The sequence below is a fragment of the Streptomyces sp. NPDC003327 genome (assembly GCF_053589515.1).
In genome coordinates, this window is the sequence record NZ_JBSFSA010000005.1 from 167,869 (window position 1) to 220,324 (window position 52,456).

Below are 52,456 nucleotides of genomic sequence, written 5' to 3' on the forward strand. Positions count from 1 at the left end.
GGCTTCTACGGCGGCCAGGACATCTACGCCCTCTTCGAGGCCTCCGGCGCCTCCATCAACCCCAACTGGGCCTGGGGACCCACCACCGGCACCACCAACACCGCCATCAAGGACCGCTTCGGCGCCGTCGCCCCCGGCGGCCCCACCATCACCGACGCGATCAAGGCCGGCCACGACGCCACCGTCGCCGAACTCACCAAGCGCGGCCTGAAGGTCGAGGGCTGACCGCATGAAGGCCCGCACCCGCGCCGCCGCGACCCTGCTGACCCCCTTCTTCGTGCTGTTCACCGCCGTGATGGTGCTGCCGATCGGATACGCGGTCTGGCTCAGCCTCTTCACCGAGAAACAGTCCGGACTGGGCTTCGGTGGCACCGAGACGGTCTTCACCGGCCTCGACAACTACACCGCGGCGCTGGGTGACCGGGCCTTCCGCGAGGGCTTCGGCGTCCTGCTCGGATACTGCCTGCTCTACATCCCGCTGCTGCTCGCCGGCGCCCTCGGCCTCGCCCTCCTCCTCGACTCCGCGCTCGCCCGCGCCCGCCGCTTCTTCCAGCTCGCGCTCTTCCTGCCGCACGCCGTCCCCGGCATCATCGCCGCGCTGATCTGGGTCTACCTCTACACCCCCCAGCTCAGCCCGGTCGTCAAGGCGATGGAGGCGGGCGGGATCGGCTTCGACTTCTTCTCCCCCGAAGGCGCCCTGCCCTCCGTCGTCAACATCGCCCTGTGGGAATGGCTCGGCTACAACATGGTCATCTTCTACGCCGCCCTCCAGGCCATCGACCGGTCCGTCCTCGAAGCTGCCACCGTCGACGGGGCGAGCGCCTGGCGCGTCGCCCTCTCCATCAAGGTCCCGCTCATCAAGGCCTCGCTCGCGATGGTCGGCCTCTTCACGATCATCGGCTCCCTCCAGCTCTTCACCGAGCCGCTGATCCTCAACAAGGGCACCGGCTCCGCCGTCACCTCCACCTGGACGCCGAACATGTACGCCTACACCGCGGCCTTCGACCGCAACGACTACGGGCTCGCCGCCGCGGCCTCCGTCCTCCTGGCCCTGACGGCGGCCCTGCTCTCCTTCGCGGTCACCCGCCTCACCGGCCGCAGGAAGGAGAGGACGGCATGAGCCCCCGCCCCCGCACCCCGTCCCGCTGGCTCTCGCAGACGGCCGTCAACGGCGGCCTCGTCCTCGCCACCGTCTACATGCTCTTCCCGCTGGTCTGGCTGGTCACCGCCGCCACCAAGGACGCCGGCGGCCTCCTCGCCGGAAACGCCTTCTCCTTCGAGGGCTTCGACCTCGGCGGCAACCTCTCCCGCCTCGCCGCGTACAACGACGGCGTCTACTTCCAGTGGTACCTCAACAGCCTCCTCTACGCGGGCGTCGGCGCCCTCGCCTGCTCCCTGATCAGCGTCGCCGCCGGATACGCCTTCCACGTCTACGACTTCCGCGGCAAGGAGAAGCTCTTCGGCCTCGTCCTCATGGGCGTGCTCGTCCCCACCACCGCGCTCGCCCTGCCGATGTACCTCCTCGCCAGCGAGGTCGGCATCGTCAACACCTACTGGGCCGTCCTGATCCCGGTCCTGGTCAACCCCTTCGGGGTCTACCTCTCCCGGGTCTTCTGCGCCGGCTACATCCCCGACGAGGCCCTGGAGGCCGCCCGCATCGACGGGGCGGGCGAACTCCGCGCCTTCTGGTCCATCGGTCTGCGGATGGTCATGCCGGGCTTCGTGACCGTCTTCCTCTTCCAGTTCACCGCCGTCTGGAACAACTTCTTCCTCCCCCTGGTGATGCTCTCGGACCAGAAGCTCTTCCCGCTGAGCCTCGGCCTGTACGCGTGGAACAGCAACGCCCACGCCGAACCCGACTACTACCCCCTCGTCGTCACCGGATCGCTGCTCGCCGTCGTCCCCCTCGTCGTCGCCTTCGTCTCCCTCCAGCGCCACTGGAAGGCGGGTCTGACCGCCGGCAGCGTCAAGTGAGGAGCACACGTCCCACGATGCACCCCGCCACTGACAACCGTCCCGCCCTCCTCCTCGCGATGGGCCGGGGGGTCGACGCCCGCCTCTTCACCGAGGACCACCGCGCCCGGCTCGCCGCGCTCGCCCGCACCGACCCGTACCTGGTCGCCCACGACCTGACCGACCCGGACCCCCGGACCGCCGCCGCCCTCGCCGAGGCCGAACTCCTCGTCACCTGCTGGGGCACGACCCCGCTCACCGCCGCCGTCCTCGACCGCGCACCCCGCCTGCGGGCCGTCGTCCACGCCGCCGGCTCCGTCAAGCACCACATCACCGACGCCTGCTGGGACCGCGGCCTCCGCGTCACCACGGCCGCCACCGCCAACGCGCTCCCGGTCGCCGAGTACACCCTCGCCGCCGTGCTCTTCGCCGGAAAGCAGGTGCTGCGCTCCGCCCAGCGGTACGCCGAACTCCGCACCGGCCACGCCTGGATCGCCGAGTCCGCCGCCTGGGGCAACCACCGCCGCACGGTCGGCATCGTCGGCGCCTCCCGCATCGGCCGCCGGGTGATCGAACTCCTCCGCCCCTTCGACTTCGAGGTCCTCCTTTACGACCCGTACGTGGCGACGCCCCCGCCCGGCGTGGAGCTGACCGGCCTCGACGAACTCTGCGCCCGCAGCACGATCGTCTCCGTGCACGCGCCCCAGCTCCCCTCCACGTACCGGATGATCGGCGCCGCCCAGCTCGCCGCCATGCCGGACGGCACCACCCTCATCAACACCTCGCGCGGCTCGCTCGTCGACGAGCCCGCGCTCCTCCCCCACCTGCTGTCGGGCCGCCTCCACGCCGTCCTCGACGTCACGGACCCCGACCTGCCGCCCCCCGACTCCCCGCTCTACGACCTCCCGAACGTCCTCCTCACCCCGCACGTCGCCGGCTCCCTCGGCAACGAACTGCACCGCATGGCGGACCAGGCCCTGGAGGAGGTGGAACGGTACGTCCGCGGCGCCCCCTTCGCGGAGGAGGTCCGGGCGACGGACCTCCAGCGCTCGGCGTAGGGCGCCCGGAGCTCAGGGGCGGGGCGACGGCACCGGCGCGCACGCCTCGCAGACGAGGGCGGCGGCCGCGGGTTCCAGGAACAGGACGTCCGCGAGGAGGTCCTCCAGGTTGTGGCTCCGCAGGAGCCTGGCGAGCAGCACCCGCCCGCTCGCGGGCTCGACGACCCGCACCAGCCTGCCCCAGCCGAACGGCATCCTCCCGCCCTCCGAGCCGTCCGGCAGCCCCCGCGACCGCACCTCGTCGGCCGCCGCGGCGTGCTCCCCGGCCTCGTGGAGCGCCATGACCAGGGCGATCCACACGGAGACGGTGCCGTCCTCGTCCGGGAGGGAGCGGACGAAGGCGCGGGCGCGTTCGTGCGCGCCCACCGCGACGAGTCCGCGCACGGTCTCCGTGAGGAGCCTCGACACCATCCAGTGGGACGGGTCCTCCGCCCGGGCGACGACGTCCGCGAGCAGCGCGTTCCCCGCCTCCTCGCGGCCCAGCGCGAAGAGGGCGCGCACCGCCCAGGGGACGGTCATGAAGGCGTACGGGCCGTTCTCGTACAGGGACAGCCCCTCGTCCAGGCAGGCCTCGGCCCGCTCCCTGTCCCCCGCCCGCGCGTGCGCCGCCGCGGCCGCGGTCAGGGCGCGGGCGCACTCGTGCGTCGCGGTCAGCCGCCTCGCGTACGACTCCGCTCGCGCCGGATCGCCGAAGTCCGCCGCGCCCTCGGCGAGGACGCCCCACATGCCCTCGCGCGCGGAACCCTCGAAGGTCTCCGCGACGGCGTCGGCGCGGTCGAAAAGACCCTGCTCGCAGAGCTGTTGCACCAGGGCGATCGCCGCCATGTACGTCGACGGCAGGTCCCTCAGCCGACGCAGCAGCACCCCGGCCCGCTCGAACTCGCCCAGCCGGGCCAGGGCCTCGACCGCCGAGGCCACCTCCGTCGGCAGGCCCAGCGGGGCGGTGTCGTCCTCGTCGGGACCCCCCGCCTCCCCGAGCCTGTCCTCGGCGTCGCACAGCAGAGCACGGGCCCGGTCGCCGAAGCCCTCCTTCGCCAGCGCCAGCGCCGTGTGGAAGGGATTGAGCTTCCCCGTTTGCGCCTCCGCCCTGACCCGGTCCTCCACGTCGGTGACCACCGCGACCGCGGCGGCGACGGCCTCCGCGTCGTCGGCGGGACACGCCGCCACCACCCCGCGGACCAGGGAGAACCCGCCCTCGCCGTACGGCACGTCGGGGACGAGCTCCCGTGCGCGGCGTACGTGTCCGGCGGGGGCCAGGGCCTCGACGACGACGCCCAGCGGCTGCCGCGACAGGGTCCGGAAGGGTGCCGCGCCCCGTGCGAGGGCCTCCGCCCGGTCGAACGCGCCCGCCTCCGCCAGCGCCTGCACCAGGGCTCGGAGCGCCACCTCCCGCTCCCGGTCCTCGTCGATGGACCGGGCGAGCGCCACCGCGGCGCCCAGGCCGTCGGCGTCGGCGTCGAGGTCGGAGGGGTCGGCGGCGAGCGCGGCCGCCCAGGCGGTCACGATCCCCCGCAGCGCCGCGTCTCCGGCCTCCGCGTCCCGGATCGTCCCCGCGACGGCACGGGCCCGGTCGCGGAGCCCGGCGGCCGCCAGGGCGGCGACCACCTCGCCCACGGCCCAGTCGCGCGCCTCGGGCGTGCCGCACGCCTCCGCCGCGGCCGCGGCGCGCTCGTACTCCCCGCTCTCCGCCAGCACCTCGACCACGTCGAGGAGCACCGCCGACGGGCGGACCAGCGCGTCCACCCGGTCCAGGAGCCCGTCCGCCCGCGCGTCACCGGCGCCCCGGAGGACCGACGCGACGCGGGCCAGCGGCAGGATCTCGCCCTCGGGACCGGCCTCCGCCGCGAGCCGCAGCGCCCCCTCGACGTCCCCCCGCCCCGCGCGGCAGGCCGCCGTGGTGGCCAGCAGCCGCGCCCGGGCCGTCGGGTCCCCTTCGGCCCGGCAGAGCGCCAGGGCCCGGTCGTGCTCGCCGGCCGCCGACCAGGCACGGGACACCTCGCCGAGCAGGTCCGCCCGCCGCCACGGGTCCTCCAGCCGACGCGCGGCCTCGACCGCCCGGTCGAACCGGCCGACGTGCGCCGACGCCCGCCCGACCTCCTCGAACGCCTGCTCCCGCTCGTCCCCGAAGACGTTCTCGCAGCGCGTCGCGGCCTCCAGCGCCGCCCCGAGGAGCGGGACGGCGGCGCCGCGCCGACCGGCGTCGTGGAGCTGCCGCGCCAGGTCCGCGAGCGCCCGTGCGCGCCAGTCGTCGCTGACGATGCTGCGGGCCAGGCCCTCCGCCCGGTCGTACCGGCCCAGTTTCGCCCAGGCCCACGGCAGGGCCGGCGGGATGCAGTCGCTCCGGCCCGTGAGCTCCTCGCGGGCCATGACGAGGCGCACCACCACGAGGAGGTCCGGCACGCCCGCGTCCACGAGGGCGGCCTCGGTCGCCGTGATCTCCGTCAGGGCCGTCAGGTCGCCCCCGGTCGCGGCGAGGAGCCGCTCGTGCCGCGCGCCGTCCAGGGCGCACCCCACCATCCGCTCCAGGTCACCGCCCGCGCGCAGGGAGGGGAACCAGCCACGCAGCAGGTACGCGGGAGTGCCCTCCGGCCAGCCCCGGGCGCGCCACTGCTCGGCCCAGGCGTCGACGCTCTCCCGGTACCGGCGCACCTCCCGCGGCCCGAGCATCTCCGCCGCGAGCCGCTGGAGTTCCTCGTGCGCGAGCAGGTAGGCGTCGCCGACCCGGGCGAACGTGCGTCCCGCGCTCGTCCGCAGCAGGTCCCCGACCTCGTACCGGGACTCCTCGGCCAGCTCCGCGAGGTCATCCGCGGTGAGGCCGCCGCCCGCCGCCGTGAGCAGGCCGAGCAGGTCGTACGGAAGACCGCCCGCGGCGCGCAGGTTCTTGAGCTCGCGCTCCGCCTCGGAGCGGACCGCCCGGGCGGCCGGGGACGGGGCGAGGATCCGTACGGCCGCGGGGTCCCGCAGCGGGTGGTCCTCGGGGACGTCGGGCGGGAGCGGCGGGTTGAGGCGGCCGGAGACGACGACCGGGAGGTCGTACGGGAGGAGGGCCGCGATCGAGTGGGCCTCGGGCCCCGTGGTGACGCCCCGGTCCTCGTCGAGGCCGTCGACGAGGAGGACGAGCCGTTCACCGCGCCGGGCGCAGGCGCGGGCGGCCGCGTCGTACATGCCGAGGAGGTGGGCCTCCCGCGTCGCGGGGGTGAGCAGCGCGGGCAGGCCCTGCCCGGCCAGTTCGGCGAGCTGTTCCAGGACGACGTCCACATAGGCCGTGGCGTCGTTCTGGGCGGCCCAGCGGGCGGTGACGAAGAAGGGGACGACGCGCACGCCCCGGGGCGGGTGGAGGGCGAACCAGGCCATCAGGGCCGTCTTGCCGGCCCAGGCGTCGGCCCGCCACCACAGACAGCCGCGGCCGCTCCGGGCGAAGGCGGCGAGTTCCGCCAACTCCGCTTCCCGCCCGACGAGTTCGGCCGGTGCGCGGTGGGCGATCCGCTGCCGGTAGGCCGACCGGACCGCCGGCTCCGCCCCTGCGCCGGTCCCCACCGTGTTGCCGTGGCCGATGACCACGACGCCCGCGCCGTTCTCGACGCCGATCCCCCGCTCCACGCCCTCCATGTTGCCAGGGCATTCCCCCGGCCTTTACCTAGACTGGAGGGGGACCGGAGGGTCCCACCCGGTCGGGAGGCGCCATGACCTTCACGCAGATCATCGACTTCAGGACCAGCCGGATCGACGACCTGAACCGGCTCATGGACCAGTGGATCGAGCAGACCAAGGGGAAGCGGACCGCCACCCACAGCGTCCTCGGCAAGGACCGGTCCGACGGTGCGCACCTCGTCGAGATCGTCGAGTTCCCCTCGTACGACGTGGCCATGCGGAACTCGCAGCTGCCGGAGACCGACCGGATCTTCCGGGAGATGGTCGCGCTCTGCGACGAGATGCCGACCTTCACCGATCTGGACGTCGTGCGGGACGAGCAGCTGTACAAGGCGTCCGCGCGCCGGCTCCTGGAGATGCTGGCCGGGGAGCCGGAGCTGGCGCTGCTCGACGAGGTGCTCGCGGAGGGGTACCACGATCACGATCCGACGAACGAGCAGGACGTCATCGGCATGGACGCCGTGCGGCGCGAGGTCAGGATGTGGCGGGCGGGGTTCGACTTCTCCTTCGCCGTCGACGACCAGATCGCGGAGGGCGACCGGGTCTGCACCCGCTGGACCTGGCGGGGCTCGCACAGCGGTGACTTCATGGGGCTGCAGCCCACCGGCATGGACGTGACGATGACCGGGACGGTCGTCCACCGGTTCGGGGAGGACGGGAAGATCGTCGAGGGGTGGTGGCAGTACGACCTGCTCGGCCTGATGGGGCAGCTCGGCGCCGTCGAGGCGTAGGAACGGGAGGACCGCGGGCACGGCGATCCGGCCCGCCGGCCGGAGAGCACGCCGAGGCCCGGTGCCCCCGCGACGGGGGCACCGGGCCTCAGTGGTTCAGCGAGGACGGGCCTCAGTGGGAGTGGCCGTGACCGTGGCCGTGACCGTGGTCCGCGGGCTCCTCTTCCTTCTTCTCCACCACGAGGGTCTCGGTGGTGAGGAGGAGGGAGGCGATCGAGGCGGCGTTCTCCAGGGCGGAGCGCGTCACCTTCACCGGGTCGATGACGCCGGCCTTGACCAGGTCGCCGTACTCGCCGGTCGCGGCGTTGAAGCCCTGGCCCTTGTCGAGCTCCGCCACCTTCGAGGTGATGACGTAGCCCTCGAGGCCGGCGTTCTCGGCGATCCAGCGCAGCGGCTCGACGGCGGCGCGGCGGACGACCGCGACACCCGTGGCCTCGTCGCCGGTCTTGTCGAGGTTGCCCTCGAGGACCTTGACGGCGTGGACCAGAGCGGAGCCACCACCGGAGACGATGCCCTCCTCGACCGCGGCGCGGGTCGCGGAGATGGCGTCCTCCAGACGGTGCTTCTTCTCCTTCAGCTCCACCTCGGTGGCGGCGCCGACCTTGATCACGCACACGCCGCCCGCCAGCTTCGCGAGGCGCTCCTGGAGCTTCTCGCGGTCCCAGTCGGAGTCGGTGGACTCGATCTCGGCCTTGATCTGGTTGACGCGGCCCGCGACGTCCTCGGAGTTGCCGCCGCCGTCGACGATGGTGGTGTCGTCCTTGGTGACGGTCACGCGGCGGGCGGTGCCCAGCACGTCCAGACCGGCCTGGTCGAGCTTGAGGCCGACCTCCTCGGCGATGACGGTGGCACCGGTGAGGGTGGCCATGTCGCCGAGCATCGCCTTGCGGCGGTCACCGAAGCCGGGGGCCTTGACGGCCACGGCGTTGAAGGTGCCACGGATCTTGTTGACGACGAGGGTGGAGAGGGCCTCGCCCTCGACGTCCTCGGCGATGATCAGCAGCGGCTTGCTGGCGCCGGCCTGGATGACCTTCTCCAGGATGGGCAGCAGGTCCTGGATCGAGGAGATCTTGCCCTGGTGGATCAGGATGTACGGGTCGTCGAGGACGGCCTCCATGCGCTCCTGGTCGGTCACCATGTACGGGGACAGGTAGCCCTTGTCGAAGGCCATGCCCTCGGTGAAGTCGAGCTCCAGGCCGAAGGTGTTGGACTCCTCGACGGTGATGACACCGTCCTTGCCGACCTTGTCCATCGCCTCGGCGATGAGCTCGCCGACCTGCTGGTCCTGCGCGGAGAGCGCGGCGACGGCGGCGATGTCGGACTTGTCGTCGATCGGGCGGGCGGTCGCGAGGAGCTCCTCGGAGACGGCCTTGACCGCGGCGTCGATGCCCTTCTTCAGGGCGGCCGGGGAGGCGCCGGCGGCGACGTTCTTCAGACCCTCGCGGACCAGGGCCTGGGCGAGCACGGTGGCGGTGGTGGTGCCGTCACCCGCGATGTCGTTGGTCTTGGTCGCCACCTCCTTCACCAGCTGGGCGCCGAGGTTCTCGTACGGGTCCTCGATCTCGACCTCACGGGCGATCGTGACACCGTCGTTGGTGATGGTGGGGGCGCCGAACTTCTTGTCGATGACGACGTTGCGGCCCTTGGGGCCGATCGTCACCTTCACCGTGTCGGCAAGCTTGTTGACGCCGCGCTCAAGGGCGCGACGGGCGTCCTCGTCGAACTTCAGGATCTTCGCCATGGGAGCGATTCAGCCCTCTCGAAAACTGGTGTGGAACGAACCGCGCCCCGGCGCCCGGTGAGGGCCCCGGGGCGCGGCTCAAAGCCTCTGCTTGGGGTGAATTACTTCTCGACGATCGCGAGCACGTCGCGAGCCGAGAGGACGAGGTACTCCTCGCCGCTGTACTTCACCTCGGTGCCGCCGTACTTGCTGTACAGCACGATGTCGCCGGTCTTGACGTCGAGCGGCAGGCGCTCGCCGTTCTCGAAGCGGCCCGGGCCGACGGCCAGGACGACGCCCTCCTGGGGCTTCTCCTTGGCGGTGTCCGGGATGACCAGGCCAGAGGCGGTGGTCTGCTCGGCGTCGAGCGGCTGGACCACGATGCGGTCCTCGAGCGGCTTGATGGCAACCTTGGAGCTGGTGGTCGTCACGATCCGACCTCCCCCTTCGGAGATCACGGGGTTGACTGTCTGAGGTGGCGAACCAGGTGGATCCGTCGTCGCGGGTGCCGGACCTGCCCGTCGCTGTGTTGGCACTCTCCGGTGGGGAGTGCCAGAGCCGAGACTATGACCGCGATTAGCACTCGGTCAAGCGGAGTGCCAATTCCACGCCGTGTGGCGATTCGGTCGCCCGGCCCGGGGCCGCGCCGTCAGGGGCGGTCGGCGCCCTCCGCCCGTACCGGGGCGGTGTCGCGGGCGTCCCGGTCGCGGACCTGTTCGACCGCCTTGCGGCCGAGGCGTTCGAGCGGGTCGACGGCCTGGGCGCAGCCGGTGACGAGGAGGAGCAGGGCGGCGGCCGCGAGGGGGCGCAGGCGGCTCATACGTAGTCCTCCAGCTTCGCGACCGCGTACCCCTTCGCCGTGATCACGTTCATCACGCGCCGGATCATGTCCGGCATGGTGCCCTTCCAGTCGTCCTTGCCGCGGAAGTGCGTCAGGACGATGTCGCCGGGGTGCAGGTCCCGGTCCCACTCGCGCCACTCCATGCGGTCGGGGAACGCCTCGGACGCCCAGAGCGGCACCGCCTTGATCCCGCAGCTCCTGGCCGCGCGCAGGGTGTTCTCGTTGTAGTTGCCGTAGGGCGGGCGGAAGAGCTCGGGCCGCTTGCCGTACCGCTTCTCGATGACGTCCTGCATGCCGCAGATCTCGCGCTTCTGCTGGGTGTACGAGAGACCGGGCAGGTAGCGGTGGTTGAGCGTGTGGTTGTGCAGGGCGACGCCGCCCTCCTGCGACTTCTGCATGGTCGCGAAGTAGCGGTAGTCGTCGCTGACGACGTAGTCGCTGAGGAAGGCGCTGTAGGGGATGCGCAGGTCCTTCATCATCCGGATGAGGGCGGGGTCCTTCTCGGCGCCGTCGTCGATCGTCAGGAAGACGACCTTGTGCTTGGTCGGAACGGTGGTGAAGACGGGCGGGAGCCCCTCGCCGTCGGTCTCGAAGCCCTTGCGGGTGGTGATCTTCGGCTTGACGGCCGGCGGGGCGGGCGCTTCGAGCGGGGTCTGCTTCAGGCCCCACTTCTTGGCGGCGAGGACGCGGGCGGCCCGCTGCTCGCGCAGCTTCTCCTGGCGCGCCCTGAGCGCCTCGGCGGCGGTGAGGGCGGGGGCCGCCTGCTGTCCGGCGGCCGGGACGGGGGCGCCGGACGCGGACCCGGCCCCGGAGCCCGATCCGGACCCTGATTCGGACCCGGAGCAGGCGGCGGTGGCGGTGAGCGCGGCGACGAGCAGCGCGGCCCCGAGCGCACGACGGAAGTACGACCCACCCTGTGCCATCATTTGTTCCTTTTGTCGTACGAGCTGTATGGCGCCGCATCCTGTCAGCGCCGAGCCCCTGCGCCGCCACGACACCGCCGTACGCCCCGCACACTCCCCCGGGCGGCCCACAACCGGCGCACGCCACCCGAGGGACCACAATGGGACGGGTGACCGACCTCGCCGCCCTCGCCGCCCTGCACACCCCCGAGGGGCAGACGCTCCTCGCCGCCCTGCGCGACTACGAGCCCGCCCAGGAGCTGGCGGTCGCCTCCCGGCTGCGCCGCGACCACCCCGCCGAGCTCGTCACCGCGGCCCTCGGCCAGGCGCGGCTGCGGCAGCGGGCGGTGGCGAAGTTCGGCGCCGAGGACGCGTACCGCATGTACTTCACGCCCCACGGCGTCGAGCAGTCCACCCGCGCCTCCGTCGGCGCCCACCGCGCCGCCCGCCTCGCCGCGCTCGGCGTCCGCAGCGTCGCCGACCTCTGCTCCGGCATCGGCGGCGACGCCATCGCGCTCGCCCGCGCCGGGATCTCCGTCCTCGCCGTCGACCGCGACCCGGTCACCGCCGCCACCGCCCGCGCCAACGCCGAGGCGCTCGGCCTCGCCGACCTGATCGAGGTCCGCTGCGCCGACGTCACCGACGTCGACACCGGCCCGTACGACGCCGTCTTCGTGGACCCGGCCCGGCGCGGCGGGCGCGGCCGGATCTTCGACCCGGAGGCGTACTCGCCGCCGCTCTCCTGGGCGATCGGCGCCGCCCGCAAGGCTCCGCACGCCGCCCTCAAGATCGCGCCCGGCATCCCGCACGAGACCGTGCCCGGGGAGGCCGAGGCCGAGTGGATCTCGGACGGCGGCGACGTGAAGGAGGCGGTGCTCTGGTTCGGTACGGAGCCGGGCGCCCGGCGCGCCACGCTCCTGCCCTCCGGCGCGGGCCTCACCGGCCGCGGCCTGCCCGACCCGGCGGTCCGGCCCGTCGGCCGCTATCTGTACGAGCCGGACGGCGCCGTCATCCGGGCGCACCTCGTCGCCGAGGTGGCCGAGGAGGTGGCGGGCGGGCTGATCGACGCGACGATCGCGTACGTGACGTCCGACGCGCTCGTCCCGACCCCGTACGCCTCCGCGTACGAGATCACCGACGAACTCCCCTTCAACCTGAAGAAGCTGAAGGCGCTGCTCAAGGAACGCGAGGTCGGCACGCTGACGGTGAAGAAGCGCGGCTCCGCGGTCGAACCGGAGGAGATCCGCCGCAAGGTGAAGCCCAGGGGCCCGCACTCCGCGACGGTGCTGCTCACTCGGGTCGCGGGCGCCCCGACGATGCTGATCGGGCACCCGGTCCGGGCGGAGCGAGCCTGATCGCCAGCCGGTAGTGCCCGACGGCCTTCCGCAGGCCGAGCAGGCCGTTGATCCAGAGGATGAGCGCGACGCCCATGCCGTACGCCACGAGCCCGTATCCGCCGCTCTCCCGGGTCGCCCCGGCGGGCACGGCGAAGCCCACCCACAGCCCGGTCCCGCACAGGGCGGCGGAGAGCAGCATCCAGCAGGCGCTCGCGGCGGGCCGGCGCAGCCGCGCGTCGGTCGGCCCGTGCCGGTCCAGGGCCAGCCAGCGGGCGAGCCGTTCGCGCGCCACGCGGTCCTGGCGCGCCCCGCGCACGACGAGCCAGACGCCGGGCACCGTCACCGCGAGGCCGAGGGCGGCGGCGAGCAGGTCGACGAGGAGGGTGACCGGGTCGAGGAGGACGCCCCCGAGGCCGACGAGGAGCAGGCCCACCATGCCCCAGCCGAGCTGGAGCAGCAGCACCGAGCCGAGGAAGAGGGCGAGCCGTCCGCCGCCGAGCAGCCGGCGGACGAGGACGTCCGTCGCGCGGGCCCGGTCGGCGAGCAGGGCGTCCCGGTCGGACCAGCTCCGGATCTCGACGGGCGGGGGCGGCGGGGGCAGGGACGTGCGCGGGGACATGCCGAGCAGCCTACGGCCCGTCCTCGGGCGGGAGTTCGGCCGCCCGGGCCCGCAGCAGGGACCGCTCGCTCGCGTTCCGGGTGAGCGTCGCCGCCCGCTCGAACTCCGCCCGGGCCTCCGTCGTCCGGCCGAGCCGGGCCAGCAGGTCGCCCCGGACGCTGGGCAGCAGGTGGTAGCGCGCGAGGGCCGGTTCGGCGGCGAGGGCGTCGACGAGCGCGAGCGCCGCCGCCGGGCCCTCGGTCATCGACACGGCGACCGCGCGGTTCAGCTCGACGACCGGTGAGGGGGCCAGCGCGGCGAGGCGGGCGTAGAGCCCGGCGATCGTCGCCCAGTCGGTCTCCTCGTACCTCGCCGCCCGCGCGTGACAGGCGGCGACGGCGGCCTGGAGGGCGTACGGCCCGTAGCCTCCGCCGTCCCCGGCGCGCGCGAGGGCGGCGAACCCGCGCCGGATCAGCAGCCGGTTCCAGCGGCGCCGGTCCTGGTCGGCGAGCAGCACAGGCCGCCCGTCGGGTCCGGTCCTGGCCGCCGTCCGGGAGGCCTGGAGTTCGAGCAGGGCGGCGAGGCCGTGGACCTCGGCCTCCCGGGGCATGAGCGCGGCGAGCCCGCGCGCGAGCCGCAGCGCGTCCTCGCAGAGCCCGGGCCGCAGCAGGTCGTCGCCCGCGGTCGCCGCGTACCCCTCGTTGAAGATCAGGTAGACGACCTCCAGGACGGAGCCGAGCCGGGCCGCCCGGTCGGCCCCGTAGGGCACCTCGAACTCCACGCCCGCCGTGGCGAGCGTCCGCTTGGCACGGGTGATCCGGGCCGCGACCGTCGCCTCCGGTACGAGGAAGGCGCGGGCGACCTCGTCCGTGCGGAGCCCGCCGACGAGCCGCAGGGTGAGCGCCGCGCGGGCCCCGGCGGAGAGCACCGGGTGGCAGGTGGTGAAGACGAGCCGGAGGACGTCGTCGTCGATGTCCCCGGGGCCGGACGGCTCGGGGTCGTACGCCGCCTGGCCGGGGTCGAGCGTCCGGCCGACCTCGGCCAGCTTCCGCGCGTACGCCTCGCGCCGCCGCACGAGGTCGACGGCGCGGTGCCGTGCGGTGGCCGTCAGCCAGGCGCCCGGACGGTCCGGGACCCCGTCGCGCGGCCACTGCTCCAGGGCGGCGACGAGCGCGTCCTGCGCGATCTCCTCGGCGATGCCGACGTCCCGGACGATCCGCGTCACCGTGGCGATGATCCGCGCCGACTCCATCCGGAAGACCGTCTCCAGGGTGCTCTCCACCGTCACGGTCCCCATGAGAACACGGCCCTGTGACACCACGGTCCCCGTGACGGCACAGGGCATGACGGCACAGGGCGGCTCAGCCCTCCGGCATCTCCTCGACCTCGCGGACCTCCAGGCCGACCTTCCAGTGCGGCGGGTGGACCGCCAGGAAGCGCTTCCCCCACTCGACGGCCTCGGCCATGTCCTTGCACTGGAGCATCGCGTAGCCGCCGACGACCTCCTTGGTCTCGGTGAACGGCCCGTCGGTGTACGACAGCTTCCCGTCCGACCAGGTGATCCGGGTGGCCTCGGCGGTCGGCCGGAGTCCGGCCGTGTCGACCATGGCGCCGGCCTTGGTGATCTCCTCGAAGAGCGCGCCCATGCGCTCCTCGAAGCCGGGGTCGGCGCTCTCCATGTCGATGGTGTTCTCCTCGATGCGGACGAGGGACAGGAAGCGGGGCATGACGGCTCCTCGGGGTTGCGGGGGCGGGGCCGTTCCCCGCCTTCCACACATACGTCGAACGGGCCGCCCCCGCATCGACACGCGCCCGGAGAAACTTTCGCGCCCGGGGAAACTCCCGCGCCCGGGGAGGGTCCCGCGCTCGCGAGCCCCCTACACGTAGTCCTCCAGGCGGGCCACGGTGAAGCCCTGTTCCTGGATCCGGCGGAGCATCGTGGCCGTCATCTCGGTCATCGTGCGGCCCTTGAGCTCGGACGGGCCCCGAAAGTGTGCCAGGACGATGTCGCCGGGGCGCAGTTTCCGGTCGCCGCGCTGGTACTGCATGTTCCTGATCTGCATGGACTCGCGCCAGAGCACGATCGCGTCGATCCCGCAGGAGCCCGCCGCCGCGCGCGTGGCCTCGTTCCAGTTGCCGTAGGGCGGGCGGAAGAGGCGCGGGGCGGTGCCGTAGCGCTCGCGCAGCTTCTCCTGCTGGCCGCAGATCTCGCGGCGCTGGGCGTCCGCGGAGAGGGTGCGCAGGTCGGGGTGGGTGAGCGTGTGGTTGGCGACGCCGTGGCCCTGGGCGACGAGGGGGTCGAAGTAGCCGTAGTTCCCGCGGATCGCCGAGTCGGTGAGGAACATCGTGAAGGGGACGCCCAGCTCGTCCATCATGCGCACGAACGCGGGGTCCTTCTCGGCCCCGTCGTCGATGGTGAGGAAGACGACCTTGTCGGTGGTGGGGATGTCGCTGATCACCGGTACGGGGCCGCCGGGCGCCCGCACCACCGGCTTGACGGCGGGCGGGGCGGGCGGCGCGGGGAAGGGCCGGAGGCCCCACGTGCGGTACGCGGCGGCCCGCGCGGCCTCGGGGGCCCGCGCGGGGGCGGGGGCGGTCGCCTTCGGGGGCGTCGCGGGGGCGGTCGCCTTCGGGGGCGTCGCGGGGGCCGCGGCCGCCGCCGGGGGCGGGGTCTCGGCCGTGCAGCCCGTCATCAGGAGGGTCAGCGCGGTCAGCGCCGCCCACACCGCGATCTTCTTGTTCACGGGCTGTGGGATGCCCGTTCCGACCGAAAGGTTGCTCGCCTTTCGATCGGATGTCGCCTATTCGACCGATTCCTCGACCGATTCGAAGCGCCAGCGGTGGACCGGACGGGTGATCAGCCCCGCGTCCGGCTCCGGCAGCTCCGGCAGCTCGGCGTCGAGGGCGCCCGCCTCCCACCAGGTGAGGACGAGGACCCGGTCCTGGGGGGCCCGGAAGACCTCCCGGCGCACCGGCTCGCGCGCCAGGACCCGGGTCCCGGCCCACTCCAGGAGTTCGGCGCCCCGCCCCTGCACGGCCCGGGCCTCCCACATCAGGACGACCCTCACGAGTACAGGTTCTCCTTGCTGACCTCGTGCACGTGGTCGTGGCCGTGGTGGTGGCCGTGGGCCGCGCCGGGCACGTGCGGGTCGGTCACCGGCAGCGAGGAGTCCGCCGACAGCTCCAGGTCGGAGGCGGCCCGGTTCCTGGCGACCATCTCGGCGCCGAGCGCCGCGACCATCGCGCCGTTGTCGGTGCACAGACCCGGCCGGGGCACCCGCAGCCGGATGCCGGCGCGCTCGCAGCGCTCCTCGGCGAGGGCCCGCAGGCGCGAGTTGGCGGCGACGCCGCCGCCGATCATCAGGTGGTCGACGCCCTCGTCCTTGCATGCCCGGACGGCCTTGCGGGTGAGCACGTCGACGACCGCCTCCTGGAAGGACGCGGCCACGTCCCGTACGGGCACCTCCTCGCCCGCCGCCCGCTTGGCCTCGATCCAGCGGGCCACGGCGGTCTTGAGGCCGGAGAAGGAGAAGTCGTACGCCGGGTCCTTCGCGCCGCTCAGGCCGCGCGGGAACGCGATCGCCGCCGGGTCGCCCTCCTTGGCGAGCCGGTCGATGACCGGTCCGCCGGGGAAGCCGAGGTCGAGGACGCGCGCGATCTTGTCGAAGGCCTCGCCGGCCGCGTCGTCGATGGTGGCGCCCATCGGCCGCACGTCGGAGGTGATGTCGGCGGAGAGCAGCAGCGAGGAGTGCCCGCCGGAGACCAGCAGCGCCATCGTCGGCTCGGGCAGCTTGCCGTGCTCCAGCTGGTCGACGCAGATGTGGGAGGCGAGGTGGTTGACGCCGTAGAGCGGCTTGCCGAGGGCGTAGGCGTACGCCTTGGCCGCCGAGACGCCGACGAGCAGCGCGCCCGCCAGGCCGGGGCCGGCGGTGACGGCGATGCCGTCGAGGTCCTTCGCGGAGATCCCGGCGGTCTTCAGGGCCCGCTCGATCGTCGGGACCATCGCCTCCAGGTGGGCGCGGGAGGCGATCTCGGGGACGACGCCGCCGAAGCGGGCGTGGGTGTCGACGCTGGAGGCGATGGCGTCGGCGAGGAGGGTGGTCCCGCGGACGATGCCGACGCCGGTCTCGTCGCAGGAGGTCTCGATGCCGAGTACGAGGGGTTCGTCAGCCATCAGATCTCAGTTCCAGTTCCTTGAACGGTCAGTCGCATCACGAGCGCGTCCACGTTGCCCGGCTGGTAGTAGCCGCGCCGGAAGCCGATGGGCTCGAAGCCGAAGCGCTCGTAGAGCTTCTGCGCCCGGGTGTTGTCCACGCGCACTTCGAGGAGGACCTCGTCGCACTCGAAGGCGGTGGCGTGCTGCAGCAGGTCGGTGAGGAGCCGGGCGCCGAGCCCGGTGCCCCACTGGTCGCGGGCGACGGCGATCGTCTGGACGTCGCCGAGCCCGCCGGCCGCGGCGAGGCCCGCGTACCCGACGAGCCGGCCGTCTCCGTCCTCGGCGACGACGTACCGCCGGGTGGCGCCGGGGCCGCGCGCGTGGGCCAGCTCCGACCAGAACATCCCCGCCGACCAGGCGTCCTCGGGGAACAGCTCGTCCTCGAGGGCCAGCACCGGTTCGATGTCCCACCAGCGCATCTGGCGGATCTCCACGCCGGTCACTGGGGCGTGACCACCTTGTAGTTCTTCGGGACCTGCGCGTCGGGGCGGCGCAGGTACATCGGCAGCGGGTCGAGGAAGCCGCCGTCGCCCGCGGCGAGCCGCTCGGCGGCGAGGGCGGCGAGCGCGGCGGCCGACTGGTGCTCGGGGTCGCGGGCGTCGGGGAAGGCCTCGGGGTAGAGCCGGGCGCCCGCGCCGACGACGGGGAGCCCCGCGAGTTCCCCGGCGATGTCGGCGGGCCGGTCGACGGAGGCGTCGGTGACGCGGGTGCGGGCGTCGGCGTACCGCGCCCAGTACACCTCCTTGCGGCGGGCGTCCGTGGCGACGGCGAACGGCTCGTCGATGCCGGAGGCGTACGCGAGGCCGTCGAGGGTGCACAGGCCGTGCACGGGCACGCCGAGCGCGGAGGAGAAGGTGGCCGCCGTGACGAGGCCGACGCGCAGTCCGGTGTACGGGCCGGGGCCGACGCCGACGACGATCCCGGTCACGGCGTCGAGGGCGAGCCCGGCGTCCTTCAGGACCCGGTCGACGGCGGGCAGCAACAGCTCCCCGTGGCGGCGGGCGTCGACCTGACTCGACTGCGCGACGACGGACTCGCCGTCGTGGAGGGCGACGGTGACGGCGGGCGTGGCGGTATCCATGGCGAGCAACAGCACGCGAACAGCCTACGGCTCCCGGGCCCGCTGCCCCGAACCTCGGGCGGGCGGCTGCTACCGTCACCCTTCGACACGTACGTACGAGAGGTGGGCACGGTGGCAAGGAGCAGCTCGGGATTCGTGGCCGGGCTCACCGCGGCGGCCCTCGTCGCGGTCGGCGTCCTCGCCTACCAGGCCTCGGCGAAAGCCCCGGCCGACCTCTCGGTGAAGCCGGTGAACCCGACCGCGGCCGCCGCCCCCTCCGGCTCGCCGTCCGGCGCGCCCGAGCAGCCCGTGAGGAACCCGCTGGCCGTGCCGGCCAACTCGGGCACGGGCGAGCGCGTGGTGTACGCGCTGGGCGAGCGCCGCGTGTGGCTCGTGGACAAGAAGAACAAGGCGACGCGGACGTTCTCGGTGATGCCGAGCACGGTCGACCCGGTGCCCGGTGCCTACCGGGTGACCTCGCGGTCGGGATCGGTGCGCGGCTCGGACGGGGTGCAGATCGAGCACGTGGTGCGGTTCGCGACCGTCGAGGACGTGTCGATCGGCTTCAGCGCGGCGGTGGACGGCTCGATGCCGACGCCGGACCCGGCGCGGAAGACCGGCGGCGTCCGGATGAAGCGGGCGGACGGGGACGCGCTGTGGACCTTCGCGTCCATCGGCGCGAAGGTCGTCGTCGTCCCCTGACGCGGGTTCGCGCCCCCCGTGGCCCTTGCGGGCCTCAGGCGGCCTCGTCGTGACGGTCGGCGCCGACGGGGGCGTCGTGCTCCTGGCCGGCGGCAGCGGGCTCGGCCGTCAGCGGGCGTCTCGGCGGGGTCGACACGGCGCTGGCGGCGGCGCAGGACGCCAGCAGGTCACTCATCGAGACGTGCTCCCGGGTGTGTTCCGCGCGCTCCGGCGTCGCCATGCATGCCTCCCGTAGGTTAGGTTCACCTAACCAGCTCGTGCATCCATGTCACCACGGCTCGTACGGCCGACGCAACATCTTCCCGACACGTTGTCGGAACCTACGGACCCGGGAGCACCCCTCCTCAGAGCAGCGCGAGGTCCGCGTCGGCCCAGCGCGCACCGATCCCGCGCAGCACCACCGTGCGCCGGTCGTCGTCCGTGTCGCCGGTGACGCGGTGGATCAGCACGTGGAGCCGGTCGTCCGTCAGCTCCTCGACCTTGCCGTCACCCCACTCCACGACCACCACGGACTCCGGCAGCGAGACGTCCAGGTCGAGGTCCTCCATCTCGTCGAGGCCGCCGCCGAGGCGGTACGCGTCGACGTGCACGAGGGCCGGGCCGCCGACCAGCGACGGGTGGACACGGGCGATCACGAAGGTCGGGGAGGTGACCGCGCCACGGACGCCGAGGCCCTCGCCGAGGCCGCGGGTCATCGTGGTCTTCCCGGCGCCGAGTTCGCCGGTGAGCATGACGAGGTCGCCGGGGCGCAGGAGTTTCGCGAGCCTGCGGCCCAGTTCCTGCATCTGCTCGGGCGATTCGACGGCGAGGGTGGCTCCGGTGACGGGCGGGTGCGCTGCTTCCATACCCGACAACCTAAGGCAATCCGGCGGCCCGGCCCGTCGCCCCGGCCCGCCGCCGCGGCGCTCAGCCCTTCCCGCAGGTCTCCCCGGACGGCACGGCCCCGGCCCGTACGAGCAGGTCGGCGAGCCGGTCGGTGACCGCCTCCGGGTGCTCCAGCATAACGAGGTGGCCCGCGTCGGGCACGATGACCAGCTCGGCGTCCGGGAGGAGGCCCGCGATGGCCTCCGTGTGGGAGGCGGGGGTCACGAGGTCGTTGTCCCCGGCGAGGGCGAGCACCGGCACGTCGAGGAAGGCGCCGAGCGCCTCCGTCCCGTCGTGGTCGGCGAAGGCCGGGTAGAACTCCGCGACGACGTCGATCGGGGTGGACTCGATCATCCGCTCCGCGAACCGCACGACCGCCGGGTCGACGTCCTTCGACGCGAACGAGTACCGCTTGATCGTCCCGGCGAAGAGGTCGGCCGTCGCCCGCCGCCCGCGCTCCACGAGGTCCGCCTGCGCGCCGAGCGCCCGCAGCACCCCGGGCAGCACCCGCCGCACCGCGTTGACCCCGGCGATCGGCAGCCCGTACGTCACCTCGGCGAGCTTGCCCGCGGAGGTGCCGACGAGGGCGACGCCGACGACCCGGTCGCGCACGAGTTCCGGGAACTGGCGGGCCAGCGCCATCACCGTCATCCCGCCCATCGAGTGCCCGACCAGCACGAGCGGGCCCTCGGGGGCGGCCGCGTCGATGACCGCCTTCAGGTCCCGGCCGAGCCGCTCGATGGTGACGGGCACCCCGTCGGGCCCGGCCTGCGCGGCCCCGCGGCCCGAGCGGCCGTGGCTGCGCTGGTCCCAGTAAACCGTCCGGACGAGGCCGCGGAGCGCGGCCCGCTGGAAGTGCCAGGAGTCCTGGTTGAGGCAGAAGCCGTGGCAGAGGACGACGGTGGCGGGGGCCGGTTCCTTGCGGCCGAAGAGGCGGCGGCGCCGGGTGGGCGCGGCGTCCGGCTCGACCTCGTCGACCTCGTAGTACAGGACGGTGGAGTCGTCCGCGAGGGCCCGGCCCGGTGTGCCGCGCAGGCTCCCGTAGGGGCCGGTGGAGTCCAGCGCGAGACGGGCCTTCCGGCGCACCGACCGGCCGACGGTGAGCCGCTCGACGGCCACGCCGGCCGCCGCACCTGCGGCGAGGACGCCTATCGCGGCCCCGGCGAACCCGGCACGCCGCCAGCTGCTCGACTCGCCCACACCGGCCCCCTTCGTCCTACTCGCCCAGGTAGACGCGCGGGACGCGCGCGCCGATCCGGGTCACGATCTCGTACGCGATGGTGTCGGCCGCCACCGCCCAGTCCTCGGCCGTCGGCTCGCCCCGGTCCCCCGGGCCGAACAGCACGGCCTCCGTGCCGGGCTCCGGCGCGTCGCCGTCGAGGTCCACCACGAACTGGTCCATGGCGACGCGCCCGGCCACCGTGCGGATCCGGTCGCCGACGAGCACCGGGCCGCGGCCCGAGGCGTGCCGGGGGACCCCGTCCGCGTACCCCAGCGGGATCAGCCCCAGGGTGGTCTCCCCGCCGGTGACGTAGTGGTGGCCGTAGCTCACGCCGTGGCCGCCCGGGACCTGCTTCACCAGGGCCACGCTCGCCTTCAGCGACATCACCGGGCGCAGGCCCAGCTCGGCGGAGGTGCCCAGCTCGGGGCTGGGCGACACGCCGTACATCGCGATGCCCGGCCGGACCAGGTCGAAGTGCGTCTCGGGGAGGGTGAGGGTGGCCGGCGAGTTGGCGATGTGCCGGACCTCGGGCTCGACCCCCGCCTTCTCGGCGTGGTCGAGCATCGAGCGGAAGACGTCCAGCTGCGCCGCGATCGACGGGTGCCCCGGCTCGTCGGCGCAGGCGAGGTGCGACCAGAGCCCGGTGACCTTGACCAGGCCGTCCCGCTCCGCCCGCAGGGCCTCGCCGACCAGCTGCGGCCAGTCGGCGGGCTGGCAGCCGTTGCGGCCGAGCCCCGTGTCGGCCTTGAGCTGGATCCGGGCGGGCCTGCCGGTCGCCTTCGCGGCCCGGACGACCTCGTCCAGGGCCCACATGCCGCTGACCGCCATGTCGAGCCCGGCCTCGATCCCCTTGTCCCACGGGTCACCGGGGGTCCAGAGCCAGCACATGACCGGTACGTCGGTGATCCCGGCGGCCCGCAGCGCGAGCGCCTCGTGCGGGGTGGCCGTGCCGAGCCAGGTCGCCCCCGCGGCGAGCGCGGCGCGGGCGCAGCGGACGGCGCCGTGACCGTACGCGTCGGCCTTGACCACGCCCATGATCCGGACGTGGGGGGCGACGCGGGCGCGCAGCGTGCGGACGTTCGCACGCAGCGCGCCGAGGTCGATCTCGGCGCGGGCTCGGCGGAGCGGTGGTGTCTCAGTCATCGCGCCCAGTGTCTCAGGTGTCAGCTCCCGGGCCGCTTTCCCCAGATGTAGACCCGATCACCCTTGCGGAGGACGTCCCAGAGCCGTTCGCCGTCGTCGTACGCCAGATTGACGCAGCCGTGGCTGCCGACGGGCGTGGCGATCGGCCCGTAGACGCCGTGGAGGGCCTGGCCGCCGTTGAAGAACTGGGCGAACGGCATGGGGGTCTCGTAGATGGACGACCAGTGGTCCTTGTTGCGCCAGTAGATCTCGTGCCAGCCGGTGCGGGTGCGGTAGCCCTCGCGGCCGCTGCGGACGTTGACGACGGCGAACGTCACCTTCCGTCCCTTCTGTACCCACATCAGCTCGCGGTCGAGGTCGACGCAGGCGACGGTGTACGAGCGGACGGGGCACTTCCCGGCGGCGTTCGGGTTCGGGCGGGCGGCCACGAGTTCGGCGCGGGCCCAGGTGACCGGGCCCGCGTAGCCGTTGGCGGGCGTGATGCCCTGCTGCACCTGGAACGCCTGGATCGCCTTGCAGTCGGCCGGCGACTGCCGCCCGTCGACCTTCAGCTTCAGCAGCCGCTCCACCTGCCGCTGGTACCGGCCAGGCACGGTCGTGCACGGCGCCCCGATCGCCCGGAGCGGCAGGAACTCCACCAACTCGTCGACCGGGGCCTGCGGCTCGGGCACGGGCACGGGGACGTCACCCTCCGGCCGCCGCAACGGCGGCAGGACCTGGTCGGGCGTGTCCATCGGGTACTCGGGCCGCCCGGCCCCGGCGACGCCCGGCACGAGCGGCTCGTCGGCGCCGGGAGCGGAGGCCGTGGCGGAGGCCCCGGCGGAGGCGGCGGCCCCTGCGGAGGCGGCGGAAGCCCCGGCGGAGGCGGCGGTGGCGGGCGGCTCGTCGGCCGCGGAGGCGGGGCCGACGACGGGACCGAGGGAGGCGGCCGCCGCCACAACGGACAGGAGGGCGAGTCGACTTCTGCGCTTGATCACCCCTTCACCCAACCCGCCCGCCCCCGCGCCCGCCCCCGCTCGCCCCCCACCGGCCCAACGCTTTCCCCCGACCGGCCGTCCCGACGACGGCCGGGCGTGCCCCCTACGGGTGGCAGACGGCGTGCCAGGCGGGCCGGAGGGCCGCGGAGACGTCCGTCGCCGTCACCGGGGCGCCGCCCTCCGCGACCCGCCGCGCCGCCAGCCCGTGGAGGTACGCCGCGCACGACCCCGCGTCCGGCGCGGACAGGCCCGCCGCGAGGAGGGAGCCGGCCAGGCCGGCGAGGACGTCGCCGCTGCCCGCGGTGGCCAGCCAGGGCGTCCCGGTCGGGTTGACCCGTACGGGCCCGCGCCCCCCGGCGCCGCACACCAGCGTCGTGGACCCCTTGAGCAGCACGGTCGCGCCGTACCGCGCGGCGAGTTCGCGGACGGCCGCGAGGCGCCCGGCCTCGACGGCCTCCCGGGCGGAGCCGAGGAGCGCGGCCGCCTCGCCCGCGTGCGGGGTGAGCAGGGTCGGCGCGGCGCGGCGCCGGACCAGCTCGGGGTCGAGGCCGCGGAGCCCGTCGGCGTCGACGAGGACGGGCACGTCGGAGGCGAGGACCTGCTCGACGGCGACGCCCGTCCCTGGCCCTTCGCCGAGCCCGGGCCCGACCACCCACGCCTGGACCCGCCCCGCCCTGTCCGGCGGCCCGGCGTGCACCAGCGTCTCGGGGTGCGCGGCGAGCACGCCGTCCCCGGCCGGCCCGACGTACCGCACCGCCCCCGCCCCGCCCCGCAGCGCCCCGCCGACGACGAGGACGGCGGCGCCGGGATAGCGGGCGGATCCGGCGACGACGCCGACGACGCCGCGCCGGTACTTGTCGCTCTCGGCGCCGGGCCGGGGCAGCAGCAGCGCCACGTCCGCGTGCTGGAGCGCCTCCAGTTCGGGTACGGAGGGCAGGTCGAGGCCGATGTCGACGAGCCGTACGGCTCCGGCGTAGGCGCGGGCCGGGTCGACGAGGAGCCCGGGCTTGTACGCGCCGAAGGTGACGGTGGCGTCGGCCCGCAGCGCCTCCCCGGTGACCTCCCCGGTGTCGGCGTCGACGCCGCTGGGCAGGTCGACGGCGACGACGACGGCGTCGGAGCCGCGCGCGGCGCGGGCGACGGGCACGGCGTCCGGCCGAAGTCCGCCGCGTCCTCCGATGCCGGTGATGCCGTCGAGGACGAGGTCGGCGACGGCGAGCGGTTCGAACGGGTCGTCGGCGACGCGCCCTCCGGCGGCCCGGAGGGCGGCGAGGCCGCCTTCGTGGGCGCGGGCCCCGAGGAGCACGGCGGTGACGCCCGCGCCGCGCCGGGCGAGCCGGGCCCCGGCGTACAGGGCGTCGCCGCCGTTGTCGCCGCTGCCGACGAGGAGGACGACCCGGGCGCCGTACACCCGGGGCAGCAGCGCGCGGCAGGCGGCGGCGAGTCCGGCGGCGGCCCGCTGCATGAGGGCGCCGTCGGGGAGGCGGGCCATGAGGTCGGCCTCTGCGGCCCGGACGGTCTCGACGCGGTGAGCGGTTCGCATGGGTCCGAGTCTGCCGCAGTCCCCAAGGGACCGCCCGGGGAGGCGGATTGGCGCCTCCGCCACGGAGGGGTCGTACGCCCCGCCCGTCCCCGCCCCGCCCCACCCCACCGAGGGCGTCATGCCTCGGCGATCACCACCGCCGAGGCCACGCCCGCGTCGTGACTCAGCGACACGTGCCAGTTCTTGACGCCCAGTTCGGCCGCCCGCGCCGCCACCGTCCCCCGCACCCGCAGCCGCGGCCGGCCGGTGTCCTCGACGTACACCTCGGCGTCCGTCCACAGCAGCCCCCCGGGCGCGCCGAGCGCCTTCGCGAGCGCCTCCTTCGCGGCGAACCGCACCGCGAGCGAGGCGGCCCCGCGCCGCTCGCCGCTCGGGAGCAGCAGCTCCCGCTCGACGAAGAGGCGCTGGAGCATCCCCGGTGTGCGCTCGATCGACGCGGCGAAGCGGTCGATCTCCGCCACGTCGATCCCCACCCCAATGATCATTTCTTCACTCACTCCACGGTCACGGATTTGGCCAGGTTGCGCGGCTGGTCGACCTCGTTGCCCCGCGCGGTGGCGAGCTCGCAGGCGAAGACCTGGAGCGGCACCGTGGAGACCAGCGGCTGGAGCAGCGTAGGCGTAGCCGGGATCCGTACGAGATGGTCGGCGTACGGGACGACGGTCTCGTCGCCCTCCTCCGCGATCACGATGGTCCGCGCCCCGCGGGCCCGGATCTCCTGGATGTTGGAGACGATCTTGTCGTGGAGGACGGACCGGCCCTTGGGGGACGGCACCACGACGACGACCGGCAGGTCCTCCTCGATCAGCGCGATCGGCCCGTGCTTGAGCTCGCCGGCCGCGAAGCCCTCGGCGTGCATGTACGCCAGCTCCTTCAGCTTCAGCGCGCCCTCCAGGGCCACCGGGTAACCGACGTGCCGGCCCAGGAAGAGGACGGTCTTCTTGTCGGCGAGCGAGCGGGCGAGGGCCCGCACGGGCTCCATCGTCTCCAGGACGCGCTCGACCTCGTCGCCGATGCGGGCGAGCTCCCGGACGACGGCGTGGATCTCGTCGCCCCACTTGGTGCCGCGGACCTGCCCCAGGTAGAGCGCGAGGAGGTAACAGGCCACGAGCTGGGTGAGGAAGGCCTTCGTCGAGGCGACGGCGACCTCGGGCCCGGCGTGGGTGTAGAGCACGGCGTCGGACTCGCGCGGGATGGTGGAGCCGTTGGTGTTGCAGACGGCGAGCACCTTGGCGCCCTGCTCGCGGGCGTGCCGCAGCGCCATCAGGGTGTCCATGGTCTCGCCGGACTGCGAGATGGCGATGACGAGGGTGCGCTGCCCGAGGATCGGGTCCCGGTAGCGGAACTCGCTGGCCAGCTCGACCTCGCAGGGGATGCGGGTCCAGTGCTCGATGGCGTACTTGGCGATGAGCCCGGCGTGGAAGGCGGTGCCGCAGGCGATGATGACGATCTTGTCGGCCTCGCGGAGCACGACGTCCGGGATGCGCACCTCGTCGAGGGTGAGCCGCCCGGCCGCGTCGATCCGGCCGAGGAGCGTGTCGGCGACGGCCTTCGGCTGCTCGGCGATCTCCTTGAGCATGAAGTGGTCGTAGCCGCCCTTCTCGGCGGCCGAGGCGTCCCAGTCGACGTGGTAGGCCCGTACGTCGGCGGGCGCCCCGTCGAAGTCGGTGACGGTGACGCCCTCCCGGGTCAGCTCGACGACCTGGTCCTGGCCGAGCTCGATCGCCGAGCGGGTGTGCGCGATGAACGCCGACACGTCGGAGGCGAGGAAGTTCTCGCCCTCGCCGACGCCGACGACGAGCGGCGAGTTCCGGCGGGCGCCGACGACGACGTCCGGCTGGTCGGCGTGGACGGCGACGAGGGTGAACGCCCCGTCGAGCCGCCGGCACACCAGGCGCATGGCCTCCGCCAGGTCCCCGGCCGAGGAGAACTCCTCGGCGAGGAGGTGGGCGACGACCTCGGTGTCGGTCTCCGAGAGCAGCTCGTGCCCGCGCTCGGCGAGCTCCTCGCGCAGGGCGGCGAAGTTCTCGATGATGCCGTTGTGGACGACGGCGACCCGGCCCGCGTTGTCCAGGTGCGGGTGCGCGTTGGCATCCGTGGGGCCGCCGTGCGTGGCCCAGCGGGTGTGCCCGATGCCCACGGACCCGCTGGCCAGCGGCCGGTCCACGAGTTCCTTCTCCAGGTTGACGAGCTTGCCCGCCTTCTTCGCCGCGGCGAGCCCGCCGTCGGAGAGCACCGCGACCCCGGCCGAGTCGTAGCCCCGGTATTCGAGCCGCTTGAGGCCCGCGACCACCACGTCGAGCGCCGACTGGCCGCCTACGTATCCCACGATTCCGCACATGGCGGCAGCCTAGGCGCGCAGAGGGGCGGAAGGCCGGAGTCGGCGGGGTTCGACGCGGGGCGCGTCGGACCCCGGGCGCCCCCCCGGGCACCGCCTGCCGTCCCCCGGCCCCGCCCGGCCCGCGTCAGCCCAGCTTCGTGGCCTGCGCCTCGATGACGGCGGTCGGCAGCGCCTTGACCTCGCCGCCGAAGCTGAGGGTGGAGAACGACGCCAGCGTGTTGCCCTTCCGGAAGACGACCAGCTTGGTCACGAACGCCTCGCCGTCCACGTCGGTGGTGACCGTCCAGGCCAGGGCCTCGTCACCGGCGGCCAGCGTCTCCGGCGCCATCTTGGTGATCTTCGCCTTCTCGCCCGCGCCGGTCGTGGTGAACCCGCCCGCGCACTCCGTGCCGGCGGCCTTGAGGGACGCGAAGGCCTCCTGGGCGCCCTGCCCCTCGTACGAACCGAGCGTCACGCCGGTGACCGGCGCGGCCAGCGCGCCCAGCGCCTCCTCGGGCGAGGCGGTCTTGCCCTCGGTCTTCGGCACCTCGATCACCTTGCGCTGCGCGGTCGCGGCCGGCTTGCCGGTGGAGACGAACCCCATGGCGTCGGCGACCGGCTTGCAGGCGGCCTTGTCGGTGGTGATGCTCGCCGGGTCGACGACGTCCCCGGAGTCGCCCTTCTGCACCTGGTGGCCGGGCAGGTCCGCCTGCTCGACGATCAGCTTCTCCAGCGCGGCGGCGGACAGCGCCTCGGCGGCGGGCACGGCGGAGGTGGCGGAGGCGCCGGGCGCCGCGTCCTTCCCCTTGCCCTGGTCGTCGTCCTTCTTTCCGCCACCGCAGGCGGTGACGAGGAGGGCGAGCGAGACGGCGGTGACGGCGACGGAGGCGGTCCTGACGGGCGTACGCATGCGTGACTCTCTGCTTCTCTTCGTGCCGCCGACCGGCGGCTCCCCCCGCGTGAAGACCTGAGGCACGCGGCATCGACATGATCACCCCAGCGTCGGGGACCGACAACGCCTTTTCGTCGCCTTTCCGCCACGTGACCGACCCCACGGCCCACGGAAGCCCCCGACCCCCGACAATGGCGGGGTGATCACTTCGCCGCCACGAAGCCCCGACGGCACCCCCCACGGCAACGGTGCCGGCCCGGGCACCGTGCCGCGCCGCCCCGCCGAGGCGACCCCGTACGTCGACCTCACCCGGGCCGAGTGGAGCGCCCTGCGCGACAAGACCCCGCTCCCGCTGACCGCCGACGAGGTCGAGCGGCTGCGGGGCCTCGGTGACGTCATCGACCTCGACGAGGTGCGGGACATCTACCTTCCGCTGTCCCGGCTGCTCAACCTGTACGTGCAGGCCACGAGCGGCCTGCGCGGCGCCCTGAACACGTTCCTCGGCGAGCGGGCCGAGCAGCGCGGCACCCCCTTCGTCATAGGGGTCGCCGGCTCGGTCGCCGTCGGCAAGTCGACCGTCGCCCGCCTCCTCCAGGCGCTGCTGGCCCGCTGGCCCGAGCACCCGCGCGTCGAGCTGGTCACCACCGACGGCTTCCTCTACCCGATGGAGGAGCTGAAGGCGCGCGGCCTGCTGGCCAGGAAGGGCTTCCCCGAGTCGTACGACCGCCGGGCGCTGACCCGGTTCGTCGCCGACGTGAAGGCGGGCAAGGACGAGGTCACGGCCCCGGTCTACTCGCACCTGATCTACGACCGGGTGCCCGGCGAGCGGCTCGTGGTGCGCCGCCCGGACATCCTCATCGTCGAGGGCCTGAACGTCCTCCAGCCCGCGCTGCCCGGCAAGGACGGCCGGACCCGGGTGGGCCTCGCGGACTACTTCGACTTCTCGGTGTACGTGGACGCGCGTCCTGAGGACATCGAGCGCTGGTACCTCAACCGCTTCAGCAAGCTGCGCGAGACCGCGTTCCAGAACCCCTTCTCGTACTTCCGGCGCTGGACCCAGGTGTCCGAGGAGGAGGCGCTCGACTACGCCCGCACCATGTGGCGGACCGTCAACAAGGTGAACCTGCTGGAGAACGTGGCCCCGACGCGCGGCCGGGCGACGCTCGTGGTCCGCAAGGGCCCCGACCACAAGGTGCAGCGGCTCAGCCTCCGGAAGCTCTGACCCACCCGCCCGGGTCCCCGCGGGCCCCGGCCTCCGTAAGCTCGGGGGATGCTGCATCTCCGGTTGATCGTCCCGCCCGACCGCACCCCGTCCGCGGTCAAGCTGATCGAGTCGACGGTCGGCACCACGCACCTGGTGGTGCTGGACGGCGCGGCCCGCGACCCGGCGGGCGACCTCGTCCTGTGCGACGTGGCCCGCGAGGCCGGCGACGAACTCCTGCGCCAGCTGTGCGCGTTGGGCATCGACGAGGACGGGTCGATCGCCGTCGACGACATCGACCTGTCGCTGTCGCGGCGCGCGGACGCGGCCGAGAAGGAGGCTCCGGGCGAACCCGCCGACGCGGTCATCTGGGAACAGCTGACCGGGTCGACGCACGAGGAGTCGACGCTCTCCGCCACGTACTGCGCGTTCATGGTCCTGGCGACGATGATCGCCGCCTGTGGTGTCGTCCTGGACAACGCGGTCCTGATCGTGGGCGCCATGGCGGTCGGCCCCGAGTTCGGACCGCTCGCCGGGATCTGTACGGCGGTGGTGCGGCGGGCACCGAGGCTGGCCGTCCGGTCGACGCTGGCTCTGCTCGTGGGCTTCGCCGCGGCGATCGCGGCGACCACCGTCTTCAGCCTGGGCATGGACGGGCTCGACCTGTTCAGCCGGGAGCAGCTGGACGCGGACCGGCCCAACACCAGCTTCATCTGGCAGCCCGACCCGTTCTCGTTCGTGGTGGCCCTGCTCGCGGGCGCCGCCGGCACGCTCTCGCTGACCTCGGCCAAGTCCGGTGCGCTCGTGGGCGTCGCGATCTCGGTGACCACGGTCCCGGCGGGCGCGAACGCGGCCGTGGCGCTCAGCTACGGCGACCTGGCCCAGATGTGGGGCTCGGTCGAGCAACTGCTGCTCAACCTCTTCGGGATCGTCCTGGCCGGGGTGCTGACCCTCTACGCGCAGAAGGTGCTGTGGCGGACGCAGCGCGGCCGCTGGCGGCGCAGCCCGAGGACGAAGGCCCGACCGCACGGGTGAGGCCCCGTCAGGCTCTGCTGACGGGGCCTCACCGGGGGGCGTACGGCTCAGCCGAGCGCGGACTTCACGACGTCGGCGAGGCGCTGCGCGACCGAGCGGGCCTGCTCGATGTCGGCCGCCTCGACCATGACGCGGACCAGCGGCTCGGTGCCGGAGGGGCGCAGCAGGACCCGGCCGGTGGAGCCGAGCTCGCGCTCGGCGTCGGTGACGGCTGCGGCGAGTTCGCCGGAGGTGCCGACCCGGGCCTTGTCGACGTCCTTGACGTTGATCAGGATCTGCGGGAGGCGCTCCATCACGGCGGCCAGCTCGGCGAGGGACTTGCCGGTGGCGGCGACCCGGGCGGCGAGCATCAGGCCGGTGAGGGTGCCGTCGCCGGTGGTGGCGTGGTCGAGCACGATGACGTGCCCGGACTGCTCGCCGCCGAGCGCGAAGCCGTTCTCCTTCATGGATTCCAGGACGTAGCGGTCGCCGACCGCGGTCTGGACGAGGTGGAGGCCCTCGCGCTCCATGGCGAGCTTGAAGCCCAGGTTGGACATGACGGTGGCGACGACCGTGTCGCCGCGCAGCGTGCCGGCCTCGCGCATGGCGAGGGACAGCACGGCGAGGATCTGGTCGCCGTCGACCTCCTCGCCCGTGTGGTCGACCGCGAGGCAGCGGTCGGCGTCGCCGTCGTGGGCGATGCCGAAGTCGGCGCCGTGCTCGACGACGGCCGCCTTGAGGAGGTCGAGGTGGGTGGAGCCGCAGCCGTCGTTGATGTTGAGGCCGTCCGGCGCGGCGCCGATGGTGACGACCTCGGCACCGGCCCGGGAGAAGGCCTCGGGCGAGACGCGGGAGGCGGCGCCGTGGGCCTCGTCGAGGACGATCTTCAGCCCGTCGAGGCGGTTGGGCAGGACGGACAGGAGGTGGTCGACGTAGGTCTCGAAGCCCTCGTCGTAGTCGCGGACCCGGCCCACGCCGGCACCGGTCGGGCGCTCCCAGGGGGCGCCGGTGCGGTGCTCCTCGTACACGGCCTCGATCTTGTCCTCCAGCTCGTCGGCGAGCTTGTGGCCGCCGCGCGCGAAGAACTTGATGCCGTTGTCGGGCATGGCGTTGTGGCTGGCGGAGAGCATCACGCCGAGGTCGGCGCCGAGGACGCCGGTGAGGTGGGCCACGGCCGGGGTGGGCAGCACGCCGACGCGCAGCACGTCGACGCCCGCGCTGGCGAGACCGGCCACGACGGCCGCCTCCAGGAACTCTCCCGACGCCCGCGGGTCCCGCCCGACCACGGCGGTCGGCCGATGGCCCTCGAAGGTCCCCGCTTCGGCGAGCACGTGCGCCGCCGCGACCGACAGGCCGAGCGCGAGCTCCGCCGTCAGGTCCGCGTTGGCAACGCCGCGTACACCGTCGGTGCCGAAGAGTCGTCCCACAGCTGTCCTCCGAAAATACGTGCCCAAAAAGTGAAAGAGGTGATGAAAAAACGTACGCCCCGACGGCACGGGCAGTGCGCCGGGGCGTACGTACGAGCAGACCGAGCAGGCGATTAGCGCTTGCTGTACTGCGGGGCCTTGCGGGCCTTCTTGAGACCGGCCTTCTTCCGCTCGACCGCGCGGTCGTCACGGGAGAGGAAGCCGGCCTTCTTCAGCGCCGGGCGGTTGTTCTCGACGTCGGCCTCGTTGAGGGCGCGGGCCACGCCGAGGCGCAGGGCGCCGGCCTGGCCGGAGACGCCGCCACCCGCGATGCGGGCGATCACGTCGTAGCGGTTGTCGAGCTCGAGCACCTTGAAGGGCTCGTTGACTTCCTGCTGGTGCACCTTGTTGGGGAAGTAGTCCTCAAGGGTGCGACCGTTGATCTTCCACTTGCCGGTGCCCGGAACGATCCGGACGCGGGCGATGGCGTTCTTGCGACGGCCCAGGCCGGCGGCCGGCTGCGGGTCGCCGAAGCGGGACGCGAGGGACTCGGAGGTGTAGTCACCCTCGACGTTCTCGGTCTCGGTGGTGTACTCCTCGACGCCCTCGAACTCGTCGACGGGGGTCTCGGGGGTGGTCTCGGCCACGATGCTCCTCAGATTTCTTTCGTTCTTAGGGGGTGTGGCCGGAACTACTGCGCGACCTGGGTGATCTCGAACGGGACCGGCTGCTGGGCAGCGTGCGGGTGGTTCTCGCCCGCGTAGACCTTCAGCTTCGAGAGCATCTGACGGCCCAGGGAGTTCTTGGGGATCATGCCCTTGATGGCCTTCTCGACGGCCTTCTCGGGGTTCTTGTCCAGCAGCTCGTCGTAGCGGACGGAGCGCAGACCACCCGGGTAGCCAGAGTGGCGGTACGCCATCTTCTGGGTCTTCTTGTTGCCGGACAGGTGAACCTTGTCGGCGTTGATGATGATGACGAAGTCGCCCATGTCCATGTGGGGGGCGTAAACCGGCTTGTGCTTGCCTCGCAGGAGGTTCGCAGCCGTCGTCGCCAGACGGCCCAGGACGATGTCCTGCGCGTCGATGATGTGCCACTGGCGAGTGACATCGCCGGGCTTGGGGCTGTACGTACGCACTTCGTAGCCTTCGCTTCTTCAGTGGATGGAGTCCAGACACACCTGAAGCGATCATGCAGCTGGGGCCTGCACTGCCGGGCCGACGCCCGTATGCGAGCCACTGGTAACTGCTCCAGGGAACTTGCGCAAGGCCCCTCGCGTGAGAACGGCGAAGCCAATACGCATAACAAACCGCAACAGTACCCGCGCCACCCCCGACGGGTCAAAATGCCGCCGGCCCCCGGCTCTGCGCACGCTCCCCCGCCGATCACCCCCGGCTCAGCGCGCCCGCTCCACCCGGCGCTCGTCCCACACCGGCTCCGTCGTCTCCCGTACGACCCCGTCCGAGCCGAAGACCAGGTAGCGGTCGAAGCTCTTCGCGAACCAGCGGTCGTGGGTGACGGCCAGCACCGTGCCCTCGTACGCCTCCAGGCCGTCCTGGAGGGCCTCGGCCGACTCCAGGTCCAGGTTGTCCGTCGGCTCGTCCAGGAGCAGCGCCGTCGTGCCCGCCAGCTCCAGGAGCAGGATCTGGAACCGGGCCTGCTGGCCGCCCGACAGCTTGTCGAAGGACTGGTCGCCCTGCCGCTCCAGCTCGTACCGCCGCAGCACCGACATCGCGCCGCCCCGGTCCTTGGCGTGCTCCGTCCACAGGATGTCGACGAGCGAGCGTCCGGCCAGCTCGGGGTGGGCGTGGGTCTGCGCGAAGTGTCCCGGCACCACCCGGGCGCCCAGCTTCCACAGGCCCGTGTGGGCCACGCTCCCGTCCCCGGCGAGCAGCCGCAGGAAGTGCGACTTCCCGGAGCCGTTCGAGCCGAGGACGGCGACCCGCTCCCCGTAGAACACCTCCAGCGAGAACGGCTTCATCAGACCGGTCAGCTCAAGGTTCTCGCAGGTCACCGCCCGCACGCCGGTCCGGCCGCCGCGCAGCCGCATCCGGATGTCCTGCTCGCGCGGCGGCTCCGGCGGCGGGCCCGCCTCCTCGAACTTCCGCAGCCGGGTCTGCGCCGCCGCGTACCGCGACGCCATCTCGTGGCTGACCGCCGCCGCCTGCCGCAGGGTGACCACGAGCTTCTTCAGCTGGGCGTGCTTCTCCTCCCAGCGCCGTTTCAGCTCCTCGAAGCGGGCGAACCGCTCCCGCCGGGCCTCGTGGAAGGTGTCGAAGCCGCCGCCGTGCACCCACACGTCGGAACCGGCCGGTCCGGGCTCCACCGCGACGATCTTCTGGGCGGCCCGGGAGAGCAGCTCCCGGTCGTGGGAGATGAACAGCACGGTCTTGCGGGTCTCCCGCAGCCGCTCCTCCAGCCACCGCTTGCCGGGGACGTCCAGGTAGTTGTCCGGCTCGTCGAGGAGCAGCACCTCGTCGGAGCCGCGCAGCAGCGACTCCAGGACCAGCCGCTTCTGCTCGCCGCCGCTGAGCGTCCGCACCTGCCGGAACTGCGCCTTCTCGTACGGGACGCCGAGCGCCGCCATGGTGCAGACGTCCCAGAGGGTCTCCGCCTCGTACCCCTGCACCTCGGCCCAGTCGCTGAGGGCCTGCGCGTACCGCATCTGGGCGGCCTCGTCGTCGACGGTCATGATCAGGTGCTCGGCCTCGTCGACGGCCTTCGCGGCCTCCCGGATCCGCGGGTGCGCCACCGAGACCAGCAGGTCGCGGACGGTCGACTCGTCCCGCACCGACCCGACGAACTGCGGCATCACGCCGAGGCCGCCGCTGACGGTGACGGTGCCGCCGTGCGGCTTCAGCTCCCCGGCGATCATCCGGAGCAGGGTGGTCTTGCCGGCGCCGTTGGCCCCGACGAGGGCGACGACGGCGCCCTCCCCCACCCGGAACGAGGCGTCCCCGAGCAGGACCCTCCCGTCCGGAAGGTAGTACTCAAGATGCGCGGCCTCGACATGTCCCATGGGGTGCATTGTCGCCGCCCGCGTCGGCTTCCCCCAACCGGTTTAGGATGCGCGGCATGAGCTTTGGGGGACCGCAGTGGCCGCAGGAGCCGCACGCGCAGGGACAGCAGGGGTTCGGACCGCCGCCGCAGCCGCAGCCGTACGGGCCGCCGCAGGACCCGGGCCGGCAGGCACCCTGGGGGCCGCCGCAACCGCAACCTCCCAACCCCTTCCCGGGCGCGCAGGGCACCGACACCCCTGACTGGGGCGCCCTCGCCGACGCCTCGGCCTCCCGCAACCGCCGCAAGCGCCGCCTGATGCTCCTCGGCGGCGTCGTGGCCACGATCGCCGTCGGCGCGATCGTCGCGACCGCCGTCGTCGCCACCAACAGCAAGAACGACGAGGCCAAGAACGGCGGGCTCCCCACCGTCCCCGTCTCCCCCACCGGCTCCCCGACCCCCGAGCCGACGTTCTCCTCGGTCGCGCCGCCGCCCCCGCCGGACCCGAAGGACTACATCTCCGACCCGACGAAGGACAAGGCGCCGATCAGCGCCGAGGGCCTCTTCCCCGGCAAGAAGCTCAGCATGGACGGCCGCCCCTACAAGAAGGGCGCCACCTCCTCGACGACGAACTGCGCCTCGGTCACGCAGGGCGCCCTCGGCACGATCCTGAAGCGGCACGGCTGCGAGCGCGTGCTGCGCGCCACGTACGTCAAGGACGGCGTGGCCGTCACCGTCGGCGTCGCCGTACTGCCCTCCGAGGCCGCGGCCCTCACGGTCAAGAAGGAGGCCTCCGGCGGCATCGCCCCGCTGGCCGGCGCGGGCGTCGACGACTTCTGCCGCGCCACCGTCTGCCTGCGCCGCTCGAACTCCGTCGGCCGCTACGCCTACTTCACCCAGGCCGGCTTCACCGACGGCAGGAAGGTCACCAAGGCCGACCAGCCCGTCTTCCAGGCCAGCACCGACCTCGGCACCTTCGCCTTCAACCAGATCTACGCCCGCGGCCGCGCCCAGGCCTCAGCAGCAGCCAACGCTCCCGGGGAGTGACCGCTTGTTGCGCGCCTCCCGGTTCCGGGCGGCGAGCCGGTCGTCCGCCGGGTAGCCCACCTCTTCGAGGGTGAGCCCGTGCGGCCGTACGACGTGGACGGCCGAGTCGCGGACCCCGGCGGCCAGCACCTTGCCCGGCCAGTCCACCGGCCGGTGCCCGTCGCCGACGAAGAGCAGCGCGCCGACGAGCGAGCGGACCATGTTGTGGCAGAAGGCGTCGGCCTTGACCGTCGCCTCGAGGACGCCGTCGGGGCGCCGCTCCCAGCGCAGCTCCTGGAGGGTGCGGATGGTCGTCGCGCCCTCGCGCTTCTTGCAGTACGCGGCGAAGTCGTGCTCGCCGACGAGCGCGGTCGCGGCCTCGTTCATGGCGTCCATGTCGAGGGTCCAGTCGTGCCACAGGACGTGCCCGCGCAGCAGCGGGTCGACGCCGCCCGGGTCGTCGGTGACACGGTAGGCATAGCGGCGCCAGATCGCGGAGAAGCGCGCGTTGAAGCCCGCCGGGGCCTCCTCGACCTTCCACACCCGCACGTCGTGCGAGAGCCGCCCGGCGAGCCGCCGCAGCAGCTTGTCGCGGTGCTCGGCCCACAGCCCGACGGGCAGGTCGACGTGGGCCACCTGGCCCCGGGCGTGCACACCGGCGTCGGTGCGCCCGGCGACGGTCAGCTCGTACGTCTCCTTGGACCGGGTCACCGTACGCAGCGCGTCCTCGATGTCCCCCTGGACGGTCCGCTGCCCGCGGGCCTGCTTGGCCCAGCCGGAGAAGTCCTTGCCGTCGTACGAAAGGTCGAGCCGTACGCGTACGAACCCGTCCTGCACCTCATCGCTCACGCGGAAATCCTCTCAGACACACGGGAACGGGCCCGCACCCCAGGGGTACGGGCCCGTTCTCGGGAAATCGGCGGAACGCTTACGCGTCCTTCGCCTCGTCCTCGGTCGTCTCGACCGCGGCGGCCTCGTCGGCCTCCTTGACGGCGCGCTTCGTGGCGGCCTCGGCCTCGGCGACGGTCGCCTTCTTGGCGATCTCGCCCTCGACCAGCTCGATCACGGCCATCGGGGCGTTGTCGCCACGACGGTTGCCGATCTTGGTGATGCGGGTGTAGCCACCCGGGCGCTCGCTGTAGCGCGGGGCGATCTCGGTGAAGAGCGTGTGGACGACGCCCTTGTCCGTGATCGTCTGCAGCACGAGGCGACGGTTGTGGATGTCGCCCTTCTTCGCCTTGGTGATCAGGCGCTCGGCGACCGGACGCAGGCGGCGGGCCTTGGCCTCGGTCGTCGTGATGCGGCCGTGCTCGAAGAGGGACTTCGCCAGGTTGGCGAGCAGCAGACGCTCGTGAGCGGCGCTGCCACCGAGGCGGGCACCCTTGGCGGGACGCGGCATGGTGTTTCTCCTTGTGATCTGCACCGGCCGTATGAGGTACCGATGTCAGTGTCCGAGCAGGCGGTTACCTGTCGGAGACCCGCGCCCCCGAAGGGGCGCGGGGAACTGCGCGACCGGCCGGAGCCGGTCCGCAGGGTCGGTCAGTACTGCTCGGTCTCGACGAAGCCCGCGTCCGCGTCGTCGTCGGCGCCGAAGGCGTCGGCGGCGGCGGTCGGGTCGAATCCGGGCGGGCTGTCCTTGAGGGCCAGGCCCATGCCGGCCAGCTTCGCCTTGACCTCGTCGATCGACTTCGCACCGAAGTTGCGGATGTCGAGCAGGTCGGCCTCGGAACGCGCCACGAGCTCACCCACGGAGTGGATGCCCTCGCGCTTGAGGCAGTTGTAGGAGCGGACCGTGAGCTCCAGCTCCTCGATCGGCAGCGCCAGGTCGGCGGCGAGGGCGGCGTCCGTCGGGGACGGGCCCATGTCGATGCCCTCGGCGTCGATGTTCAGCTCGCGGGCGAGACCGAACAGCTCGACCAGGGTCTTGCCGGCGGACGCCATGGCGTCGCGCGGGCGCATCGCCTGCTTGGTCTCGACGTCGACGATCAGCTTGTCGAAGTCGGTGCGCTGCTCGACTCGGGTCGCCTCGACCTTGTACGTGACCTTGAGCACCGGCGAGTAGATGGAGTCGACCGGGATACGGCCGATCTCCTGGCCCACCTGCTTGTTCTGCACGGCGGAGACGTAGCCGCGACCGCGCTCGACGGTCAGCTCCATCTCCAGCTTGCCCTTGCCGTTGAGCGTGGCGAGGACGAGGTCGGGGTTGTGCACCTCGACACCGGCCGGGGGCGCGATGTCGGCGGCGGTGACCAGACCCGGGCCCTGCTTGCGCAGGTACATCACGACCGGCTCGTCGTGCTCCGAGGAGACGACCAGCTGCTTGATGTTGAGGATGAGGTCGGTGACGTCCTCCTTGACGCCCGGCACGGTGGTGAACTCGTGCAGGACACCGTCGATGCGGATGCTGGTGACAGCGGCACCCGGGATCGAGGACAGGAGGGTACGGCGGAGGGAGTTGCCGAGGGTGTAGCCGAAGCCCGGCTCCAGCGGCTCGATGACGAACCGGGAGCGGAACTCGTCGACGACCTCTTCGGTCAGCGACGGACGCTGAGCGATAAGCATGTCTGTGTTTCCTTCAGTCGTGGACGCCCACTATTTGACGCCCGACGGCCACCGGGCGGAACCCGGTGGTGCAACTGCTACAAGGGTACGGGCGGCACGTCCCGGAGAGGGACGCACCGCCCGAAAGTCCTGCTCAAGCAGCCCGTGCGTCAGACGCGGCGGCGCTTGGGGGGACGGCAGCCGTTGTGCGGCGTGGGGGTGACGTCCTGGATCGAGCCGACCTCGAGGCCGGTGGCCTGGAGGGAGCGGATCGCGGTCTCACGGCCGGAGCCGGGACCCTTGACGAAGACGTCGACCTTGCGCATGCCGTGCTCCTGCGCGCGGCGGGCGGCCGACTCGGCGGCCATCTGCGCGGCGAAGGGGGTGGACTTGCGCGAGCCCTTGAAGCCGACGTGGCCGGCGGAGGCCCAGGAGATCACGTTGCCCGAGGGGTCCGTGATCGAGACGATCGTGTTGTTGAACGTGCTCTTGATGTGCGCGTGGCCGTGAGCGACGTTCTTCTTTTCCTTGCGGCGCACCTTCTTGGCAGCGCCCTGACGTCCCTTGGGGGGCATCTCTTACTCCTACGGGAGGTGGTCGGTCCTACAGCGAAGACCGCTTGGTCAAGCGTCCGCTGAGGACTACTTCTTGCCCGGCTTCTTCTTACCGGCGATGGCGCGACGCGGGCCCTTGCGGGTACGGGCGTTCGTGCTGGTGCGCTGGCCGCGGACGGGCAGGCCACGACGGTGGCGCAGACCCTGGTAGCAGCCGATCTCGACCTTGCGGCGGATGTCGGCGGCGATCTCGCGGCGGAGGTCACCCTCGGTCTGGAGGTTGGCGTCCACGTACTCGCGGATCTTGACGAGGTCCTCCTCGGCAAGGTCGCGGACACGGGTGGACGGGTTCACGCCGGTGGCGGCGAGGATCTCCTCGGACCGGGTGCGCCCGATACCGAAGACGTAGGTGAGTGCGACCACCACACGCTTTTCGCGCGGGATGTCAACACCGGAAACGCGTGCCATTCAATGGCTCCTGTGTTCTCGGGGGTCTGCTGCAGAACCGTTCCCGGCTGCCGTATGAGGTACAGGTCGGGTCCCCGGCCCCCGCCGGAGGTGTCGCCGGCCCTCGCGGGCTGGGCGGGCTCTGCTCATGTACGTATTGCTTGCGTCGCGCGAGATCTGCGGGAGTGCAGGTCGGTCGGCGTGCGTCAGCCCTGGCGCTGCTTGTGGCGCAGGTTGTCGCAGATGACCATGACCCGGCCGTGACGGCGGATCACCTTGCACTTGTCGCAGATCTTCTTGACGCTCGGCTTGACCTTCATGGGATGTGAGGTTCTCCGGGTCAGTGCCACCACCCGCGCGCGGAGGCGGGGTGCGGGCAAGATCTACTTGTAGCGGTAGACGATCCGGCCACGCGTCAGGTCGTACGGAGAGAGCTCCACGACGACCCGGTCGTCCGGAAGGATTCGGATGTAGTGCATCCGCATCTTGCCGGAGATGTGCGCGAGGACCTTGTGACCGTTCTGGAGCTCCACCTTGAACATGGCGTTCGGCAGGGACTCGATCACGGTGCCCTCGATTTCGATGGCACCTTGCTTCTTGGCCACGCTTCGCCTTTCGAATCGGCTACCTTGATCGACTCTCGCCCCACATGCGGACACACGGGTACACGAGAGCCGACGCATCAGTCTACGTCAGCCCCTCGGAAAAGACGAATCGGGAAGTCTGCCCACCCGTCAAGATCCTTACGCAAGGAGCCACGCCGCGGGGATACGACTACGCCAGCGGATCCGGCGCCGCCGTCACGCCCAGCTCCGCCAGCTTCGCCTTGCCGCCGTCGACCGCGGTCAGGACCAGGGGGCCGTCCTCCGTGAGGGCCACGCTGTGCTCCCAGTGGGAGGACCAGGTGCCGTCCGTCGTGATGACGGTCCAGTCGTCCTCCAGGACCTCCGTCCTCGGCGTACCGAGGGAGACCATCGGCTCGATCGCCAGGCAGAAGCCGGGGACCAGCTTCGGGCCCTTGCCGCGCTTGCGGGAGACGTAGTTCAGGAGGTGCGGCTCCATGTGCATCTCGGTGCCGATGCCGTGGCCGCCGTAGTCCTCGATGATCCCGTACCGGCCGAGGCTGTGGTCACCGACCGCGGGCCGCGGCTGGCGCTTGATGTACGACTCGATCGCCTTCGACACGTCCACCAGCCGGTTGCCGAGCCGCATCGCCGCGATGCCGGCCCACATCGACTCCTCCGTCACCCGGGAGAGCTCGACCAGCTCCGGCGCGTGGCCGGTGCCCACGAAGGCCGTGTACGCGGCGTCGCCGTGCCAGCCGTCCACGATCGCGCCGCAGTCGATGGAGATGATGTCGCCGTCCTTGAGGACGGTCTTCTCGTCGGGGATGCCGTGGACGACCACCTCGTTCACCGAGGTGCAGATCGTCGCGGGGAACCCGCCGTACCCGAGGAAGTTCGACTTCGCCCCGTGGTCGGCGATGACCTTCCGCGCGACCTCGTCCAGGTCCTTCGTCGTGGCGCCGGGCACGGCGGCCTCACGGGTCGCCGCGTGGATGGCGGCGACGACCAGCCCCGCCTCGCGCATCTTCGCGATCTGCTCGGGGGTCTTGATCTGCACCATCGTGGCCGGGGCCTTTCCATCGAGTACGGGGAACAGAACAACGATACGGCCGCGGCGCCCCGAGGGGCACCGCGGCCGTATCGAACGAACCAGGGGTTACTTCTTGAGCGCGGCCATGGCCTTCGCCGTGACCTCGTCCACCTTGCCGAGCGCCGAGATCGTCACGACCAGGTTCTGCGCCCGGTAGTAGTCGATGATCGGCTCGGTCTGCGTGTGGTAGACCTCCAGGCGCTTGCGGACCGTCTCCTCGGAGTCGTCCGGGCGCTGGTACAGCTCGCCGCCGCAGGCGTCACAGACGCCCTCGGTCCGCGGCGCGTTGTAGACCACGTGGAAGACGTGCGCGCTGTCGTTGCGGCAGATGCGGCGACCCGCGATCCGCTTCACGACCTCGTCCTCGGGGACCTCCAGGTCCAGGACCGCGTCCAGCTGCATGTCCTCGGTCTTGAGGACAGCGTCCAGCGCCTCGGCCTGGGCCACGTTCCGCGGGAAACCGTCGAGCAGGAAGCCGTTGGCGGCGTCCGGCTGCTCCATCCGGTCCTTGGCCATCCCGATCGTCACCTCGTCGGGCACGAGGTCGCCGGCGTCCATGAACGCCTTGGCCTTCAGACCCAGCTCCGTGCCCTGCGAGATGTTGGCGCGGAACAGGTCGCCCGTGGAGATGTGCGGGATGTCCAGGTTCTTGGCAAGGAACGCGGCCTGCGTACCCTTGCCGGCCCCGGGCGGTCCGACGAGGACGATTCGCATCAGCGGAGGAACCCTTCGTAATTGCGCTGCTGGAGCTGGCTCTCGATCTGCTTCACGGTCTCCAGCCCCACACCCACGATGATGAGGATGCTCGTTCCACCGAAGGGGAAGTTGGCATTGGCGCCACCGAAGCCTGCCAACGCCATCGTCGGCACAAGAGCGATCAGACCCAAGTACAGCGAGCCCGGCCAAGTGATCCGGTTGAGCACGTAGCTCAGGTACTCGGCAGTAGGTCGACCAGCCCGGATACCCGGGATGAAGCCACCATACTTCTTCATGTTGTCGGCGACTTCCTCGGGGTTGAACGAGATCGCCACGTAGAAGAAGGCGAAGAACACGATCAGGAGGAAGTAGGTGGCGATGTAATACGGGTGGTCACCCTTGACGAAGTGGGCTTCGATCCACGTCTTCCAGCCCGCGGTGGAGTTCGAGAACTGCGCGATCAGGGCCGGGATGTAGAGCAGCGACGAGGCGAAGATGACAGGAATCACACCCGCCTGGTTCACCTTCAACGGGATGTACGTGGACGTTCCGCCGTAGGAACGCCGGCCGATCATCCGCTTCGCGTACTGCACCGGGATGCGCCGCTGGGCCTGCTCGACGAAGACGACCAGGGCCACCATGACGAAGCCGATGATGATGACGGTGCCGAACTCGATCCAGCCCTTGGCGAGCTTGCCGCTCTCCTTGATGGCCCACAGGGCGCCCGGGAAGCCGGCGGCGATCGAGATGAACATCAGGATCGACATGCCGTTGCCGATGCCGCGGTCGGTGATGAGCTCACCGAGCCACATCACGACGGCGGTGCCCGCGGTCATCGTGATGACCATGGTGGCGATGGTGAAGATCGACGGGTCGGGGACGACCTGGTCCGCGACGGTGCAGCCGCTGAAGAGCGCACCGCTCTTGGCGGTGGCGACGAGACCGGTGCCCTGGAGGATGGCGAGGGCGATCGTCAGGTACCGGGTGTACTGCGTGATCTTCGCGGTACCGGACTGACCCTCCTTCTTGAGGGCCTCCAGCCTCGGGATCACGACGGTGAGCAGCTGCAGGATGATGCTCGCCGTGATGTACGGCATGATGCCGAGCGCGAAGATGGTGATCTGCAGCAGCGCCCCGCCACTGAACATGTTGACCAGGCCGAACAGGCTGTTGTTGCCCTGGCTCGCCTGATCCACACACTGCTGGACGGCCTCGTAGCTGACACCGGGGACGGGGATGTGCGCCCCGAGCCGGTACAGCACGACGATGCCGAGCGTGAAGAGCAGCTTCTTGCGCAGGTCGGGCGTCTTGAACGCCCGGGCGAACGCGGTAAGCACGGTGCCTCCTGCGACCCCCGCGCTAAGCGTCAGAGGTGACGGTCTTGAGGTTCGACGAATAGGTATCGGTCATCGATCCCGTGCGGGCATACCGCACGGAGCCTAGACAGTGCACGCCACCTTACCGGCGACCATGCCCCCCTAGGAACGACCAACCGGGGATGCCCCTTTTGGGAGGCATCCCCGGTCGGATGGTTCAAGCCATCGAGTCGTCTCAGACGAGCTCGGTGACGGTGCCGCCGGCGGCGGCGATCTTCTCCTTGGCGGAGCCGGAGACGGCGTCAACCGTCACCTGCAGCGCCACGGAGACCTCGCCGGTGCCGAGCACCTTGACGAGCTGGTTCTTGCGAACCGCACCCTTGGCGACCAGGTCGGCCACCGTGACCTCGCCACCCTGCGGGTAGAGCGCGGCCAGCTTGTCCAGGTTCACGACCTGGTACTCGGTGCGGAAGGGGTTCTTGAAGCCCTTCAGCTTCGGGAGGCGCATGTGGAGCGGCATCTGGCCACCCTCGAAGCGCTCCGGAACCTGGTAGCGGGCCTTCGTGCCCTTCGTACCACGACCGGCCGTCTTACCCTTGGAGCCTTCACCACGACCGACACGGGTCTTCGCGGTCTTGGCACCGGGGGCGGGACGGAGGTTGTGGACCTTCAGCGGGTTGTTCTCCGCCATGTCAGTCGACCTCCTCGACCGTCACGAGGTGGCGGACGGTGTGCACCATTCCGCGGAACTCGGGGCGGTCCTCCTTGACGACCTGCGTGTTGATGCCCTTGAGGCCAAGGGAACGCAGGGTGTCGCGGTGGTTCTGCTTGCTGCCGATGTACGACTTCGTCTGCGTGATCTTGAGGCGAGCCATTACGCACCCGCTCCCGCACGCGCACGGAGCAGAGCCGCGGGGGCGACGTCCTCGAGCGGCAGACCACGGCGGGCCGCGATCTCCTCGGGACGCTGCAGGCCCTTCAGGGCCTCCACGGTCGCGTGCACGATGTTGATCGCGTTGTCGGAGCCGAGCGACTTCGACAGGATGTCGTGGACGCCGGCGCACTCCAGGACGGCGCGCACCGGGCCACCGGCGATCACACCGGTACCGGGGGAGGCGGGCTTCAGCAGAACGACGCCCGCCGCCTTCTCACCCTGGATGGGGTGGGGGATGGTGCCCTGGATACGGGGGACCTTGAAGAAGTGCTTCTTGGCCTCCTCCACACCCTTGGCGATGGCGGCCGGCACCTCCTTGGCCTTGCCGTAACCGACACCCACGGTGCCGTCACCGTCGCCCACCACGACCAGCGCGGTGAAGCTGAAGCGACGACCACCCTTGACAACCTTGGCGACGCGGTTGATCGCGACTACGCGCTCAACGTACGCGGTCTTCTCGGCGGCGGCAGCGCCACCGTCGCGGCCCTTCCGGTCCCGCCGCTCGCCGCCACCGGCACCGCTACCGCGGCGCTGGGGTCCAGCCATTGGAATACCTCTCTCTGTTACGTCCGTTAGTCCCGGAACCGGGGCTTAGAACTTCAGCCCGGCTTCGCGGGCGGCGTCAGCCAGAGCGGCAATGCGCCCGGCGTACCTGTTGCCACCACGGTCGAACACGACGGCCTCGACACCGGCGGCCTTGGCGCGCTCAGCGACCAGGGCACCGACCTGCTTGGCCTGCGCGGACTTGTCACCCTCGCCACCACGGACCGACGCGTCCAGGTGCGACGCCGACGCAAGGGTGTGGCCCTTGAGGTCGTCGATGACCTGAGCGGTGATACCGCGGTTGGAACGCGTCACGACGAGGCGCGGACGCTCCGCCGTACCCGACACGTTCTTACGGATGCGCAGGTGACGGCGCGCCTTCGCAGCGCGCTTGTAAGCGTCGCCCTTGGCGATCTTGACACCGTATGCCATGGCTTACTTACCAGCCTTTCCGACCTTGCGGCGGATGACCTCGCCCGCGTACTTCACGCCCTTGGCCTTGTACGGGTCGGGCTTGCGAAGCTTGCGGATGTTCGCGGCGACCTCGCCGACCTTCTGCTTGTCGATGCCCTCGACCGAGAACTTGGTCGGCGACTCGACCTTGAAGGAGATGCCCTCGGGCGCCTCCACCAGGATCGGGTGGCTGTAGCCGAGCTGGAACTCCAGGTTGGAGCCCTTCGCGGCAACGCGGTAACCGACACCGCTGATCTCGAGCGCCTTCACGTACCCCTGGGTCACACCGGTGATCATGTTGGCCACCAGCGTGCGGGACAGGCCGTGGAGGGCCTTGTTCTGACGCTCGTCGTTGGGGCGGGTGACGTTCAGAACGCCGTCCTCGCCCTTAACGATCTCGATCGGCGCGGCGACGGTGTGGCTCAGGGTGCCCTTGGAACCCTTGACCGTGACCGTGCGGCCCTCGATGGTGACGTCCACGCCGGCGGGAACCGTGATGGGGAGCTTGCCAATACGCGACATTAGCTATTCCTCCGTTCCCGACTACCAGACGTAGGCGAGGACTTCCCCACCCACGCCCTTCTTCTGCGCCTGCTGGCCGGTCAGGAGACCGTGGGACGTGGAGATGATCGCCACGCCCAGGCCGCCGAGGACCTTCGGCAGGTTGGTGGACTTCGCGTAAACCCGGAGGCCGGGCTTCGAGATCCGCTTGATGCCCGCGATGGAGCGCTCACGGTTCGGACCGAACTTGAGCTCGAGGACGAGGTTCTTGCCGACCTCGGCGTCCTCGACCTTCCAGCCCGTGATGAAGCCCTCCTGCTGGAGGATTTCCGCGATGTGAGACTTGATCTTGCTGTGCGGCATCGTCACGGAGTCGTGGTACGCCGAGTTCGCGTTACGCAGACGCGTGAGCATGTCTGCGATCGGATCAGTCATGGTCATGAATTGGCCTTCGGCCTCTCTCGCCGGGGTTTCCTGTATGCGCCATCCCTCTCCCCACACAGGGGCGGGACGGGTGCGGCGCGGGGACCTACGGCGTAGTAAGTCGGTAGGGCGGCGGACGCCCAACCCCACTAGCCTAAGCCATGTGGGGTCGGACCTCCGCCAACCCAATACTTACCGAGAGACTCCGGTCATTCACCAACGCCCAGTGGGCGCCGGGGAATTACCAGGAGCTCTTGGTCACGCCCGGCAGCTCGCCACGGTGAGCCATCTCACGAAGGCACACGCGGCACAGGCCGAACTTGCGGTACACGGAGTGGGGACGACCGCAGCGCTGGCAGCGGGTGTACGCACGCACACCGAACTTGGGCTTGCGGGCAGCCTTCGCGATGAGAGCCTTCTTCGCCATCTCGCTTACGCCTCCTTGAACGGGAAGCCGAGGTGACGCAGAAGGGCACGGCCCTCGTCGTCGTTGGTCGCCGTGGTGACCACGGTGATGTCCATACCCCGGACACGGTCGATCTTGTCCTGGTCGATCTCGTGGAACATGACCTGCTCCGTGAGACCGAAGGTGTAGTTGCCACGGCCGTCGAACTGCTTGGGGGACAGGCCGCGGAAGTCGCGGATGCGCGGGAGCGCGAGCGACAGGGTGCGGTCCAGGAACTCCCACATGCGGTCGCCACGGAGCGTGACGTGAGCACCGATCGGCTGACCCTCACGCAGCTTGAACTGCGCGATGGACTTGCGGGCCTTGGTGACGGCCGGCTTCTGACCGGTGATCGTGGTGAGGTCGCGGATGGCGCCGTCGATCAGCTTCGAGTCACGGGCGGCGTCGCCGACACCCATGTTGACCACGATCTTCACGAGGCCGGGGATCTGCATGACGTTCTCGTACGAGAACTCCTCACGCAGCTTGCCCGCGATCTCCTCGCGGTACTTCGTCTTGAGACGCGGAGTGGTGGTAGCCATCAGATGTCCTCACCCGTCCGCTTGGCAACGCGGATCTTGTTGCCCTCGTCGTCGAAGCGGTAACCGACACGCGTGACGACCTTCTTGCCGTCCTTCTCCACGACCAGCTGGACGTTGGAGACGTGGACCGGAGCCTCGGTCGTGACGATGCCACCGGCCTGCGAGGGGCCGGCCTTGGTGTGCTTCTTGACCCGGTTGACACCCTCGACCAGGACGCGGGACTCGGCGGGGAAGGCCGCGATGACCTTGCCCTGCTTGCCCTTGTCCTTGCCGGTGATGACCTGGACCAGGTCGCCCTTCTTGATCTTCATGCTTACAGCACCTCCGGCGCGAGCGAGATGATCTTCATGAACTTCTTCTCGCGCAGCTCACGGCCCACCGGGCCGAAGATACGGGTGCCGCGAGGGTCGCCGTCGTTCTTCAGAATGACGGCGGCGTTCTCGTCGAAGCGGATGTACGAGCCGTCCTGGCGGCGGCGCTCCTTGACGGTGCGAACGATGACCGCCTTGACGACGTCACCCTTCTTCACGTTGCCACCGGGGATCGCGTCCTTGACGGTGGCGACGATGACGTCACCGATGCCCGCGTAGCGGCGACCCGAGCCACCGAGAACACGGATGCAAAGGATCTCCTTGGCACCAGTGTTGTCGGCGACGCGAAGTCGCGACTCCTGCTGGATCACGTCTATCTCCTGATTGTCTGCCGGTTCCCGGCCGGGGCTTCACGCGGAAGCCCCGGCCGAGCCTGGCGGAACTGTTCCTAGGGAGTCCCCCTAGGAGGGATTACTTGGCCTTCTCGAGGATCTCGACGACACGCCAGTGCTTCGACGCCGAGAGCTTCCGGGTCTCCATCAGGAGGACGCGGTCGCCGACGCCGGCAGCGTTCTGCTCGTCGTGAGCCTTGAGCTTGTTCGTACGGCGGATGACCTTGCCGTACAGCGCGTGCTTGACGCGGTCCTCGACAGCGACGACGACGGTCTTGTCCATCTTGTCGCTGACGACGAGGCCCTCACGGACCTTGCGGGCGTTGCGCTCGGTCTTCTCAGTCACGTTGTTCTCGCTCATCAGGCGTTCTCCACCGTCTCGATGCCCAGCTCGCGCTCACGCATCAGGGTGTAGATCCGGGCGATGTCCTTACGGACGGACTTGAGCCGACCGTGGTTCTCGAGCTGGCCCGTCGCCGCCTGGAAGCGGAGGTTGAACAGCTCTTCCTTGGCCTCGCGGAGCTTGGCGACAAGCTCCTCGTTGCCCAGCTCGCGCAGCTCGGACGCCTTGGTACCGGCCGACATCACAGCTCACCTGCCTCGCGCTTAACGATCTTGCACTTCATCGGCAGCTTGTGAGCCGCACGAGTCAGGGCCTCACGCGCGATCTTCTCGTTCGGGTAGGACAGCTCGAACATCACCCGACCGGGCTTGACGTTCGCGATCCACCACTCCGGCGAACCCTTACCGGAACCCATGCGGGTCTCGGCAGGCTTCTTCGTGAGCGGGCGGTCCGGGTAGATGTTGATCCAGACCTTGCCGCCACGCTTGATGTGGCGGGTCATCGCGATACGGGCCGCCTCGATCTGGCGGTTGGTCACGTACGCCGGAGTGAGGGCCTGAATGCCGTACTCGCCGAACGCAACCTGCGTACCACCCTTGGACATACCGCTGCGCTTCGGGTGGTGCTGCTTGCGGTGCTTGACCCTACGGGGGATCAGCATTTCGGTCAGGCCTCCGTTCCGGTGCTCTCAGCCGGAGCGGCGGCAGCGGCCTCGGCCTTGGGGGCCTCGGCGGCAGCAGCCTGCTGCGGCTTGCGACCGCGACCGCCACGCTCGCCACCGCGGCCACCACGGCCGGCCGGGCGGTCAGCACCGCCACGGGCCGGGCGGTTGCCGGCGCGGGCGGCGGCGTTCTCGGCGCGGACCTCGGCGATGTTCTTGACGTCGCCCTTGTAGATCCAGACCTTCACGCCGATGCGGCCGAAGGTCGTCTTGGCCTCGAAGAAGCCGTACTCGACGTTCGCGCGGAGCGTGTGCAGCGGCACACGACCCTCGCGGTAGAACTCCGAGCGGGACATCTCGGCACCGCCGAGACGGCCACCACACTGGATCTTGATGCCCTTGGCGCCGGCCTTCATGGCGGACTGCATGCTCTTGCGCATGGCCCGACGGAAGGAGACGCGGGAGGACAGCTGCTCGGCCACGGCCTGGGCCACGAGCTGAGCGTCGACCTCGGGGTTCTTGACCTCGAGGATGTTCAGCTGGACCTGCTTGCCCGTGAGCTTCTCGAGGTCGCCGCGGATGCGGTCGGCCTCGGCGCCACGGCGGCCGATCACGATGCCCGGACGGGCGGTGTGGATGTCGACGCGGACGCGGTCGCGGGTGCGCTCGATCTCAACCTTCGAGATGCCGGCGCGCTCCATGCCGGACGTCATCATCCGACGGATGGCGACGTCTTCCTTGACGTAGTCCTTGTACAGCTTGTCGGCGTACCAGCGGGACTTGAAGTCCGTGGTGATGCCGAGCCGGAACCCATGCGGGTTAACCTTCTGGCCCATTACCGGGTTCCTTCCTTGCTGCTGACGACCACGGTGATGTGGCTGGTCCGCTTGCGGATCCGGTAGGCACGGCCCTGAGCACGCGGACGGAACCGCTTCAGGGTCGGGCCCTCGTCGACGTACGCCTCGCTGATGAACAGCGAAGAGGCGTCCGTGTGGTCGTAGTTGTGCGCGGCGTTGGCGATGGCGCTGTCAAGCACCTTGCCGACCGGCACGCTCGCGGCCTGCGGGGCGAAACGCAGGACCGCCTGAGCCTCCGTGGCGTCCATGCCACGGATCAGGTCCACCACGCGGCGGGCCTTCATGGGCGTGACGCGGATGTACCGCGCCTGGGCCCTGGCTTCCATGGTTGTCCCTTCAGTGTCTGTCATTGGTCTTTCACACCCCGCTGACTAGCGGCGCTTCGACTTCCGGTCTTCCTTGACGTGACCCCGGAAGGTGCGCGTCGGCGAGAACTCGCCGAGCTTGTGGCCGACCATCGACTCGGTGACAAACACCGGGATGTGGGTCTTGCCGTTGTGCACCGCGATCGTGTGGCCGAGCATGGCCGGGATGATCATCGAGCGGCGGGACCAGGTCTTGATGACGTTCTTGGTACCGGCTTCGTTCTGGGCGTCCACCTTCTTGATGAGGTGGTCGTCGACGAAGGGTCCCTTCTTGAGACTGCGCGGCATCTAAACCCGCTCCTAGCGCTTCTTGTTCGTCTTGCGGCGGCGGACGATGTACTTGTTCGAAGCCTTCTTCGGCGAACGAGTACGACCCTCCTTCTGACCCCACGGGGAGACCGGGTGGCGACCACCGGAGGTCTTGCCCTCACCACCACCGTGCGGGTGGTCAACCGGGTTCATCGCCACACCGCGGACGGTCGGGCGAACGCCCAGCCAGCGCTTGCGGCCGGCCTTACCCCAGTTGATGTTCGACTGCTCGGCGTTGCCGACCTCACCGATGGTGGCGCGGCAACGGGCGTCGACCAGGCGGATCTCGCCGGAAGGCATGCGGAGGTGGGCCATCGTGCCCTCCTTCGCCAGCAGCTGCACGGAGGCACCCGCGGAACGGGCGAACTTGGCGCCACCACCGGGACGGAGCTCGATCGCGTGGATCGTGGTACCGACCGGGATGTTGCGGAGCGCCAGGTTGTTGCCGGGCTTGATGTCCGCACCGGGGCCGTTCTCGACGCGGTCGCCCTGCGTCAGGCCCTTCGGGGCGATGATGTAGCGCTTCTCGCCGTCCGCGTAGTGGAGCAGCGCGATGCGCGCGGTGCGGTTCGGGTCGTACTCGATGTGAGCGACCTTGGCCGGCACGCCGTCCTTGTCGTGGCGACGGAAGTCGATCAGACGGTAGGCACGCTTGTGGCCACCGCCCTGGTGACGGACGGTCACACGACCGGTGTTGTTACGGCCGCCCTTGCTGTGCAGGGGGCGGACCAGCGACTTCTCCGGCGTGGACCGCGTGATCTCGACGAAGTCGGCTACGGAGGAGCCACGGCGGCCCGGCGTAGTCGGCTTGTACTTGCGGATTCCCATTTCTCAGTCCTCGTCCGATTCCGGACGATCCAGACCGCCCTTAGGCGGTCGGACCGCCGAAGATGTCGATACGGTTGCCCTCGGCGAGGGTCACGATGGCGCGCTTGGTGTCCTTGCGCTTGCCGAAACCGGTGCGGGTGCGCTTGCGCTTGCCCTGGCGGTTGATCGTGTTGACCCCGGTGACCTTGACCGAGAAGACCGCCTCGACGGCCTGCTTGATCTGGGTCTTGTTGGCGCCGGGCGCGACGATGAACGTGTACTTGTTCTCGTCGAGCAGCGCGTAGCTCTTCTCGGAGACAACCGGCTTGACGAGGACGTCACGCGGGTCCGTGAAGGTCTTGCTGGTGATCGTGGCCTCGGACATCAGGCCTCGCTCCCTTCGTTGTCAGCGGCCTTGGGGCCAGACACGAAGGACTCGAGGGCGGCCTGGGTGAAGACCACGTCGTCGGATCGCATCACGTCGTACGTGTTCAGCTGGCCCGGCTCCAGGATGTGGACCTGGGGCAGGTTGCGGGCGGACAGCCACGCGGCCTCGTCCGAGCGCTCGGCGACCAGGAGCAGGTTCTTGCGCTCCGAGATCTTGCCGAACAGCGTCTTGGCGGCCTTGGTGGAGATGCCACCCTCGACCACGCCGGAGACGACGTGGATGCGGGAGTGGTTCGCCCGGTCGGAGAGGGCACCGCGGAGGGCGGCGGCCTTCATCTTCTTGGGGGTGCGCTGCGAGTAGTCACGCGGCACGGGACCGTGCACGACGCCACCACCGGCGAACTGCGGGGCGCGGGTCGAACCCTGACGGGCGCGGCCGGTGCCCTTCTGGCGGTACGGCTTCTTGCCACCACCGCGGACCTCGCCACGCGTCTTGGTCTTGTGGGTGCCCTGGCGGGCAGCCGCAAGCTGCGCGACGACGACCTGGTGGATCAGCGGGATGCTGACCTTGGCCTCGAAGATCTCGGCCGGGAGCTCGACGGTCCCGGTCTTGTCGCCGGAGGGCGACAGAATGTCAATGGTGCTCATATCCTCAGGCCCCCTTGGCCGCGGTGCGGACCAGGACGAGGCCGCCGTTCGGACCGGGGACCGCGCCCTTGATGAGCAGCAGACCCTTCTCCGCGTCAACGGCGTGAACGGTCAGGTTCTGGGTGGTCACGCGCTCGTTGCCCATGCGGCCGGCCATGCGCATGCCCTTGAAGACGCGGCCCGGGGTGGCGCAGCCACCGATCGAACCCGGCTTGCGGTGCACGCGGTGGGCACCGTGGGAGGCCTTGCCACCACGGAAGTTGTGGCGCTTCATGGCACCGGCGAAGCCCTTGCCCTTGCTCTTGCCGGTCACGTCGACCTTGATGCCGGCCTCGAACACCTCAGCGGTGATCTCCTGGCCGAGGGTGTACTCGCTGGCGTCAGCGGTACGGATCTCGACGAGGTGGCGGCGGGGGGTGACGTCGGCCTTCGCGAAGTGGCCCTTGAGGGGCTTGTTCACCTTGCGCGGGTCGATCTCGCCGAACGCGATCTGGACGGACTCGTAGCCGTCGACGTCGTTCGTACGGACCTGGGTCACGACGTTCGGGCCGGCCTTGACGACGGTCACGGGAACAACGCGGTTGTTCTCGTCCCAGACCTGCGTCATGCCGAGCTTCTCGCCGAGGATGCCCTTGATCTGCTTAGCCATTCTCAGATCACCGGCCTTCAGAGCTTGATCTCGATGTCGACACCGGCCGGGAGGTCGAGTCGCATCAGGGAGTCAACGGTCTTGGGGGTCGGGTCGAGAATGTCGATCAGGCGCTTGTGCGTGCGCATCTCGAAGTGCTCGCGCGAGTCCTTGTACTTGTGCGGCGACTTGATGACGCAGTACACGTTCTTCTCAGTGGGCAGCGGCACCGGGCCCGCGACCGACGCACCAGTGCGGGTCACCGTCTCGACGATCTTCTTCGCCGAGGAGTCGATGACCTCGTGGTCGTAGGCCTTGAGCCGGAT

General features: G+C 71.3%; 67 protein-coding genes (2 of these 67 running past the window's edge). 10 read left to right on the top strand and 57 right to left on the bottom strand.

Annotated features, from left to right (window positions below):
* The 4 genes in view from ACWDVG_RS06745 to ACWDVG_RS06760 are tightly spaced (at most 17 nt apart) and all read left to right on the top strand, a layout consistent with a single transcriptional unit that may run on beyond the window.
* Window positions 1-225 carry the final stretch of an ABC transporter substrate-binding protein gene (locus tag ACWDVG_RS06745; RefSeq protein WP_451696856.1) on the top strand. Its footprint begins 1,092 nt before the window's first position, so the window shows 225 of its 1,317 coding nt (coding positions 1,093-1,317); its start codon lies off the left edge, out of view; the stop codon is at window positions 223-225.
* Window positions 226-229: 4 nt separating this feature from the next.
* A complete protein-coding gene (locus tag ACWDVG_RS06750; protein ID WP_451696858.1) occupies window positions 230-1,120 on the top strand; it encodes a carbohydrate ABC transporter permease in 891 nt (296 codons plus the stop codon).
* Entirely contained in the window at window positions 1,117-1,974 is an 858-nt protein-coding gene (locus tag ACWDVG_RS06755) for a carbohydrate ABC transporter permease (protein WP_451696860.1), read from the top strand. The genes ACWDVG_RS06750 and ACWDVG_RS06755 overlap by 4 nt, the downstream gene beginning before the upstream one ends.
* Window positions 1,975-1,991: 17 nt before the next feature.
* Window positions 1,992-3,011, top strand: a complete 1,020-nt coding sequence (locus tag ACWDVG_RS06760) for a hydroxyacid dehydrogenase (protein ID WP_451696861.1) — start codon at window positions 1,992-1,994, stop codon at window positions 3,009-3,011.
* A gap of 12 nt (window positions 3,012-3,023) precedes the next feature.
* On the opposite strand, the gene ACWDVG_RS06765 is transcribed toward ACWDVG_RS06760, so the two are convergent.
* Window positions 3,024-6,611 (bottom strand): hypothetical protein, encoded by a 3,588-nt coding sequence (locus tag ACWDVG_RS06765; RefSeq protein WP_451696863.1) that lies wholly within the window; start codon window positions 6,609-6,611, stop codon window positions 3,024-3,026.
* Window positions 6,612-6,694: 83 nt separating this feature from the next.
* Here ACWDVG_RS06765 and ACWDVG_RS06770 point away from each other — a divergent pair, with 83 nt between their 5' ends.
* Complete coding sequence (locus tag ACWDVG_RS06770) at window positions 6,695-7,393, top strand: ester cyclase (protein ID WP_451696864.1); 699 nt, start codon at window positions 6,695-6,697, stop codon at window positions 7,391-7,393.
* A gap of 112 nt (window positions 7,394-7,505) precedes the next feature.
* On the opposite strand, the gene groL is transcribed toward ACWDVG_RS06770, so the two are convergent.
* The 4 genes from groL to ACWDVG_RS06790 form a co-directional block, all read right to left on the bottom strand.
* Entirely contained in the window at window positions 7,506-9,134 is a 1,629-nt protein-coding gene (gene groL, locus ACWDVG_RS06775) for a chaperonin GroEL (RefSeq protein WP_451696866.1), read from the bottom strand.
* A gap of 101 nt (window positions 9,135-9,235) precedes the next feature.
* The gene (gene groES / locus ACWDVG_RS06780) at window positions 9,236-9,544 is read right to left on the bottom strand and encodes a co-chaperone GroES (protein ID WP_010471835.1); all 309 of its coding nucleotides are present in this window, start codon (window positions 9,542-9,544) and stop codon (window positions 9,236-9,238) included.
* Window positions 9,545-9,762: 218 nt separating this feature from the next.
* On the bottom strand, window positions 9,763-9,933 hold the full coding sequence (locus ACWDVG_RS06785; RefSeq protein ID WP_451696869.1) for a hypothetical protein: 171 nt from the start codon (window positions 9,931-9,933) through the stop codon (window positions 9,763-9,765).
* Window positions 9,930-10,880, bottom strand: a complete 951-nt coding sequence (locus ACWDVG_RS06790) for a polysaccharide deacetylase family protein (protein WP_451696870.1) — start codon at window positions 10,878-10,880, stop codon at window positions 9,930-9,932. The genes ACWDVG_RS06785 and ACWDVG_RS06790 overlap by 4 nt, the downstream gene beginning before the upstream one ends.
* Window positions 10,881-11,017: 137 nt before the next feature.
* Between ACWDVG_RS06790 and ACWDVG_RS06795 the strand changes: the two genes are divergently transcribed.
* Window positions 11,018-12,211, top strand: a complete 1,194-nt coding sequence (locus tag ACWDVG_RS06795) for a class I SAM-dependent methyltransferase (protein WP_451696872.1) — start codon at window positions 11,018-11,020, stop codon at window positions 12,209-12,211.
* Here the strand turns inward: ACWDVG_RS06795 and ACWDVG_RS06800 are convergent.
* The 8 genes from ACWDVG_RS06800 to tsaB form a co-directional block, all read right to left on the bottom strand.
* Complete coding sequence (locus ACWDVG_RS06800; RefSeq protein ID WP_451696873.1) at window positions 12,147-12,812, bottom strand: hypothetical protein; 666 nt, start codon at window positions 12,810-12,812, stop codon at window positions 12,147-12,149. The two genes, ACWDVG_RS06795 and ACWDVG_RS06800, sit on opposite strands and share 65 nt — an antisense overlap.
* A 10-nt stretch (window positions 12,813-12,822) precedes the next feature.
* Window positions 12,823-14,043 carry an RNA polymerase sigma factor gene (locus tag ACWDVG_RS06805; protein ID WP_451697019.1) on the bottom strand — a complete coding sequence of 407 codons (1,221 nt, stop codon included), beginning with the start codon at window positions 14,041-14,043 and terminating at the stop codon, window positions 12,823-12,825.
* Between the two features lie 109 nt (window positions 14,044-14,152).
* Window positions 14,153-14,518 (bottom strand): YciI family protein, encoded by a 366-nt coding sequence (locus ACWDVG_RS06810; protein WP_266895502.1) that lies wholly within the window; start codon window positions 14,516-14,518, stop codon window positions 14,153-14,155.
* Between the two features lie 150 nt (window positions 14,519-14,668).
* Complete coding sequence (locus tag ACWDVG_RS06815) at window positions 14,669-15,535, bottom strand: polysaccharide deacetylase family protein (protein WP_451696875.1); 867 nt, start codon at window positions 15,533-15,535, stop codon at window positions 14,669-14,671.
* Between the two features lie 57 nt (window positions 15,536-15,592).
* The gene (locus tag ACWDVG_RS06820) at window positions 15,593-15,859 is read right to left on the bottom strand and encodes a hypothetical protein (protein WP_451696877.1); all 267 of its coding nucleotides are present in this window, start codon (window positions 15,857-15,859) and stop codon (window positions 15,593-15,595) included.
* Complete coding sequence (gene tsaD / locus ACWDVG_RS06825; RefSeq protein ID WP_451696879.1) at window positions 15,856-16,965, bottom strand: tRNA (adenosine(37)-N6)-threonylcarbamoyltransferase complex transferase subunit TsaD; 1,110 nt, start codon at window positions 16,963-16,965, stop codon at window positions 15,856-15,858. Before tsaD ends, ACWDVG_RS06820 begins: the two co-directional genes overlap by 4 nt.
* Window positions 16,965-17,426 (bottom strand): ribosomal protein S18-alanine N-acetyltransferase, encoded by a 462-nt coding sequence (gene rimI, locus ACWDVG_RS06830; RefSeq protein ID WP_451697021.1) that lies wholly within the window; start codon window positions 17,424-17,426, stop codon window positions 16,965-16,967. The genes tsaD and rimI overlap by 1 nt, the downstream gene beginning before the upstream one ends.
* Window positions 17,427-17,446: 20 nt before the next feature.
* Window positions 17,447-18,103 (bottom strand): tRNA (adenosine(37)-N6)-threonylcarbamoyltransferase complex dimerization subunit type 1 TsaB, encoded by a 657-nt coding sequence (tsaB, locus tag ACWDVG_RS06835; RefSeq protein WP_451696881.1) that lies wholly within the window; start codon window positions 18,101-18,103, stop codon window positions 17,447-17,449.
* A 96-nt stretch (window positions 18,104-18,199) separates the two neighbouring features.
* Here tsaB and ACWDVG_RS06840 point away from each other — a divergent pair, with 96 nt between their 5' ends.
* Window positions 18,200-18,769, top strand: coding sequence for a hypothetical protein (locus ACWDVG_RS06840; protein WP_451696882.1), 570 nt, complete (start codon window positions 18,200-18,202; stop codon window positions 18,767-18,769).
* Between the two features lie 34 nt (window positions 18,770-18,803).
* Here the strand turns inward: ACWDVG_RS06840 and ACWDVG_RS06845 are convergent, their stop codons facing one another.
* From ACWDVG_RS06845 to ACWDVG_RS06885, 9 genes are all read right to left on the bottom strand, one after another.
* Window positions 18,804-18,989 (bottom strand): hypothetical protein, encoded by a 186-nt coding sequence (locus ACWDVG_RS06845; protein WP_451696884.1) that lies wholly within the window; start codon window positions 18,987-18,989, stop codon window positions 18,804-18,806.
* 124 nt (window positions 18,990-19,113) lie between these two features.
* Window positions 19,114-19,614 carry a tRNA (adenosine(37)-N6)-threonylcarbamoyltransferase complex ATPase subunit type 1 TsaE gene (gene tsaE / locus ACWDVG_RS06850; RefSeq protein WP_451696886.1) on the bottom strand — a complete coding sequence of 167 codons (501 nt, stop codon included), beginning with the start codon at window positions 19,612-19,614 and terminating at the stop codon, window positions 19,114-19,116.
* Window positions 19,615-19,675: 61 nt separating this feature from the next.
* Window positions 19,676-20,833, bottom strand: coding sequence for an alpha/beta fold hydrolase (locus tag ACWDVG_RS06855; RefSeq protein ID WP_451696888.1), 1,158 nt, complete (start codon window positions 20,831-20,833; stop codon window positions 19,676-19,678).
* A 16-nt stretch (window positions 20,834-20,849) separates the two neighbouring features.
* Entirely contained in the window at window positions 20,850-21,998 is a 1,149-nt protein-coding gene (alr, locus tag ACWDVG_RS06860; RefSeq protein ID WP_451696890.1) for an alanine racemase, read from the bottom strand.
* A 20-nt stretch (window positions 21,999-22,018) separates the two neighbouring features.
* Window positions 22,019-22,975, bottom strand: a complete 957-nt coding sequence (locus ACWDVG_RS06865; protein ID WP_451696892.1) for a L,D-transpeptidase family protein — start codon at window positions 22,973-22,975, stop codon at window positions 22,019-22,021.
* A 103-nt stretch (window positions 22,976-23,078) separates the two neighbouring features.
* Window positions 23,079-24,518 carry an NAD(P)H-hydrate dehydratase gene (locus ACWDVG_RS06870; protein WP_451696894.1) on the bottom strand — a complete coding sequence of 480 codons (1,440 nt, stop codon included), beginning with the start codon at window positions 24,516-24,518 and terminating at the stop codon, window positions 23,079-23,081.
* Between the two features lie 116 nt (window positions 24,519-24,634).
* Window positions 24,635-25,003, bottom strand: a complete 369-nt coding sequence (locus ACWDVG_RS06875; RefSeq protein ID WP_451696896.1) for a holo-ACP synthase — start codon at window positions 25,001-25,003, stop codon at window positions 24,635-24,637.
* An 8-nt stretch (window positions 25,004-25,011) separates the two neighbouring features.
* Window positions 25,012-26,859: a glutamine--fructose-6-phosphate transaminase (isomerizing) gene (gene glmS, locus ACWDVG_RS06880; RefSeq protein WP_451696898.1), complete on the bottom strand. Its 1,848-nt coding sequence runs from the start codon at window positions 26,857-26,859 to the stop codon at window positions 25,012-25,014.
* A 124-nt stretch (window positions 26,860-26,983) separates the two neighbouring features.
* The gene (locus ACWDVG_RS06885; RefSeq protein WP_451696900.1) at window positions 26,984-27,748 is read right to left on the bottom strand and encodes a hypothetical protein; all 765 of its coding nucleotides are present in this window, start codon (window positions 27,746-27,748) and stop codon (window positions 26,984-26,986) included.
* 181 nt (window positions 27,749-27,929) lie between these two features.
* Between ACWDVG_RS06885 and coaA the strand changes: the two genes are divergently transcribed.
* Window positions 27,930-28,952, top strand: coding sequence for a type I pantothenate kinase (gene coaA / locus ACWDVG_RS06890; RefSeq protein WP_451696902.1), 1,023 nt, complete (start codon window positions 27,930-27,932; stop codon window positions 28,950-28,952).
* A gap of 48 nt (window positions 28,953-29,000) precedes the next feature.
* Window positions 29,001-29,966 carry a DUF389 domain-containing protein gene (locus ACWDVG_RS06895; protein WP_451696904.1) on the top strand — a complete coding sequence of 322 codons (966 nt, stop codon included), beginning with the start codon at window positions 29,001-29,003 and terminating at the stop codon, window positions 29,964-29,966.
* Between the two features lie 47 nt (window positions 29,967-30,013).
* Here the strand turns inward: ACWDVG_RS06895 and glmM are convergent, their stop codons facing one another.
* The 4 genes from glmM to ACWDVG_RS06915 all read right to left on the bottom strand — a co-directional run bounded on the left by glmM (window position 30,014) and on the right by ACWDVG_RS06915 (window position 34,367).
* Window positions 30,014-31,372 carry a phosphoglucosamine mutase gene (gene glmM, locus ACWDVG_RS06900; protein ID WP_451696906.1) on the bottom strand — a complete coding sequence of 453 codons (1,359 nt, stop codon included), beginning with the start codon at window positions 31,370-31,372 and terminating at the stop codon, window positions 30,014-30,016.
* A 113-nt stretch (window positions 31,373-31,485) separates the two neighbouring features.
* Window positions 31,486-31,998, bottom strand: coding sequence for a 30S ribosomal protein S9 (gene rpsI / locus ACWDVG_RS06905; protein ID WP_030687788.1), 513 nt, complete (start codon window positions 31,996-31,998; stop codon window positions 31,486-31,488).
* A gap of 44 nt (window positions 31,999-32,042) precedes the next feature.
* On the bottom strand, window positions 32,043-32,486 hold the full coding sequence (rplM, locus tag ACWDVG_RS06910) for a 50S ribosomal protein L13 (protein ID WP_365337593.1): 444 nt from the start codon (window positions 32,484-32,486) through the stop codon (window positions 32,043-32,045).
* A 258-nt stretch (window positions 32,487-32,744) separates the two neighbouring features.
* Window positions 32,745-34,367, bottom strand: coding sequence for an ABC-F family ATP-binding cassette domain-containing protein (locus tag ACWDVG_RS06915; RefSeq protein WP_451696909.1), 1,623 nt, complete (start codon window positions 34,365-34,367; stop codon window positions 32,745-32,747).
* A gap of 56 nt (window positions 34,368-34,423) precedes the next feature.
* Between ACWDVG_RS06915 and ACWDVG_RS06920 the strand changes: the two genes are divergently transcribed.
* Entirely contained in the window at window positions 34,424-35,392 is a 969-nt protein-coding gene (locus ACWDVG_RS06920; protein WP_451696910.1) for a hypothetical protein, read from the top strand.
* Here the strand turns inward: ACWDVG_RS06920 and truA are convergent.
* The 31 genes from truA to rpsJ form a co-directional block, all read right to left on the bottom strand.
* Complete coding sequence (gene truA / locus ACWDVG_RS06925; protein WP_451696912.1) at window positions 35,363-36,220, bottom strand: tRNA pseudouridine(38-40) synthase TruA; 858 nt, start codon at window positions 36,218-36,220, stop codon at window positions 35,363-35,365. The two genes, ACWDVG_RS06920 and truA, sit on opposite strands and share 30 nt — an antisense overlap.
* A 79-nt stretch (window positions 36,221-36,299) precedes the next feature.
* Window positions 36,300-36,770, bottom strand: a complete 471-nt coding sequence (gene rplQ / locus ACWDVG_RS06930; RefSeq protein ID WP_451696914.1) for a 50S ribosomal protein L17 — start codon at window positions 36,768-36,770, stop codon at window positions 36,300-36,302.
* Between the two features lie 140 nt (window positions 36,771-36,910).
* On the bottom strand, window positions 36,911-37,933 hold the full coding sequence (locus ACWDVG_RS06935) for a DNA-directed RNA polymerase subunit alpha (protein WP_003966937.1): 1,023 nt from the start codon (window positions 37,931-37,933) through the stop codon (window positions 36,911-36,913).
* A 149-nt stretch (window positions 37,934-38,082) separates the two neighbouring features.
* Entirely contained in the window at window positions 38,083-38,487 is a 405-nt protein-coding gene (rpsK, locus tag ACWDVG_RS06940; RefSeq protein ID WP_003956432.1) for a 30S ribosomal protein S11, read from the bottom strand.
* Window positions 38,488-38,553: 66 nt separating this feature from the next.
* Window positions 38,554-38,934 (bottom strand): 30S ribosomal protein S13, encoded by a 381-nt coding sequence (gene rpsM / locus ACWDVG_RS06945; RefSeq protein ID WP_015035595.1) that lies wholly within the window; start codon window positions 38,932-38,934, stop codon window positions 38,554-38,556.
* Between the two features lie 185 nt (window positions 38,935-39,119).
* On the bottom strand, window positions 39,120-39,233 hold the full coding sequence (gene rpmJ / locus ACWDVG_RS06950) for a 50S ribosomal protein L36 (RefSeq protein ID WP_003956441.1): 114 nt from the start codon (window positions 39,231-39,233) through the stop codon (window positions 39,120-39,122).
* Between the two features lie 63 nt (window positions 39,234-39,296).
* Window positions 39,297-39,518, bottom strand: a complete 222-nt coding sequence (gene infA / locus ACWDVG_RS06955; RefSeq protein WP_003956442.1) for a translation initiation factor IF-1 — start codon at window positions 39,516-39,518, stop codon at window positions 39,297-39,299.
* A 169-nt stretch (window positions 39,519-39,687) separates the two neighbouring features.
* Entirely contained in the window at window positions 39,688-40,539 is an 852-nt protein-coding gene (gene map, locus ACWDVG_RS06960; RefSeq protein WP_451696916.1) for a type I methionyl aminopeptidase, read from the bottom strand.
* 96 nt (window positions 40,540-40,635) lie between these two features.
* Window positions 40,636-41,283, bottom strand: a complete 648-nt coding sequence (locus ACWDVG_RS06965) for an adenylate kinase (RefSeq protein ID WP_451696918.1) — start codon at window positions 41,281-41,283, stop codon at window positions 40,636-40,638.
* Window positions 41,283-42,602 carry a preprotein translocase subunit SecY gene (gene secY / locus ACWDVG_RS06970; protein WP_451696920.1) on the bottom strand — a complete coding sequence of 440 codons (1,320 nt, stop codon included), beginning with the start codon at window positions 42,600-42,602 and terminating at the stop codon, window positions 41,283-41,285. The genes ACWDVG_RS06965 and secY overlap by 1 nt, the downstream gene beginning before the upstream one ends.
* A gap of 214 nt (window positions 42,603-42,816) precedes the next feature.
* Window positions 42,817-43,272: a 50S ribosomal protein L15 gene (gene rplO, locus ACWDVG_RS06975; protein ID WP_451696922.1), complete on the bottom strand. Its 456-nt coding sequence runs from the start codon at window positions 43,270-43,272 to the stop codon at window positions 42,817-42,819.
* 1 nt (window position 43,273) lies between these two features.
* The gene (rpmD, locus tag ACWDVG_RS06980; protein WP_010473936.1) at window positions 43,274-43,456 is read right to left on the bottom strand and encodes a 50S ribosomal protein L30; all 183 of its coding nucleotides are present in this window, start codon (window positions 43,454-43,456) and stop codon (window positions 43,274-43,276) included.
* Window positions 43,456-44,061 (bottom strand): 30S ribosomal protein S5, encoded by a 606-nt coding sequence (gene rpsE, locus ACWDVG_RS06985; RefSeq protein WP_030201551.1) that lies wholly within the window; start codon window positions 44,059-44,061, stop codon window positions 43,456-43,458. Before rpsE ends, rpmD begins: the two co-directional genes overlap by 1 nt.
* A gap of 45 nt (window positions 44,062-44,106) precedes the next feature.
* Window positions 44,107-44,490: a 50S ribosomal protein L18 gene (gene rplR / locus ACWDVG_RS06990; RefSeq protein ID WP_362523678.1), complete on the bottom strand. Its 384-nt coding sequence runs from the start codon at window positions 44,488-44,490 to the stop codon at window positions 44,107-44,109.
* Window positions 44,491-44,493: 3 nt separating this feature from the next.
* Entirely contained in the window at window positions 44,494-45,033 is a 540-nt protein-coding gene (gene rplF / locus ACWDVG_RS06995) for a 50S ribosomal protein L6 (RefSeq protein WP_137993930.1), read from the bottom strand.
* Window positions 45,034-45,054: 21 nt separating this feature from the next.
* Window positions 45,055-45,453 (bottom strand): 30S ribosomal protein S8, encoded by a 399-nt coding sequence (rpsH, locus tag ACWDVG_RS07000; protein WP_006347222.1) that lies wholly within the window; start codon window positions 45,451-45,453, stop codon window positions 45,055-45,057.
* Window positions 45,454-45,676: 223 nt separating this feature from the next.
* Window positions 45,677-45,862: a type Z 30S ribosomal protein S14 gene (locus ACWDVG_RS07005; protein WP_003956452.1), complete on the bottom strand. Its 186-nt coding sequence runs from the start codon at window positions 45,860-45,862 to the stop codon at window positions 45,677-45,679.
* A 5-nt stretch (window positions 45,863-45,867) separates the two neighbouring features.
* Window positions 45,868-46,425: a 50S ribosomal protein L5 gene (gene rplE, locus ACWDVG_RS07010; RefSeq protein WP_104860432.1), complete on the bottom strand. Its 558-nt coding sequence runs from the start codon at window positions 46,423-46,425 to the stop codon at window positions 45,868-45,870.
* Window positions 46,422-46,733: a 50S ribosomal protein L24 gene (gene rplX / locus ACWDVG_RS07015; protein ID WP_451696924.1), complete on the bottom strand. Its 312-nt coding sequence runs from the start codon at window positions 46,731-46,733 to the stop codon at window positions 46,422-46,424. Before rplX ends, rplE begins: the two co-directional genes overlap by 4 nt.
* Before the next feature lie 2 nt (window positions 46,734-46,735).
* Entirely contained in the window at window positions 46,736-47,104 is a 369-nt protein-coding gene (gene rplN / locus ACWDVG_RS07020; RefSeq protein ID WP_003956455.1) for a 50S ribosomal protein L14, read from the bottom strand.
* A 100-nt stretch (window positions 47,105-47,204) separates the two neighbouring features.
* Window positions 47,205-47,486, bottom strand: a complete 282-nt coding sequence (rpsQ, locus tag ACWDVG_RS07025; protein WP_147980755.1) for a 30S ribosomal protein S17 — start codon at window positions 47,484-47,486, stop codon at window positions 47,205-47,207.
* Complete coding sequence (rpmC, locus tag ACWDVG_RS07030) at window positions 47,486-47,710, bottom strand: 50S ribosomal protein L29 (RefSeq protein WP_128985131.1); 225 nt, start codon at window positions 47,708-47,710, stop codon at window positions 47,486-47,488. The genes rpsQ and rpmC overlap by 1 nt, the downstream gene beginning before the upstream one ends.
* Complete coding sequence (gene rplP / locus ACWDVG_RS07035; RefSeq protein WP_015035580.1) at window positions 47,710-48,129, bottom strand: 50S ribosomal protein L16; 420 nt, start codon at window positions 48,127-48,129, stop codon at window positions 47,710-47,712. Before rplP ends, rpmC begins: the two co-directional genes overlap by 1 nt.
* Before the next feature lie 5 nt (window positions 48,130-48,134).
* The gene (gene rpsC / locus ACWDVG_RS07040; RefSeq protein ID WP_019888753.1) at window positions 48,135-48,965 is read right to left on the bottom strand and encodes a 30S ribosomal protein S3; all 831 of its coding nucleotides are present in this window, start codon (window positions 48,963-48,965) and stop codon (window positions 48,135-48,137) included.
* Window positions 48,965-49,312, bottom strand: coding sequence for a 50S ribosomal protein L22 (gene rplV / locus ACWDVG_RS07045; RefSeq protein WP_009327087.1), 348 nt, complete (start codon window positions 49,310-49,312; stop codon window positions 48,965-48,967). The genes rpsC and rplV overlap by 1 nt, the downstream gene beginning before the upstream one ends.
* Window positions 49,313-49,357: 45 nt before the next feature.
* Window positions 49,358-49,639: a 30S ribosomal protein S19 gene (gene rpsS, locus ACWDVG_RS07050; protein WP_137303156.1), complete on the bottom strand. Its 282-nt coding sequence runs from the start codon at window positions 49,637-49,639 to the stop codon at window positions 49,358-49,360.
* Window positions 49,640-49,651: 12 nt separating this feature from the next.
* Window positions 49,652-50,488 carry a 50S ribosomal protein L2 gene (gene rplB / locus ACWDVG_RS07055; RefSeq protein WP_361166023.1) on the bottom strand — a complete coding sequence of 279 codons (837 nt, stop codon included), beginning with the start codon at window positions 50,486-50,488 and terminating at the stop codon, window positions 49,652-49,654.
* Window positions 50,489-50,528: 40 nt separating this feature from the next.
* Window positions 50,529-50,852 carry a 50S ribosomal protein L23 gene (gene rplW, locus ACWDVG_RS07060; RefSeq protein ID WP_318103821.1) on the bottom strand — a complete coding sequence of 108 codons (324 nt, stop codon included), beginning with the start codon at window positions 50,850-50,852 and terminating at the stop codon, window positions 50,529-50,531.
* Window positions 50,852-51,502 (bottom strand): 50S ribosomal protein L4, encoded by a 651-nt coding sequence (rplD, locus tag ACWDVG_RS07065; RefSeq protein ID WP_451696928.1) that lies wholly within the window; start codon window positions 51,500-51,502, stop codon window positions 50,852-50,854. The genes rplW and rplD overlap by 1 nt, the downstream gene beginning before the upstream one ends.
* A 4-nt stretch (window positions 51,503-51,506) precedes the next feature.
* Window positions 51,507-52,151, bottom strand: coding sequence for a 50S ribosomal protein L3 (gene rplC, locus ACWDVG_RS07070; protein WP_451696930.1), 645 nt, complete (start codon window positions 52,149-52,151; stop codon window positions 51,507-51,509).
* A gap of 17 nt (window positions 52,152-52,168) precedes the next feature.
* A protein-coding gene (gene rpsJ / locus ACWDVG_RS07075) for a 30S ribosomal protein S10 (RefSeq protein WP_003948644.1) crosses the window boundary here: on the bottom strand, window positions 52,169-52,456 show its 3' portion. 21 nt of this gene lie beyond the right edge of the window; 288 of the gene's 309 nt are visible here — the last part of the coding sequence; its start codon lies off the right edge, out of view; its stop codon occupies window positions 52,169-52,171.

What these genes read in the sequence shown, in the direction of transcription:
- ACWDVG_RS06750 (WP_451696858.1), top strand. Translation starts at nt 230, where the DNA reads ATGAAGGCCCGCACCCGCGCCGCCGCGACCCTGCTGACCCCCTTCTTC.
- ACWDVG_RS06755 (WP_451696860.1), top strand. Translation starts at nt 1,117, where the DNA reads ATGAGCCCCCGCCCCCGCACCCCGTCCCGCTGGCTCTCGCAGACGGCC.
- ACWDVG_RS06760 (WP_451696861.1), top strand. Translation starts at nt 1,992, where the DNA reads ATGCACCCCGCCACTGACAACCGTCCCGCCCTCCTCCTCGCGATGGGC.
- ACWDVG_RS06770 (WP_451696864.1), top strand. Translation starts at nt 6,695, where the DNA reads ATGACCTTCACGCAGATCATCGACTTCAGGACCAGCCGGATCGACGAC.
- groL (WP_451696866.1), bottom strand. Translation starts at nt 9,134, where the DNA reads ATGGCGAAGATCCTGAAGTTCGACGAGGACGCCCGTCGCGCCCTTGAG.
- ACWDVG_RS06785 (WP_451696869.1), bottom strand. Translation starts at nt 9,933, where the DNA reads ATGAGCCGCCTGCGCCCCCTCGCGGCCGCCGCCCTGCTCCTCCTCGTC.
- ACWDVG_RS06790 (WP_451696870.1), bottom strand. Translation starts at nt 10,880, where the DNA reads ATGATGGCACAGGGTGGGTCGTACTTCCGTCGTGCGCTCGGGGCCGCG.
- ACWDVG_RS06795 (WP_451696872.1), top strand. Translation starts at nt 11,018, where the DNA reads ATGGGACGGGTGACCGACCTCGCCGCCCTCGCCGCCCTGCACACCCCC.
- ACWDVG_RS06800 (WP_451696873.1), bottom strand. Translation starts at nt 12,812, where the DNA reads ATGTCCCCGCGCACGTCCCTGCCCCCGCCGCCCCCGCCCGTCGAGATC.
- ACWDVG_RS06805 (WP_451697019.1), bottom strand. Translation starts at nt 14,043, where the DNA reads ATGGAGTCGGCGCGGATCATCGCCACGGTGACGCGGATCGTCCGGGAC.
- ACWDVG_RS06810 (WP_266895502.1), bottom strand. Translation starts at nt 14,518, where the DNA reads ATGCCCCGCTTCCTGTCCCTCGTCCGCATCGAGGAGAACACCATCGAC.
- tsaD (WP_451696879.1), bottom strand. Translation starts at nt 16,965, where the DNA reads ATGGCTGACGAACCCCTCGTACTCGGCATCGAGACCTCCTGCGACGAG.
- rimI (WP_451697021.1), bottom strand. Translation starts at nt 17,426, where the DNA reads ATGCGCTGGTGGGACATCGAACCGGTGCTGGCCCTCGAGGACGAGCTG.
- ACWDVG_RS06845 (WP_451696884.1), bottom strand. Translation starts at nt 18,989, where the DNA reads ATGGCGACGCCGGAGCGCGCGGAACACACCCGGGAGCACGTCTCGATG.
- tsaE (WP_451696886.1), bottom strand. Translation starts at nt 19,614, where the DNA reads ATGGAAGCAGCGCACCCGCCCGTCACCGGAGCCACCCTCGCCGTCGAA.
- alr (WP_451696890.1), bottom strand. Translation starts at nt 21,998, where the DNA reads ATGACTGAGACACCACCGCTCCGCCGAGCCCGCGCCGAGATCGACCTC.
- ACWDVG_RS06870 (WP_451696894.1), bottom strand. Translation starts at nt 24,518, where the DNA reads ATGCGAACCGCTCACCGCGTCGAGACCGTCCGGGCCGCAGAGGCCGAC.
- ACWDVG_RS06875 (WP_451696896.1), bottom strand. Translation starts at nt 25,003, where the DNA reads ATGATCATTGGGGTGGGGATCGACGTGGCGGAGATCGACCGCTTCGCC.
- glmS (WP_451696898.1), bottom strand. Translation starts at nt 26,859, where the DNA reads ATGTGCGGAATCGTGGGATACGTAGGCGGCCAGTCGGCGCTCGACGTG.
- ACWDVG_RS06885 (WP_451696900.1), bottom strand. Translation starts at nt 27,748, where the DNA reads ATGCGTACGCCCGTCAGGACCGCCTCCGTCGCCGTCACCGCCGTCTCG.
- ACWDVG_RS06895 (WP_451696904.1), top strand. Translation starts at nt 29,001, where the DNA reads ATGCTGCATCTCCGGTTGATCGTCCCGCCCGACCGCACCCCGTCCGCG.
- ACWDVG_RS06915 (WP_451696909.1), bottom strand. Translation starts at nt 34,367, where the DNA reads ATGGGACATGTCGAGGCCGCGCATCTTGAGTACTACCTTCCGGACGGG.
- ACWDVG_RS06920 (WP_451696910.1), top strand. Translation starts at nt 34,424, where the DNA reads ATGAGCTTTGGGGGACCGCAGTGGCCGCAGGAGCCGCACGCGCAGGGA.
- rplQ (WP_451696914.1), bottom strand. Translation starts at nt 36,770, where the DNA reads ATGCCGCGTCCCGCCAAGGGTGCCCGCCTCGGTGGCAGCGCCGCTCAC.
- ACWDVG_RS06935 (WP_003966937.1), bottom strand. Translation starts at nt 37,933, where the DNA reads ATGCTTATCGCTCAGCGTCCGTCGCTGACCGAAGAGGTCGTCGACGAG.
- rpsK (WP_003956432.1), bottom strand. Translation starts at nt 38,487, where the DNA reads ATGCCCCCCAAGGGACGTCAGGGCGCTGCCAAGAAGGTGCGCCGCAAG.
- rpsM (WP_015035595.1), bottom strand. Translation starts at nt 38,934, where the DNA reads ATGGCACGCGTTTCCGGTGTTGACATCCCGCGCGAAAAGCGTGTGGTG.
- rpmJ (WP_003956441.1), bottom strand. Translation starts at nt 39,233, where the DNA reads ATGAAGGTCAAGCCGAGCGTCAAGAAGATCTGCGACAAGTGCAAGGTG.
- map (WP_451696916.1), bottom strand. Translation starts at nt 40,539, where the DNA reads ATGGTGCAGATCAAGACCCCCGAGCAGATCGCGAAGATGCGCGAGGCG.
- ACWDVG_RS06965 (WP_451696918.1), bottom strand. Translation starts at nt 41,283, where the DNA reads ATGCGAATCGTCCTCGTCGGACCGCCCGGGGCCGGCAAGGGTACGCAG.
- rplO (WP_451696922.1), bottom strand. Translation starts at nt 43,272, where the DNA reads ATGGCGGAGAACAACCCGCTGAAGGTCCACAACCTCCGTCCCGCCCCC.
- rpmD (WP_010473936.1), bottom strand. Translation starts at nt 43,456, where the DNA reads ATGGCTCGCCTCAAGATCACGCAGACGAAGTCGTACATCGGCAGCAAG.
- rpsE (WP_030201551.1), bottom strand. Translation starts at nt 44,061, where the DNA reads ATGGCTGGACCCCAGCGCCGCGGTAGCGGTGCCGGTGGCGGCGAGCGG.
- rplR (WP_362523678.1), bottom strand. Translation starts at nt 44,490, where the DNA reads ATGGCATACGGTGTCAAGATCGCCAAGGGCGACGCTTACAAGCGCGCT.
- rplF (WP_137993930.1), bottom strand. Translation starts at nt 45,033, where the DNA reads ATGTCGCGTATTGGCAAGCTCCCCATCACGGTTCCCGCCGGCGTGGAC.
- rpsH (WP_006347222.1), bottom strand. Translation starts at nt 45,453, where the DNA reads ATGACCATGACTGATCCGATCGCAGACATGCTCACGCGTCTGCGTAAC.
- ACWDVG_RS07005 (WP_003956452.1), bottom strand. Translation starts at nt 45,862, where the DNA reads ATGGCGAAGAAGGCTCTCATCGCGAAGGCTGCCCGCAAGCCCAAGTTC.
- rplX (WP_451696924.1), bottom strand. Translation starts at nt 46,733, where the DNA reads ATGAAGATCAAGAAGGGCGACCTGGTCCAGGTCATCACCGGCAAGGAC.
- rpsQ (WP_147980755.1), bottom strand. Translation starts at nt 47,486, where the DNA reads ATGAGCGAGAACAACGTGACTGAGAAGACCGAGCGCAACGCCCGCAAG.
- rpmC (WP_128985131.1), bottom strand. Translation starts at nt 47,710, where the DNA reads ATGTCGGCCGGTACCAAGGCGTCCGAGCTGCGCGAGCTGGGCAACGAG.
- rplP (WP_015035580.1), bottom strand. Translation starts at nt 48,129, where the DNA reads ATGCTGATCCCCCGTAGGGTCAAGCACCGCAAGCAGCACCACCCGAAG.
- rpsC (WP_019888753.1), bottom strand. Translation starts at nt 48,965, where the DNA reads ATGGGCCAGAAGGTTAACCCGCATGGGTTCCGGCTCGGCATCACCACG.
- rplV (WP_009327087.1), bottom strand. Translation starts at nt 49,312, where the DNA reads ATGGAAGCCAGGGCCCAGGCGCGGTACATCCGCGTCACGCCCATGAAG.
- rpsS (WP_137303156.1), bottom strand. Translation starts at nt 49,639, where the DNA reads ATGCCGCGCAGTCTCAAGAAGGGACCCTTCGTCGACGACCACCTCATC.
- rplB (WP_361166023.1), bottom strand. Translation starts at nt 50,488, where the DNA reads ATGGGAATCCGCAAGTACAAGCCGACTACGCCGGGCCGCCGTGGCTCC.
- rplW (WP_318103821.1), bottom strand. Translation starts at nt 50,852, where the DNA reads ATGTCCGAGGCCACGATCACCAGCAAGACCTTCACGGACCCGCGTGAC.
- rplD (WP_451696928.1), bottom strand. Translation starts at nt 51,502, where the DNA reads ATGAGCACCATTGACATTCTGTCGCCCTCCGGCGACAAGACCGGGACC.
- rplC (WP_451696930.1), bottom strand. Translation starts at nt 52,151, where the DNA reads ATGGCTAAGCAGATCAAGGGCATCCTCGGCGAGAAGCTCGGCATGACG.